Raw genomic sequence first — 53797 nt, 5'->3', positions numbered from 1 at the left:
CAAGGCATGGTTTCCTCCTCCTTGAAGGTGTAACCCATGTCCCCGAACACCTGCTACCTATGTCCCCGGTCTATACACGGCCACCGGCCCGCTTGGACGGCCCTGCGAACCCAGGGTAAAAGCAGCTTTCAAAAGAGGCGCTTCCCGAAGCCATGCCACATGGCCCGCCATCACCCCAAGCCATCGTGGTCCGCATCGCTCCGCGTGCGGCCCGCCAGTCCGGGAAGCCACCCGAGCAGCCCGCTTTCATTCAAGGTCCCTCCCATACCCGCAGATCAAAACCCGCCGCCATCACTGCTTCGCCGCACGCGGAGCGATGCGGACCACGATGGCACCCGCTCTCCGTCAGCCATGGGGATCACTTCGGGCGGAATGAATTCCGCGTTCCCAGTGGGGGCGATGCCGACGTTGTTGGTATGGCGGGCGGCGAGGGTGGCTCCGGGCCGGTCTATTGACCGGCGCTCCCAGCGACTCCCAGCTCGGTGCAGCCGGGAGCGCTGGCTTCAGCCGGCTTGGACGGTCGTGCGAACCATCTACAAAAGCCACCTTCCACCACGACGACCCCATGGGAGCGCGCGGCCACCGGCCCGCTTGGAAAGCCCTGCGAACCCAGGTTGAAAGCAGCGTTCAAAGGAGGCGCTTCCCGAAGTCATACCACATGGCCCGCCATCACCCCAGGCCATCGTGGTCCGCGTCGCTCCGCGTGCGGCCCGCCGGTCCGGGAGGCCACCCGAGCGGCCCGCTTTCCCCCCACGCCCCCTCCCAGACCCACAGATCAAAACCAGCCGCCATCACTGCTTCGGCCGCACGCGGAGCGATGCGGACCACGATGGCACCCGCTCTCCGTCAGCCGCGGGGATCGCTTCGGGCGGAATGAATTCCGCGTTCCCAGTGAGGGCGATGCCGACGTTGTTGGTATGGCGGGCGGCGAGGGTGGCTGCCTCGGGCCGGTCTATTGACCGGCGCTCCCAGCGGGCTCCCCAGCTCGGCGCAGCCGGGAGCGCTGGCTTCAGCCGGCTTAGCCGTATCGACCTCTCGTCGACACGGCATGGACGGAACGTCCACGCTCCTCATCACAGCTTCCGCTGCCCGTTCCCCCGCACGCGGTACTGGTAGCTCGTCAGCTCGCGCAGGCCCATCGGGCCGCGGGCGTGGAGCTTGTCGGTGGAGATGCCGATCTCCGCGCCAAAGCCGAATTCCTCGCCATCCGCCAGGCGGGTCGAGACATTGTGAAAGACACATGCCGAGTCGCAGCCGGAGAGGAAGGCCGTCGCCGCGGCGTCATCCTCCGTCACGATGGTCTCGGTGTGGTGCGAGCCGTGGGCATTGATGTGCGCCACCGCTTCCTCCAGCGAATCGACGATCTTCACGGAAAGGATCAGGTCGAGGTACTCGGTGCCCCAGTCCTCCTCCGTCGCGGGGATGGCGGCGATGATCCCGCGGGTGCGCTCGCAGCCGCGGATCTCCACGCCCTTTTCCACCAGCTCGGCGGCGATGGCGGGCAGGTGCCCCGGCGCGACGGCGCAGTGGACCAGCAGGGTCTCCAGCGCATTGCACACGCCGGTCTTCTGCGCCTTCGAGTTCACGGTCAGCTTCACCGCCATGTCCAGGTCCGCGGCCTGGTCCACGTAGAGGTGGCAGATGCCGTCGTAGTGCTTGATGACCGGCATGCGCGCCTGCGAGACCACGGTCTCGATGAGCCCCTTCCCGCCGCGCGGGATGATCAGGTCGAGCCACTTGTCCATCTGGCACAGCGCGCTCACGCTGGAGCGGTCGGTGAAGGGAATGAGCTGGATGGAGTGCGCGGGCAGCCCCGCCTTCTCCCCGCCCGCCTGCAGCGCCTCGGCGATGGCGCGGTTGCTATGGATGGCCTCGGAGCCGCCGCGCAGGATGGTGGCATTCCCCGTCTTGAAGCACAGCACGGCGGCATCGCTCGTCACATTCGGACGGCTCTCGTAGATGATGCCGATGGTCCCGATGGGCACGCGCACCTGCTGCAGGTGCATGCCATTCGGCCGCGTCCACTTGTCCATCACCTCGCCCACCGGATCCGGCAGCGCGACGACCTGGTCGATGCCGTGCGCGATGGCTTCCACCTTCGCCGCATCCAGCTTCAGGCGCTCCAGCATCGGCTTCGCCAGTCCCTTCGCCTCGCCCGCCTCGAGGTCGAGCGCATTCGCCGCCACGATCTCCCCGGTGCGCGCGCGCAGTTCCGCCGCCATCGCGCGCAGGATGTCGTTCTTCTGCTCCGTGGTGAGCTGGGAAAGCTTGTAGGAAGCCGCGCGTGCATCGCGGGCCAGCGTTTCCACGGCGGTGAAGACTTCGGCGTCGGTCATGGCGTCAGGACTGGAGGAAGGAAAGCGGGTGAATCGCGAGGGAAACAAATTACACGGAAGCAAGCCGCGGAAAAGCAGGGCAGGATGACTTTTACTCTCAACTCTCAACCTCCAACTCTCAACCTGCCTTTGCCTCGAAGCGCGTCGAAAGCCCCTGCATCCCCGCGAGTATCCCCGCCAGGCGCTCCGGCTTCCGCCCGTGGGCGATGTGGACGGTGATGCCCGCATCCACGGAATTCTTCACCGCCTGCAGCTTCGAGGCCATGCCGCCGATCGAGAAGCGCCCGCGCTCGTCCTTCGCATAGCCCAGCACCGCATTCACGTCCGGCACCTCCTTCACCAGCTCGTTCGTCTCCGGGGAAAGCAGGCCGTCCACGGACGTCAGCAGGATCAGCGTCTTCGCGCCCAGCAGCGTGGCCACCTGCGAGGAGAGCATGTCATTGTCCCCCACGCGCAACTCCTCCACGGCCACCGAGTCGTTCTCATTGATGATCGGGACGATATTCGGCTCCGCGAGCAGGCGGTGGAGCGTATTCGAGACATGGGTGCGGCGCTCCGGCGTGTGGAGATCCGCCGCGGTCAGCAGCACCTGCGCGACCGCCAGGTCGAAGTTCCGGAAAAGCGACTCATACGTGTGCATCAGCCGCGCCTGGCCGACCGCCGCGCACGCCTGCTTCGTCGTCAGGTCGCTGGGGTAGCCGCCCAGGCCGAATGCGGACACGCCCGCGCCCACCGCGCCGGAGCTGACCAGCAGGCAGCGATGCCCGCTTTCCACGAGCCCGGCGATGGCGGTGACGAGGCGGACCAGCGCGGCTCCATCGAGCGTCCCGTCGCTGGTGCGGGTCAGGACGCCGGTGCCGGCCTTGATGACGGTGAGAGTTTCCATGGCGCGAAAAGCGGGGCCGCTCCATGCCCCCAAATCCCGCCGGAAGCCATCGCAAAGCGTGGCAACAGATGCTGCCGTCCTATTTGCCGTCGGGATCGTGCCCGGCTCGCCGCCTCGCTTCGCGGATCCGTTCCCGCTCCTTCAGACGGCATTCCCGGCACCGGACCGCGACCTGATAGGACGCGGCTTTGGTCGTTTCATAATACCAGCGCTGGTCCTCGGCGGTCCAGACACCGGGCACCCCACAGTCGCTGCAGAGAAAGGTGTAATCCCGGAAATACGCCGGGTGGGAATATGACCTCTCGCTGCCAAAGCTCACCAGATCCGGGTCCACCGGGATCGCATCGGCGGGTATCTCCGAGGCCTCCTTGATCCAGCCGCGGCTCAGGAGCTTGGCGATCCGGCTCGAGCGGAAGAGATCGGCTCGTCGGGCCTCGGCTTTGGATCCACGGCGGGTCATCGGTCGGTCCTGCCGGGATGATGCATGAAGCATCCATCCCCGGCAAGACAGGCGGCGATGGCTCAGCGGGCCTTCGCCTCCGGCACCTCCAGCGTGAAGCGCATCTCGGGGGTGACGGGCCAGCCGGCGGCCACGCCCTTCGTGCGCTCCAGGTAGGGGGAGATGGACCAGACCTTCACGGTCTTCCCGTCGGGGAGGAATTCCAGCAGGCGCAGCCAGCCCTCGCCGCCGCGGGGCGACCACTGGGTATTGAAGAGCATCTGGTGCACCGGGCGGCCGTCCGGGTAGTGGTCCGTGCGGCGGGAGATCGCGGGGCCGGCCACCCAGCGCAGCTCGTCCGAGCCGGGCTTCACGCGCTCGAAGGGCTTGTAGTGGCCATTCACCACGAATTCGATGCCGGGGTGCTTTGAAACGAAGGCCTGCCACAGCTCCTCGCCGCCGTGGACGTCGCCGCCCTTGCCGATGCCGTAGCTGTGCGGGCTGTTCTTCGTCTTCGCCACCGTGCGACGCGGCAGGCCGTCGTCGCTGAAGAGGGTGGACTCCTGGTCGATGAACTCGTGCGTCACGAGAATGCCGCGCTTGTCCTCATGCTTCGCCGCGATCTCGTTTGCCCATTTCACGACTTCCTTCCGCGGGCCGAATTCCAGCGAGTAGATCACGTAGTCCCGCCCGCCGTGGCTGAAGCGGTACCAGGCATTCTCCAGCCGGCCTTCTTGGTAGGCACCGCCGAAGATCTTCTCGTTCAGCGGGTTGTCGCTGATCTTGAAGTAGTCGTTCAGCATCGTGCTGCGGTCGGAGGAATTCTTGCCGAGGTCGTGGTTTCCCACCGCGAGGACGTAGGGAATCTTGCCATCCAGCACGGAGAGGCTGGTCTTCGCGCGCTCCCACTGTTCCTTCGTATTCGCGTCCACGATGTCGCCGACGTGCAGCGCGAGCTGGATATTGTAGCGCTCCCGGTGCTCCACCAGCCAGCGGGTGATCTCCGTGAAGAGGACCGCGTCCTCCGCCTTCCGGATATAATACTGCGTGTCCGGGATGACCGCGATGGTCCAGGACTTCTCCGATGGCCGGTCGGTGGCGCTGTCCGCGAGCACGGGCGAGATCATCGAGAAAAACAGGGCGGCAGTGGCGGCGAGGAATGAGCGTCGGACGGGATTCATGGATGGCGGCAGAAGAGGAGATCCGGCCACCCGGCAGGGCAAAGGTGGCCCCCTTCCACGTCCCTGACCACGGCAAGGTTTGGAAAAAATCGCGGCATCGGGAGAAATCCGCCCCCAAATCGGCCCGATTCAATTCCCCGTCGGCTGCTTCTCCAGCTTCACGGTCACCACGTCATCCGGCATCGACGTGCGGATACCGCCCCCGTGCCCCCACACCGTGATGGTCTCCGGTTTGTAACCCTCCGCCGAGATCGTGAATCCCAAGCCACCGGCAAGCGGCAGGCCGGTCACATGGATCGACTCCGAGCCATCGGCGAACTCCTCGATCATGCACGGGCCGCTGCCCTTCACGAAAGGCGACACCTCCTCATCCCACGACACCTTCATCGCCAGCGGCTCACCGCTCGCGACATCCACCGCCCTGACGTGCAGCGAGTAGAGAGCAGGCTGGTAAACGGTGTAGTCGAATTGACGAGTCGCCTTGTCACGATCCCCCAGCGACCAACCGAGCACACCAGAGGCCAAGGCGAGCGCGATGGCTCCGAGTGTCGCTCTCATGAGTCCTCGGCATTCGCGGAGAATCTCTCGTCGAGGTTGTCCAAGATCGACAATCCCTCCCCCGCAGTCCCCCGCGCAGCCCTCGCACGGAATCGGGTCTCGGCGTCGAATTCAGCGAGGCTCAAGGTGGAGAGTTCCTCCATGAGCTTGTTCAGGCTGATCCCCCGCTGCCGCGCCATTTCGCGGAGCCGGTTCGCCTTTTCATCGGGCATGCGGATGGTGAGCGTGGTCATGGCAGGATGCCGAGAATCACAGATTCCCGGGATCTGACGCCTACCCTATGAATGATTGCCAGCATCCGGCAAGCGGCGACAGCCGCCTTGGCTCTTGCCCCCCTGCCCCGCCGCGTTTACAGCCGCCCGCATGAACTCGTTCCCGCTGCCCGGTGACAAGAAGTCGCTCGAAGAAGGCCTGGTGTTCACCCCGAAGTTCGACGCCGACGGCCTGATCCCCGCCATGGCGATCGATGCCGCCACGAAGGAGCCGCTGATGCTGGCCTACATGAATGCCGAGTCGCTCGCGCTCACGCTGGAGCTGGGCGAGGCGGTCTATTGGTCGCGCAGCCGCCAGGAGATCTGGCACAAGGGCAAGACCTCCGGCCAGGTCCAGAAGGTGGTGGAAATCCGCACCGACTGCGACCAGGACGCGCTGGTCGTTTACGTGGAGCAGCTCGGCGGCGGATGCTGCCACACCGGCCGGAATGACTGCTTCTACCGCACCGTCGCGGGCCGCAGCGCGGACGGCGGAGCCCTGCTGAGCTTCAAAAACGAGGGATGAACCTGAAAAATCCGGCGGAAATTCGCAAATTTCGCGGTTGCATTCGCCGGGACGTTCCCCTAGTTCTCCCGCCCCTCGCGCCGCCGGGTGCCGGGATCAGCCATTTTCAAAGCAAGGAGGACCGCCATGGACATCATCAAAAAGATCGAGCAGGAGCAACTTAAGGCCGACGTCGCCGACTTCAACGTGGGCGATACCGTGAAGGTCCACACGCGGGTCGTCGAAGGCGGCAAGGAGCGCGTCCAGATCTTCGCAGGCATCGTGATCGCCCGCCGCGGCACGAGCGTGAATGCTTCCTTCACCGTCCGTAAGATCTCCTACGGCGAAGGCGTCGAGCGTGTCTTCCCGCTCCACACCCCGCGCATCTCGAAGATCGAAGTGGTCAGCAAGGGCAAGGTCCGCCGCGCCAAGCTCCACTACCTCCGCAACCGCGTGGGCAAGAAGGCCATGCAGGTGAAGGCAGCCGCCAAGGCTTGATCCGCCACCGGACTTCCTTTTTTCCAAAGCGCGCCCCGGTTCGTCCGCGGGCGCGTTTTTCATTTCCGCAGGAGAGGTTCGCCGCGGAGACGCAGGGGTCGCAGAGGGTCACGGAAAAAGGCAGGAGTTTCCTTTCTACGAAACCCCAGCCAAAAGGGCGCCCGCTTTCTGGAGCATTTTACTTTGAACTGTAGCCCTCCTGCAGACCTTCAAAGAGAGGAAGATCGATCCGCGAAAAACGCGAAATCCCGCGAAATTTTTGGAGCTGAATTCCTCTTCCTGCCTTTCAGATTTCGCGCCTTTTCGCGTTCTTTGGCGGTGAAATCAAAGCATCTACCCATCGGGAAAGCCGACCTCAATCATCCCGCACGATTCGGCTACGACCTTGCGTCAAACGCTCCAAATCCTCCGCGTTCCTCCGCGACCTCTGCGTCTCCGCGGTAATATCAGCAGTAGCCTCCATCCCCGCCCGCCCCAGAAGCCGCGAGTGACACTTTTTTGGAGCGGGAAACTTGCCCTTTGCGGTGACGCGGGGATTCGCCCATGATGCCGCCCGTGAAGCGCGTCCCCATCCTCCTCGTGATCCCGCTGGCCACCGCCGCGGTGGCGGTGCCGTGGTGGGCGTGGACGAAGGACATGGACTTCATGACCCAGCCGTCCGAGGACCGCCTGCGGCAGATCCGCTCCGAGACCTCCGCCGCGCTGACAAAGCCGCATCGCGACACCTCGCCCGATGCCGGGGGAGACGTGGACCGCGAGGTCCAGTCCCCGATCAAGCCGCCGCCGGTGATCGACCCCGGCGACCCGCTCGCCCCGGCCGCGCTCGATGCCTTCCGCGAATTTTCCGACAAGGGTGCCGCCGCGCTCATCGAGCTGGCGGTGAATCTGGAGGAGCAGAGCGGGAATGCCCGCGCCCTGCTCGCCTGGGAGCGGGTGATCGACTCGTGCAAGCCGGACGATGCCCAGCGCGCCGCCGCCACCGCCGGCATCCAGCGCCTGCGCCCGTCCGTCGCGCCATGGAGCGTGGACCCCCTTTCCAAGCCGCTGGTGCTGGAGGCCGTGCTCGGCAAGTCCACCACCTCCCACCCCGCGCTGGAGGGCCTGCTCGACGAGGCCGCCCGCATCACCGCAAACTCCTCCGCCGGGCTCGTGAAATTCGTCCCGCGCGTGGACAAGCCCGACCCGCCGCAGCCGGCGAAAAAGGCCAAGCCGAAGCCCAAGCCAAAAACGAAGGGCAAGGCAAAGGCGGACCCCGAGCCAGCCCCGCCACCACCCCCGCCGGAGCCTCCTCCGCTGTCGCTGCAGATCCTGGCCGATGGCGAAAAGGCCGCCTCCACCGGCATCATCGAGCTCGCCCTGCCGGAGGACCCCGCCGAGCTGCGCCGGGAAATCCTGCGCGGCGTGTATCGCCTGGTGGCCTCGCAACTCGCTGCCACCACGGACTTCACCCCGCCGGACTCCCTGTCCGAGACGGACGAGCCCATCCCCGCGCTCTCCACCCGCATCACCCGCTTGGAGTGGTCGGAATTCGGAAAATCGCTGCAATCGCCCGATCGGCCCTAAGAGAACGCTGGACGCACCCGTTTCTCAGGGGAAGCTTCGCCTGATGATCCGTCCTTTTCTTTTGTTGCTCGCTGCGAGCCCGCTGCTCTGTGCCGATCCGGCACCGGCGAAGCCTGATGCCAAGGAAACCAAGGAGCCGGAAAAGAAGGAGCCACAGGAGGCCCCGGCATCTCCCTTCCCCGGCGGACCCGGCGGCATGGGAGCCCCCGTCGAGCCGAGCACCCTGCCCGCCCCGGACCAGCCCGTCGCTCCCGTGGAGCCCCCGGTGAAGGAGCTGGACAAGGAGCGCGTACAGATCGGCGACGTGATCCTGAACCGCAAGACCCGCGAGATCCGCTTCCCCGCCGCCGTGAACATGGCAGGCGGCGAGCTGCTGGAATTCGCCCTCGTCCACGTGAATGGCAAGGTCCACGAGTCGCTGCTCGTCACCGAGACCTCCGCCACCGACATCAATCTCGCCTTCAAGCTGCTGCGCTACCCGGCCTCCGCCGAGCTCTACTCCATCGCGAACGAGAACGGCACCATGTCGAACAAGTTCCACGAGGTGGCGGACGACGTGAAGGCCGGTGCCCGGCTGGACATCGGCGTCGAGTGGGAGGCCGAGGGCAAGACCCGCACCGCCAAGCTGAACGACTGGATCTCCCACGGCACCACGAATGCCCAGATGCCCGCCGCGGACCCGTGGGTCTATGGCGGCTCCGGCATTCATGATGGCAAATTCGTCGCCGACCTGACCGGCGACTACATCGCGATTTTCCTGAGCAATGCCGCGCTGATCAATTTCTCCGGCAAGGACAACAATTCGGACGAAGTCTGGTTGCCCTTCCCCAAGCGTGTGCCAACGGAAGGAACCAAGGTCACCGTCACCATCACACCCCACAAGCAGCCAGCAGCCAAAAAATGAAAACAGCTCTTTGTCTCGCTTTCGCGTCCACCATCGCGCTCGCACCGGCGCAGGAGACGAACAACCCGTATCTCTCGCTGCAGGTCGAGATCAAGCAGGCCATCGCGCGTGGCAATGCCTGGCTGGCCAAGCAGCAGAAGGAAGACGGCCACTGGGATGACGCCGAGCTCCCCGCCTTCACCGCGCTCGCCCTGACCGCCGGTGCCCGCGACCCCGGCCGCGACCCGAAGGCCGACCTGCCGCCCCACATCGCCAAGGGCTTCCAGTGGCTGCTGAAGCAGCAGAAGGAAGACGGCGGCATCTACAACAAGGGCCTCAGCGTCTACAATACCGCCACCGCCGTGACCGCGCTGACCGCGGGCGGCCTGCCGGAATACGAGCCCGCCATCGTGAAGGGCCGCAACCACCTCATCGACCAGCAGTGGGACATCGGCCAGAAGAAGGAGACCGACAATCCGAATGACGGCGGCATCGGCTACGGCTCGAAGAACGACCGCTCCGACATGTCGAACACCTACCTGGCCATCGAGGCGATCGCGCTTTCGCAAAAGGTCATCGAGGACGGCAAGCACGGCGACCAGCCGGACCTGGACTGGGACGCCGCCATCACCTTCCTCTCCCGCTGCCAGAATCTCGAGGGCGGCAAGGCCCTGCCGGAGACCGCCGAGTCCCCGCAGAACAAGGGCGGCTTCCGCTACGGCCCGGCCGAGACAAAGGCCGGTGAAGACAAGCTGCCCGACGGCCGCACCGCGCTGCGCTCCTACGGCTCCATCTCCTACGCCGGCCTGCTCTCGATGATCTACGCTAAGCTCGGCCCGGATGATCCGCGCATCGTCGCCGTGAAGGAGTGGCTCGGGAAGAACTACACCCTCAGCGAAAACCCGGGCATGGGCGCGCAGGGTCTCTTCTACTACTACCAGACGATGTCGAAGGCGCTCTCCGTCGCGAACATCAACAAGTTCAAGCTCGCCGACGGCAAGGAAGCCGACTGGCGCAACGACCTGGCGAATGCCCTGCTCAGCAAGCAGCGCGAGGACGGCTCCTGGACGAACGAGAACGCCCGCTGGATGGAGTCGAACCCCGTCCTCGTCACCGCCTACTGCGTCATGTCCCTGGAGCAGATCTACTACTCCATCCCCAGCGAGCCGTAAGGCCGCACGGAGGAAGGAAACGACCCACATCACCCCAAGAGCGCGGACCCAAGTCCGCGCTCTTTTTTTTGTGCAGCCACCCCACGCCCCGGCCCGCCAATCGAAACCCGCCGACCTCACAACACCATCTTCGGTTCTACAGGGCCAAAGGCCCGCCCATCCCTCAGCCCCGGGCAACGCCCGGGGTTCCCAACCCGGCGATCCACACGGGCTGAAGGCCCGTGATATTCGGAAAGGCCACCCCAACCGGAACGGCGCCCCATCGCCCCACGACATGGGAAATTGAAATCATCACCGGCAACATCATCGGCACGCACCCCGTATCATCCCTCACAACGTCTCCGGCGCCCCCAACATATCGCGGCCCTTCAGGCCGCCATTCTTGCGCACCCCAAAAACCCCGGGCGTTGCCCGGGGCTGAGGAATGGCCGCGCCGTTGGCGCTCTTGAACGACCCGATGCCCGGCTCTCTGCTCCGCCCCGAACCGTCACCAGTTCGATCACGGAATTTTCACCAATCCGACTACATCTGGCAAACCGGACCACGCCGACCTTCCCGCACCATCCCGGCTTCTCCAGGGCCATCGGCCCGCCCATCCCTCAGCCCGGGCCATCGGCCCGGGTTTCCCATCGCACGACAGGCGCCCCAACGGGGTGCGATCCGTGCACGGCCACCTCAATCCCAAACGTACTGCTCATCGAACGCCACGTGGTACTTCGCCAACAACAGCCGGTATTCCTCTTGAAAGGTCCGCTTCCGGTGATGCTCCGCTTGCCCGGCAATGTAATCCACCACCTTCTCCGCATCCGACTGGCTGACGGAAAACGCTGCATAACCCGCCTGCCAATGAAAGCCCGCCAGACGAGGATCCCTTGCCTTGAGCCATTTCGAAGACGCCGTTTTCACCGTCTCCACCACGTCGGCGATGGTCTTCGTCCGCGAGAGGCCGAATAGCATGTGGACGTGATCCTCCACCCCGCCCGTCCGCAACGACGGACAATCGATGCGATCCAAGATCCCCGCGAGATAGGGATGAAGTTCTGCCTGGAGCGTGGCGGATAACACCGGCTCACGATTTTTCGTGCTGAAGACCAGATGGACAAGGACGCGGGAGAGGGACTGCGGCATGGATCACCGCGAGCTTCGCAAAGCAGCCGGGCTTGTGGAGGATGATTTTCATGCAGGGCTGGCGAAATAGTCCGGGCAACATCATCGCCAGAAAATCCGGCAACCCCCAACATATCGCGGCCCTTCAGGCCGCCATTCTTGCGACCACAAAAACCCCGGGCGTTGCCCGGGGCTGAAGGATGGCCGCGCCGTTGGCGCTCTTGAACAACCTGACGCCCACCTCTCTGCGCAACTCCGAACCGTCACCAATCCGACCACGGAACCGTCACCAGTTCGACTACGACTGACCAACCGAACCACGCAGGCAACACCTCCGGCTCTCCAGGGCCAACGGCCCGACCATCCCTCAGCCCGGGACATCGGCCCGGGTTTCCCATCGCACGGCAGGCGCCCCAACGGGGTGCGATCCGTGAACGGCCCGCTCAATCCCGAATGTCCGGCTCACCGAACGCGACGCGTCCCACCATCAATACCCCATCACCGGAACGAAACCTCGTACCCCTTCTCCTTCCGGAACTTCTTCAAAAAACGCGGCATCCACGTCGGCCTTCTCAGACGCCGCGAGATCCGCCGCCGTGCCGTGAACCAATCCACGATCCCGGCCCACAGCCCGAGCGAGCCGCCATGCGCGATGCCGTCCGGCAATTCATACCCGAGCAGCTTCATCCGTCGCGCGCGCTCGCCGGAGACATAGCGCCGGGCCCATGCGCGGCGATACCAATTCGACATCTCCTTCTTCCACGCGTCGCGGCTGTCGGGAGAGATCTTCGAGTAGCGCTTCACGCCCGTCGGATCGCCAAGCGTCCCGCCTGTCGAAGCCACCAGCTCCTCATCCAACACCGCCGCCAGATCCTCCCAGCCCAGATATTCCCCCAGGCGCTCCAGCTCCGCGGCGGGATCGGTCACGAGGTCCTCGTACTTGATCTGGAAGACACGCTCGCCGTGCTTCCCGCAGAAATCCTGCAGGCGCTGCTGGCCCTCATACAAATCGATGCCGAATTCCTCCGGACACCACCGGCCCTTGCGAAAGGTCGATGAAACCGACGACGCCACCGCGAGCGGGTGCCGCCACAGCACGATGAACTTCGCATCCGGAAAGGTCGCCAGGATCTCCTCCGCGATCAGCGTGTAGCGCGGTGTCTTGTCGATGAACCACTCCTTCCCTCCCGCGAGCCCGTCGTAGATGCCCAGCATCAGCTCGCGGACGCCTTTCCGGTAGGCCTCGTCGTAGCCGTCCCATGCCTTCCGCATGTCGGCGGTGGCCGTCTCCACCAGCGACTCCCAGTAGGCCGCCTTCCGGGTCATCGCGATGTCCTCGCCCAGGAAGCGCAGCAGCAGGCTCGGCTCGCCGAGCGTGGCGCACTTCCCGCTCGTGAGGAGCAGCCGCTGCAGCAGGGTCGAGCCCGCCCGCGGCAGGGACAGCAGGAAGACCGGGCGGGTCATGGCCTCTGGTAGCCGAAGTAAGCGATCTCGTCCGCAAAGGTCTCCGCGATGAATGCGCTCAGCTTGTCATCGTAGTACTGCGCCGCGCTGCCCCGCTCCGAGCGGTTCCGCACCGGCAGCTCCACCGGCGGGATGTCCAGCCGCTCGCAGACCTTCCGGAAGTCCTCGTTCAGATTCTCGTAGCGGATGATGAAATCGACATTCGCGAAGGGCGGCTTCTCCCCGTCCGCAGGCAGGGCGAAGTACTCGCGCAGCGGGCGCACTTCCTTCTCCACGAACTTGCGGAATTTCTTCGCATTCCACTCCGTCTCGCGGCGGTGCGGGGAGAACCAGAAGGACACCATGCGGTCCCACGGATTCCGCACGCAGGCGAATTTGAAGAGCCCGTTCACCGCCTCCGTGCCGAGCTCGCGATGATACTCGAGCAGCGTCGAGTGCTTCACCAGATCGCGCCCCTCGGAGCGCACCTCGAAGCGCTCCACGCCATCCTGCCCGCCGCTGGCGACGATGCGGTCCTCGGAGAAATCGCGCAGGATATTCTGGATCGAGTTCCCCGCGGTCTTCGGGATGTGGACGAAGAGGAAGCGTTTCTGGAAGGAGATCATGGCAGGCGCTTGGCCAGCCTCCCCGAAGCGGGCCGCGCAGGTCAAGGACGGGTTCCGCACTGCGGGTACAGCGTCGCGCGACAGATCATCGCAAACGATCGCACGCGGCAGTCATCGCACGTGCAGGTGGGCGGGTTGTTTTTCCGGACACATGAGGCAGGTTTCTTGACGGGTGTTCCACAGACGGAACTGGTTCATTGACACGATGTTTCTCGCCGCTAGCCTCGCGCGTCCGCGCCCGGGACATGGCGGCCTTTTTTCGTCGTCCCCACGCGCCTTTCCACAGTCAACCTACTCCACGAACTACAGATGGCTACCGTGAAGAAGTCCGCCAAGAAGGCGGCCAAGAAATCGCCCGCTGCCAAGGGCACCAAGTACGTTTACACCTGGGGCGACGGCAAAGCCGATGGCAACGGGTCGATGAAGGCTCTTCTGGGCGGCAAAGGCGCGAACCTCGCGGAGATGACCCGCATCGGTCTTCCGGTGCCTCCGGGATTCACCGTCACCACTGACGTCTGCACCTACTTCTACGCGAACAAGCGCACCTATCCCGCCTCCCTGCAGGCACAGATGGAAGCCGGCGTGAAGAACATGGAGAAGATCATGGGCTGCAAGTTCGGCGACGCGAAGGGCATGCCGCTCCTCGTGGCCGTGCGCTCCGGCGCCCGCGACTCCATGCCGGGCATGATGGACACCATCCTCAACCTCGGCCTCAACGACGAGACCGTCCTTTCCCTCGCCGCCGTCACGAAGAACGAGCGCTTCGCCTGGGACTGCTACCGCCGCTTCGTCCAGATGTACGGCGACGTCGTCCTCGGCGTGCAGAAGACCGAAGGTGAAGACCACGAGCCTTTCGAAGTCGTCATCGAAGGCTTCAAGCACGAGAAGTATCACAAGGACATCGTCGACTCCGACCTCACCGCCGACGACCAGAAGGAGCTCGTGAAGCGCTTCAAGGCACTCGTGAAGGAGCGCACCGGCAAGGGCTTCCCGTCCGACCCGTGGGAGCAGCTCCGCGGTGCCGCAGGTGCCGTCTTCGGCTCCTGGATGAATGACCGCGCGATCGTGTATCGCCGCAAGTACAACATCCCCGCCGAGTGGGGCACCGCCGTGAACGTGCAGGCCATGGTCTACGGCAACACCGGTGACACCTCCGGCTCCGGCGTGGCCTTCACCCGCAACCCGGCCAACGGCGTGAACGAATTCTACGGCGAGTTCCTCGTGAACGCGCAGGGTGAAGACGTCGTCGCCGGTGTCCGCACCCCGGATCCCGTCGCCCTCATGAAGAAGGCGATGCCGAAGCCCTTCGCAGAACTGATGAAGGTCCGCTCCATCCTGGAGAAGCACTTCAAGGACGTGCAGGACGTCGAGTTCACCGTGCAGGAAGGCAAGCTCTTCATGCTTCAGACCCGCAATGGCAAGCGCACCGCCGCTGCCGCGCTGAAGTTCTCCATGGACATGGTGAAGGAAGGCCTCATCGACTGGAAGACCGCCGTGCTCCGCAACCCGGCCGACCAGCTCGACCAGCTCCTCGCCCCCATCTTCGACCTCGCCGAGGTGAAGAAGGCCAAGGAACTCGCCAAGGGTCTCCCGGCCGGCCCCGGTGCCGCCTCCGGCAAGATCTACCTCAACGCCGACCGCGCCGCGGCCGCCGCTGAAAAGGGCGAGAAGGTCCTCCTCGTCCGCAACGAGACCTCTCCGGAAGACCTTCGCGGCATGATCGCCGCCGAGGGCATCCTCACCGCCAAGGGCGGTGTCTCCTCGCACGCCGCTCTCGTCGCCCGCCAGATGGGCAAGGTCTGTATCTGCGGCGCCTCCGCCATCGAGATCGACTACGACAAGAAGACCGTGAAGGTGGCAGGTGAGACCTTCAAGGAAGGTGACTTCCTCTCCATCGACGGCACCAGCGGCACCGTCTACGGTGGCGAGCTGAAGACCGCTCCTTCGGAAATCATCACCGGCATCGTCGACGGCGACAAGGCCGCGAAGAAGACCGAGAAGTTCAAGAGCTTCCTCAAGCTCATGGAATGGTGCGAGCAGGCGACCAAGATGTCCGTCCGCACGAATGCCGACACCCCGGAGCAGACCCGCATCGCGGTGGCCTTCGGCGCAGTCGGCATCGGCCTCACCCGCACGGAGCACATGTTCTTCGAAGGTGACCGCATCGACGCGATGCGCGAGATGATCCTCGCCACCACGCTGGAAGCCCGCAAGGCCGCCCTGGCCAAGCTTCTTCCTTACCAGCGCGAGGACTTCACCGGCATCTTCAAGACCCTCAAGGGCCTGCCGGCCACCATCCGCCTCCTGGACCCGCCGCTCCACGAGTTCCTTCCCCACACGAAGGAGCAGCAGCTCGATCTCTCCAAGAAGATCGGCGTGCCGGTCGAGAAGATCATCCAGCGCGTGCACGACCTCCACGAGTTCAACCCGATGCTCGGCCACCGCGGCTGCCGCCTCGGCATCGCCTATCCGGAAATCACCGAGATGCAGGCCCGCGCCATCTTCGAAGCCGCCGCTGACGTGGCGAAGAAGAAGATCGCCGTGAAGCCCGAGGTGATGATCCCGCTCGTCGGCTTCGGCAAGGAATTCGACCTCCAGGCCGAGATCGTCCACACCGTCGCGAAGGAAGTCATGGCTGAGAAGAAGGTCACCTTCGAATACCAGGTCGGCACCATGATCGAAGTCCCTCGCGGTGCCCTCACCGCCGACGAGATCGCCAAGGGCGCCGAGTTCTTCAGCTTCGGCACCAACGACCTCACCCAGACCGCACTCGGCATCAGCCGTGACGACATGGGCGCCTTCCTCATGCCGTACATCGAAAGCGAAGTGTTCGCCAAGAACCCCTTCGCCACCCTCGATGCGACCGGCGTGGGCCAGCTCATGGAGACCGCCGTCACCAAGGGCCGCAGCACCCGCCCGGGCATCAAGCTCGGCATCTGCGGCGAGCACGGTGGCGACCCGGACTCCGTGAAGTTCTGCCACAAGCTCGGCCTGAACTACGTCTCCTGCTCCCCGTACCGCGTGCCCGTCGCCCGCCTCGCCGCCGCCCAGGCCGCGATCGAGGAAGGCAAGGCCGCCGCACCGGCAAAGAAGGCCGCCAAGAAGGTTGCCAAAAAGGCAGCCGCCAAGAAGGCCGCGAAGAAGAAGTAAGAAGTAAGCCGCAAGGCTCACTGGCTTCTCCAAGCCAGATATCCAAAAGCCGCCCCGGAAAACCGGGGCGGCTTTTTGTTTGGATCGTTCGGATCGCCCGATCCCGCCATCCGAGATGTCGCCCGGCGGACATCAGATCGTCGATGACACCACCGCAGGGCCGGACGTCACTTGGTTTCGTAGTGCTTCAGCGACTTTCCATAAGCCTCCTTGTCCGGTCCCGTGGCGTCGGCGTGGAGTTTCTCTATCAGCGGCCTGGCCTCCGCGACCTGATGTTTTGAAAGCAGCCACGCGCAGAGGGCTTTCTCTCCAGCGCCTTCAGGAGGCGTTTCCTGATGCGGCAGATAAGTCACACTCCCGTCCGGCTCCGCGGCAGCATCGCCAGCGATCGTCCGCGCCTCGATCTTGCCCGCCAGGAAATCCAACAAGAGCGACTTTGCCACCGGGTCATCGAGCCGGGTAGCAAGCATGTGGAGAGCCTCCTCCCGATTGTCCTCCCGCGGATGCGCGAGAGCCCATGCACCGAGCTTGCTCATGGATTCCCCTTCCAGAGCCTTGAGAAAGTCCGATCCCTCTTTCCCGAAAAATGCCCACCTGCTGAATCCCTGCAGCAGTTGCTCCGTCGCATCCTCCCGCTTCACGAGATTCACCGCCGTCTTCGTTTCCACCTTCGCGAGCAGGCCCTCCCGCAAAGGCTCGTCATAGCCCGCCGATAGCCTCCATGTGGCATCGGGCAGGGCACCGTAGAGCGCGAACAAGCGCGCGGCCCGCTCCTCCGGATCCGGCCATGCCTTCACTGCCACCTCTTCGGGATCTCCAGCCCCTTGGAACGCCTTTTTGAATTGCTCCAGCACGGTCTCGTCAACGAGCTGGGCGTAAGCCGACATCAACCGGTTGTGAGCGGCTTCACGCTTGCGCGATTTCTCCAGCTCCTTCTTCGGCTCGTCATAGCCGTTCCGCTCCAGGAAGTCGCAGATCGAGTCCGAAGCGACGATCGTCAGCAAGGCATCGCCCGGCCATCCCTCCGGCCACCGCAAGCTGCGCCCATGGTGGAAGCCCAGCGTGGTGATCAGCTTGCCCCCCTTGTAAAACTCCAGCGATGGCTCCCCGCAGCACATGCAATGGAAGCCGGACTCCTGATCCTCCACTTTCCACGAGCCCACCAGCCGCTGGATTTCCGCGGCATCCACCACTTCGAACAAGGTCTCTTCCTTCTCGATGTTCCGGTGGCAGGTGCCACCAGTCCTCACCCTGAGCCGGTCAACGTCCTTCAATGCGGACGCCAGCGCAGCATGCCAGGAGGAATCCACCTGGCAATCTGGCAATGCCTTGCGGAACTCATCGACCCGGGCCTCCGGCACGGATGCCGAAAGCAGCGTGAGACGCCTCAAGGAAGGCACGCCGGCGGGGGGCGGCAAGGTCTTCACCCTCGTCTCGGAGGCATGGACTTCTTCCAGCTTCTTCAAGCCTTCCAATGACTGCAGACTGGTGATCGCCGTCCGCTCAACGCTCAAGCGCCTCAGCTCCGGCATGGTCGAAACAAATCCCAGCTCCTCCACTCCATCAACCCCTCCGAGATGGAGTTCCCGCATCTCCTTCAAGGCACCAAGCGCCGGGACATTCTCTAGATCCGCCCATCCGGCGTCGAATAGCCTCAGCTTCGACATCCCTGCCATCACATCGGCATTCACTGCCATGAAATGGTGAAGCCTCAGCCACAGAAGCTCCGTCGCCTTTGAAAGCCTGGAAACATCCTTCAAGCTGGGACTCGAGTCGATATCGAACGCCAAGTACTTCAGCCCGGCAGGCAAGTCGCGCAACGTCTGCTCCTCGTCGTTTGAAAACGTCTCGCTCACCACCAGCGCCGCCTGCGACCAATCGATGCCCTGCAATGCGGCATCCGGCTTCTCTGGCATTTCCTCCAGCACCACCGCCCTCAACCCTGCCTTCTCCTCCGGCTTCATCCCGGAAAGGGGATCGAGCAGGATGGTCTTATCATCTTCGTAATCCTCAACCACCCTCACACCCACCGGCTTCTCGGCTTCCTCCCCCGGCAGTCGCCCCAGCAACACCGTGCCCTCCTTGTTACCCAGCCGGAATTCGTATCGCCCGGGACCAGCCAATACCACGGGGAAATTCCATACCCACAGCACGTCACCTGCGGTTGGCGCACCCGGAACCCCGAAGACCGGCTGAGGTTTCCGCTCGTACTCCTTGCCTTGAAACAGGAAGACATAGTCATCCCCCCACGCTTGGGAAAACAGCACAACAAGGGGGATGACCAAGCATCTTATCATGCCAGCCGACTTAACAGGCGGATGATTGCTTGTCTCTCCAAATCAGCAAGGCCAGCCGCACCGGCCGCCGGTGTCGATTTCGGCTTCACCGCGTAAATGGGCCGAAAGGTGCAATCGCGCTGTCTTCACAAGGATGGGAATCCGTCCCATAAAGACTCCATGGAATCGCATCCCGGCCAGACACTGCCGCCCTCGGCCATGGGGGGCGATTGGTTCCGCGTGCTCTTCGAGCGCAGTGCGGATGCGATGACGCTCATCGACCCGGAGACCGGCCGCTTCATCGATTGCAACGACGCATCCGCCGAGGCGATCGGGGCAAAGGACCGGCTGGAGGCGCTCGGGCTTTCGCCGCCGTCGCTCGCGCCCGAGTATCAGTCGGATGGCCAGCTCTCCACCGAGGCCGTGGTGGACCACACGCGGCTCACTCTTGAGAAGGGCAGCCACCGCTTCGACTGGCTGATGAAGCGGCTCGACGGCATCATCACCCGCGTGGACATCGTCGCCACCGTGCTGGAGGCGGACGGGCGGAAAGTCATCCTGACCACCACGCGGAATGTCGAGCGCAGCAAGCGCATCGAGGAAGACCTGCGCGTCTCCGAGTCGCGGTGGACCCGCGTCTTCGAGCAGGCACCCATCAGCATCCAGATCTTCGCGCCTGACGGGGCGAGCCGTCGGGTGAATGCCGCCTTCCGCAGGCTCTTCGAGCCGGTCGTGCCGGACCTCAGCGAGTTCAATATCCTGCAGGATCCCCAGCTCGCCGCCGCGGGACTGCGCGGGCACATCGAGCGCGCCTTCGCCGGCGAGGTGGTCAGCATTCCCTCCATCCCCTTCGAGATGCGCGTGGGCGAGGGCCGCGCTTCCAAGGGCCTCCGCTGGATCGGCTCCACCATGTTCCCGGTGGTCGATCCCGATACCGGCCAGCTCGTCGAGGTCGTCTGCGTCCATGAAGACGACACCGCGCGCAAGCAGGCCGAGATCGCCATCCAGGAGCTGAACCAATCGCTTGAGTCGAAATTCGCCGAGCGCACCACCGAGCTCCGCGAGTCCGAGAAGCGCTTCAAGGCGCTCTTCGAGCACTCGCCCGTCGGCATGGCCCGCGTCGATTGGGAGGGGAATTTCCTCCAGGTGAATTCCTCCTTCGCCCAGGTCGTGGGCTACACGCGGGAAGAGGTGGAGCGCATGAGCTACTGGGACATCACACCGCCGGAGTACAACAACGACGAGAGCGCGATCCTGGAGTCGGTGAAGGTGAACGGGCACTTCGGCCCCTTCGAAAAGGAGTATGTCCACCGCGACGGGCACCGCGTGCAGATCACCATCAGCGGCATGCTCATCGAGCGCGAGGGCGGCCAGTACGAGCTGTGGGGCATCACGCAGGACATCTCCATCCGCAAGCGCGCCGAGGAGGCGCTGCGGTCGTCGGAGAAGAAATTCCGCACTCTCTTCGAGGAGTCGCGCCAGGGCGTGATGCTGCATGATGAGCACACGTTCTTCTCCGAGGTGAATCCCGCCGCCGCGGCGATGTTTGGCCAGGAGCCATCCTTCTTCATCGGGCGGCATCCCTCGGAGCTGGCGCCGGAGTATCAGCCGAATGGCGAGCTCTCGGAAGTGGTGGCGAAGCGCGAGATCGCGAAGTGCCTCGCCACCGGCACCGCGCGCTTTGACTGGACCCACCGCCATGCGGACGGCCGGGACATCTGGATCGAGGTCGTGCTGAGCCGCATCCCGCAGGGCGACAAGAACTACATGCAGGCCGTGGTGATCGACATGTCCGAGCGGAAGCGCGCCGAGGAGGAGCTGAAGCGCTCGCTGGAGCGCGAGCGCGAGCTGAGCCAGCTCAAGAGCAACTTCGTCTCCATGGTCTCGCACGAGTTCCGCACGCCGCTGGGCATCATCCAATCGTCCGCGGAGATCCTGGACGACTACCTCGACCAGCTCGACCCCGCGGAGCGCCGCGAGCAGCTCGTCTCCATCATCAAGAACTCCCGCCGCATGGCCGGGCTCATGGAGGATGTCCTTCTGTTAGGCCGCCTCGATTCCGGACGCATGGAATTCGTCCCCCGCCCGCTCGACCTCGGCGCGCTGTGCCGGCGCATGGTGGATGAAGTCCGCTCCACCACCGACGCGCGCTGCCCCATCGACTTCTCCACGCGTGCCCTGCCGCCGGAGGCGCTCGCCGACGAGAGCCTGCTGCGCCACATCCTGCTGAACCTCCTGAGCAATGCCGTGAAGTATTCCCCCGACGGGGCCACGGTGACCTTCCGCGCAGCGTGCGAGGATGGCGCGCTCGTCTTCCACGTCCGCGACCGCGGCATCGGCATCCCGGAGCAGGATTTGCCCGGGCTCTTCGAGGCATTCCGCCGCGGGTCGAATGTCGGGCAGACACCCGGCACCGGCCTCGGCCTGGTGATCGTGAGGCAGAGCGTGGAGCTGCACCGCGGCACCATCTCCGTCGAGAGTTCCGAAAATGGCGGCACCACCTTCACCGTCCAGATCCCCTTTTCCCCAGCCTGACCGATATGAAAAAGACGATCCTCATCATCGAAGACGAGCCCGAGATGCGCCGCAATCTCGCGACCATCCTGCGGATGGAGCAGTACCACCCGGTCGTCGCGGAAAACGGCCGCGTCGGCGTGGAGGCCGCGCTGCGGGAAAAGCCGGACCTCATCCTCTGCGACGTGATGATGCCGGAGCTGGATGGCTACGGCGTGCTGCGCGAGCTGCGTGCCGACTCCGCCACGCGGGCCACCCCCTTCATCTTCCTGACGGCGAAGGGCGAGAAGCCGGACATCCGCTCCGGCATGAATCTCGGGGCAGACGATTACCTCACGAAGCCCGTCGCCAAGGCCGACCTGCTGGACGCCATCTCCTCCCGCCTCACACGCGCCGGGCAGACGGCGGTCGCCACCTTCGACCCCGACTTCAGCTCCTCCGCGCCGCTTGAAACGGCCTACGACCTCACCCCGCGCGTCGCGGAGACCCTGCTATGGCTCGCGCAGGGAAAGACGAATGGCGACATCGCCACCATCCTCGGCATCAGCGAGAGCACGGTGAAAAAGCACGTCCTGGAGATCTTCACCGCGCTGAATGTGGAGACCCGCACCGCCGCCTGCCTGCTGGCCGTGGAGGCGCTGAGCAGCAAGGAATAGGAAATAGGACGTGGCAGCCGCCCCTCGCACCACCGGCGTGCGGCGGAATGGCAAGCGGCGGAAAAAATTCGCGACCGCTGGCGAACTTCGCTTAAACCTGCCGCGAACCAAAGTCGTAGGAACAAAGGTGGATCAACGTCAAGATGCCCGGGACCTGGAGGAATTCGTCACTTCGATGACGAATTGCCAGGCCGACTTGTTCGTTTTCATCAGGATGCTGTGTGGGGATGCCCACCTCGCGGAGGACATCCGGCAGGCCGTGAATATCACCCTGTGGCGAAAGCGGGATGACTTCACTCCGGGGACGAATTTCCGGAACTGGGCCTACCGCGTGGCGGACTTCGAGGTGAAGTCCCACCTCCGCAAGCTGAGACGCCGGCAGCACCTGCCGCTCGATGACGGCCTGCTGGAGCGCTTCGCGACCGAGCTACCCGCCGCCGTGGACGAGCTGCCCGAGCGCCGGGTGGCCCTCGCCCGCTGCATGGAGCGCCTGAGCGCGAAGGACCTGGAGCTCATCCGGCACCGCTACTGGTCCGAGGGCTCGCTGGAGGTCCACGCGAAATCCACCAACCGCAGCGTCGGCACATTGAAGGCCAGGCTGTTCCAACTCCGCACCGCACTCCGGCAGTGCGTGCGTCAACGACTTCTGGAAGCACACGAATGAGATCGAAGGCGGACCAACTGGTGAATGCGTGGATCGAAGGCGACCTCTCGCCCGAGGATGAGGAGGCCCTGCGCACCCTGCTGACCGAGGACCCCGCCGCGCGCGAGGCCTGCTATGACCTGATGCTGCTGGACCAGCTCCTGGGCGAGCGTGAGGACGCCCGCGGTGCCTTCGCCCCCGGCTCCCTCACGGCCCGTCCGAAGCAGAAGTCCAGCCCCTTTGGGAAAGTGGCCGCCGCCGTGGCAGCGCTCGCCGCCGTGGTCACCGCCGGATTCTGGATCGCGAATCGCCCGGCCCCCGCAGGAAATCTCGTGGCCAGCCCGCCGATCACCGCCAGCGCGGACAGCCGCATCACCATCGCCCAGCGCGAGAATCGCGACCGGTGGTCACCCGGCGAACTTCTCCGCCTCGAGCGTGGCACCGCCGCCATCCAGCTCGGGAAGGGCGTGCTCGCGCACTTCGAGGGCCCCGCCGCCATCGAGCTGGTGAATACCCAAGGAGACATCCGGCTTTTCGATGGCCGCGGGTCATTCCAGGTCACCCCCGGCGGTCGCACTTTCAAGGTGGAGGCACCCGGCGGCGAGATCCGCGGCACGGATGGCCAATTCATCTGCCAGATTCTCCCGGACCAGGCAGCACTGGTGGAGGTGAATTCCGGAAGCGTGGAGCTCCGCCCGCACGGCAGCAACGGCACCACGAAGATCAGCTCCGGAGAAGCGATCCGGCTGGAGGGCGACGGCACGCTCACCCCCACCGCCCGGCCCTTCATCCCCTTCCGCTCCGGGCTTCCCGAGGAGCTGGCGCTCTTCCGCGATGATTTCGAGTCGCCCGAGGGCACCCTGCTCTCGGAGCACACCCCGGAACTCGGGGAAAAGTGGCAGGTGCTCGAGGAGACGAAGACGCCCACCGTCATCAAGATGGGCCTCGATACCTCCGGCGGTGCCCGTCGCCTGCTCGCACCGCTCGCGCCGCATGATCCGGGCGGCACGGGCTCGGTTTACGTCTTCTCCTTCCTGCTCAGGCCTCCCGTCTGGACCTACGACAAGGTGCAGCGGATGGATGGCTTCGAGTCGATCGCCATCGTGGATCCCGAGGGAAATGAAATCTTCAGCCTCGTGGCCGAGGCGATGAATACCCACCGGTGGCAGCTCAGGGGCGGCGGGGTGATTTCCCCACCCACTCCGGTCTGCGCCCTGTGGGATCACCAGCTCACGGTCTGCTACGGCATGGATGGCCGGGTCACGATGCACGATGGCGGCACCGCCCAGGCACCCGTGATCGCCAGCATCTGGCTGAAGCACCCGGCCCCGGTGAAGGGCCTGCTGGTCAGCAACCGCACGGGAGGCGATCTGGCCTTCCGGAAAATCGGCACATCGCTGCTTAAAGCACCTGTGACTCGTGCAGAGTGACATCTCCGTCACCTAACAAAGGGACGATTTTTTAAACCCTAGGGAAACGGGGGGCATGGAACGGCGCGCACTTTGAGGGTCCGGCCGTGGTCGGGCCTTCACGGGACGTGTCGCTAGCGCCGGAGCACCTGCCCGGCGGAGCAACCTGCCATTGTGACCTCGAGCCCATGAAATCAAGATTGCCTCTATCCACCACAGATAGCCGTCTCCCGCTGTACGTCGCCTCCCTCGCGGGGTGCCTCGCCACCACCACCAGCCTCCACGCCCTGGACTACACGTGGACCGGTGCCACGAGCAATGTCTCCAACTTGCCTGCCAACTGGAATGTCGCAGGCGCACCCGCCACCGCCGCACCCGGCGTCGCGGATAATATCCTCATCGACACCAGCACGCCGAATCCGACCAACGTCCCCGCCGGCAACTGGAGCCGCCAGGGCGCCGGCACCACCACGATCTCCGGCACCGGCATCGTCAATGTGATCACGGGATCGGGCCGTTTCCTGAACAACGGCGTCTTCAACCTGAGCGGCGGCCAGCTCAACCAGACCGGTGAATACTTCATCGTGGCCAATCCGTCCACGACCGGAGTTTTCAACCACACGGGAGGAACCCTCAATTCCACCACCACCCGCGGCTTCTTCATCTCCGACGGCGGAGGCGCCCTCGGCTCCACCTACAATCTCGCAGGTGGCACGATGAACGTCATCTCCACCGCCACCGGAAACTCCTCCGCCGACGACCGCCGTCTGCGCAGCGTCTGGTTCGGCAAGGGTGGCGAGAACTTGGTCGCATCCGGCGTCACCGGTGACACCTTCCGCATCACCAGCGGCACGGCCACCTTCACGAAGACCCACGCGACCGCCGCTTCGGACATCCTGGTCTCGCGGAACTCCGCCATCCTGCTGGAAGGCGGCAACGTCACCTTCGACAAGTACAACGAGGTCCGCCTGGGCTTCGGCACCACGAACCTCGGCACCACGGCATCGGGCGCGAACAACAACCGCCTCTCCATCAGCGGCGGCACGCTCAATATCACCGGCGGCACGAATGTCCGCGTCGGCTACGCCGATGCCGGCCTGCTCCAGATGAGCGGCGGCGAACTCAACCTCGCCGGCACCATCAACGTCGGCATCGTGGGCACCACCGGCACGCTCGCCATGACCGGCGGCACCGTCAACGTGACGACCCCGGGCACCCACGTCATCGGTGGCGGCTCGAATGGCAATGCCACCGTCAGCCTCTCCGGCAACAGCGTTTTCTCCGCACCGACTTCCAAGTGGAAGACCGGTGACTTCGGCGGCAACGCGAATGGCGGCGTCTCGAGCATCTCGCTCACGGACAATGCCGCGCTGACCCTGAAGGAACTCACCGTCGCTCACATCGGCCGCGGCGCGAACACCACCTCCGAGCCGCCGGTGCCTGCTGCCGAGGCCTCCTTCACCATGGGCGGCACCTCTTCGCTCACGGTCAGTGATTTCATCACTATCGGCCGCGATGACAATACCGCCCAGTCCGGCATCATCGGCTCGCTGAACCTGAACGGCGGCACCCTCTCGACCCAATACATCGTCAAGGGCAGCGACACCTCGACCGCCGCGAAGAACATGGTCAATGCCAACGGCGGCACCATCAAGGCGCTCGTCGAGCAGCCCGACTTCTTCAAGCTCAGCACCAACGTGGCGGGCCGCGTTTACGTGAACGTCCAGGACGGCGGCCTGAACTTCGACACGAACGGCTTCAACGTCGGCATCCAGACCCCGCTCAATGGAACGGGCGTCCTGACGAAGAGCGGCGCGGGCACGCTCAACCTCGCGGCCAATACCTCCACCCTCGGCGGCGCGCAGGTCAATGCAGGCACGCTCCAGGTGACCACCGGCAACTCGCTGCCGGGACCGGTCAACGTGGCCTCCGGTGCCGCACTGGCCGTGAATGGAAGCCCCTCCGCGGAATGGCGGATCAAGGACCTGAACCTCTCCGGTGGCTCCAGCATCTCCATCAACAACCTCGACGTGTACAACGGCATCAGCCCCGCGATCTACACGACGGACAGCCTCAACCCGACCGGCACGGTCTCTCTGAACATCAATGGTGTTTTCGGCGTCAATGACTTCCCGCTGATCGCCTACCCGGAAGGTGGCTCGATCGGTGGCGCAGGACTGTCGGCCTTCCAGCTCGGCACGCTGCCGCGCAGCATCGTGGCAAACCTGGTGGATGACACCGTCAACCACGCCCTGACCCTGCGCGTCACCGCCGTGAACCCGCTCGTCTGGCGCGGCAACTCCGGCAATGTCTGGGACGTCAACACCACCACCAACTGGAGCCTGCTCTCCGCCACGGAGAAGTATCTCAATGGCGACGTGGTGCTCTTCAACGACACCGTCACCGGCGGCCCCGAGGTCAGCGTGGTGCTCGATGCCGCCGTGACCCCGCAGAGCGTCACCTTCTCCAACGAGAGCAAGAACTACACCCTGAGCGGCACCGGATCGATCGGCGGCAATGCCCCGATCCGCCACCTGGGCGGCAGCAAGGTGACCCTGCTCACGCAGAATCCCACCACCGGCACCACCACCGTGGACTACGGGACGATGCAGTTCGGCAATGGCACCGTCAGCGGCAGCGTCGGCGGCAACCTGATGAACAGTGGCACGATGATCTTCCACCCGGCCGAGACCACCACCTTCCCGGGCTCGATCGACGGATACGGCACCTTCATCAAGAACGGCCCGGCCACCCTGATCCTCACCCCGGCCACCAACACGTCGGGCGGAGAGTTCAAAGTCAATGAAGGCACCGTCCAATTCGGCAACGGGATCTCCAACGGCCTCTTCGGCAACATGCAGCTCGATCTGGCTGCCGGAACCACCCTGCGGGTGAACCAGGCGGTCAATGCGGCGACGGGCACCATGCCCACCTCCATCCGGGGTGCCGGCGATCTCGTGATCTCGCCTACCCAATCCATCGTCACCGGCAACCTCACCCTGAGCGAGGAGTTCACCGGCATCGTGCGGGTAGAAAAGGGCCGCGTGGACGCCCGTCTGGGCGAGGCTTCCTTCGGCGGAGCGTCAAAGGTGCAGGTCCTCTCCGGAGCGCAGCTTCTGGCCTTCACCAGCACCGATCCCTACAACCAGCCGGTGGAAATCGCCGGCACGGGATCGGGTGAACCAGGCTTCCCCGGCGCGCTCCGTCTCGCTGGCAATGCCACGGCCACCTGGTCAGGCAGCGTGACGCTGACGGCCCCGGCGACCATCATGGCGCAGTTCAACTCGAACTTCACCATCAGCGGTCCGATCACCGGTGACCACCAGGCCGAGTTCAATGCGAACACCGGCACGGTAATCGTCAACCCGACCACCCCGGGCCAGAACACCTACGCCTCCACGAAGGTGACCGGTGCCTCGACGTCATATGTCACCGCGGGCAAGGCGCAGGCCTTCAGCACCGGCCCGCTCGTCGTTGACAGCGCGATCCTGAAGCTCGACGGCTACAACCAGAGCTTCGCCAGCCTGGCAGGCGCGGGCGGTGCCATCGGCAACTACCACGCCAGCACCCCGGCCACCATCACCGTGGGCTCCGGCAATGCCAGCACCAGCTACGCCGGCGTGATCCGGGACGGCGCCGCCGCCCCGCTCGCCCTCGTGAAGGTCGGCACCGGCACCCAGACGCTGACCGCGGCAACGGCCTACACCGGCAACACGACCGTCAGCGAAGGCAAGCTCGTCCTCGCCGCCTCCGCACTCGCCGATACCTCCACCGTCACCATCGCCACCGGCGCGGTGCTGGAGCTCACGGCAGACGTGGATGACGTCGTCGGCGCCCTCGTCCTCGGCGGCACCAATGTCGGCCCGGGCACCTACGATACCACCCACCCGACCTACGGCGCCTACTTCTCCGGCCCCGGCAGCCTCGTCATCGAGGGCGTCGCTGGCTTCGATGCATGGGCAGCGTCCATGGGCCTCGACGGCACCCCGGGCAAGGAAAACGGCCCGAACGATGACCCGGACCACGACGGCATCGCGAACGTCATCGAGTTCTTCCTTGATGGCAACCCGCTCGCCGGCGACCGCTCCATCCTGCCCGCCTCCACCCTGGATGCGAACTACCTCACGCTCACCTTCCGTCGTCGTGACGACGCCAGCACGAGCGTGGCCAGCCAGGCCATCCAGTACGGCAGCACGCTGAACGGCTGGACCGATGTGGTCCTCGGCACCACCGGTGGCACGGATGCGAATGGCGTCATCGTCACGATCGCCGACAACGGCACCGCTGCGGATGACATCACCGTCCAGATCCCGCGCGCGCTTGCCGTGGGCAACAAGCTCTTCGGTCGCCTCTCGGTGACGAAGTAACTCCCACCTCATAGGGTTCGAGGTTGGATCCACGAGCCGCTCCGGCATCCAGGCCGGAGCGGCTTTTTCGTGCCCCCCTGGGAGCGCCGGTCATTAGACCGGCCCGAGTCATCCATCAAAGCCCGCCTCACCACCACCGTCCGTATCGCCCCCACTGGGAACGCGGAATTCATTCCGCCCGAGTCACCCCGACTGCTGCATTCTCCAACCACAGATCAACACTGATGCACACAGATGAAGAAGGGATGGGGAGGTGATTGGGCATTGAGGAATTGAGAGATTGAGTCGGGCCTTGGCGAAGGACACTCGCCGGCTAAAGCCAGCGCTCCGCCTCCGGCACTATCCGGCTCGTTCCGACCTCCGACCTCCGACCTCCGACCTCCGACCTCCGACCTTCGCCTTCCCAGGGCCAAAGGCCCGGCCATCCCTCAGCTCCGGGCATCGCCCGGGGTAAAAGCCCGGCACAACCCGGCGGCCTGAAGGGCCGCGATACGTGGCAGGCCGCTCGATCAAGAACGCCACTCGCCACTCGCACGGAACGCCTTCACGCATCGCATGGCCATCGCCTCGTCGTCTTCCTTCCGGTCGAGACCCACCGACACGTATCGCGACCTTTCAGGCCGCCATCATTTCCCCGTCCACACCCGGGCCGATGGCCCGGGCTGAGGAATGGCCGGGCCCTTGGCCCTGAGAACCCCGATCACCCAACCCCGCCATCACATCTATCCCATATCCGCTTCGTCCCCTTCCACCTTCCACCTTCCACCTTCCACCTCCTCACCCAATCACCCAATCACCCAATCACCTCTTCCCCACCATCCCTTCTTCATCTGCGTTCATCCGTGTCCATCTGCGGTTGAAAAAATCCACCAGTCCAAGCGAAGGACACTCGCCGGCTAAAGCCAGCGCTCCGCCTCCGGCAGCTTCCGCCAAGAAACCTACTCCCCCAGCACCGGCAACAACCCCCGCACCCGCTCCGGAAACACGATCGCCTCGCCATCGTTCTCCTGCTTCGGCCCTGGCGTCGTGCGTCCTTCCCGGATCGCCTTGGCAAGCAGCGCGGCCATCTCCTTCACCCGTTCCGGTTCCTTCTCCGCGAGGTTCACCTTCTCCGCCGGATCCTTCTCCAGATCGTAGAGCTGCACCGGATAGAGCTCCTTTGCCTCCGCCGAGTCCGGCTTCGGGTCCGACCACCCGCCGGAGTCCGGGCACAGGCAGAGCTTCCAGCTCCCCTGCCGGATCGCGAAGGCCCCCTTCGCCGAATGATGAATGGTGAAGCCCCTCGCATATCCACCCTCGCCCTTCAGCAAAGGCATCAGCGAAAAGCTATCCTCCGCCGCGGTCGGCGCGATGCTTGAGAGCTTCCCGACAGCATCCGCCGCAGTGGCGAAGAAGTCATTCAGACAGATGGTCGCGGAGGAAGTCCCGCCCGCCTTCACCACCTCCGGCCAGCGCACCAGGAAGGGCACGCGATGCCCGCCCTCGAAGATGTCCGCCTTCGTCCCGCGCAGGTCACCCAGCGGCTTGTGGCCCTTCTCGAGCTGCGCCTTCAGGTCCGCATAGGGCGCGAAGCCATTGTCGGACGTGAAGATCACCAGCGTGTGCCTCGCCACGCCCTGCGCCTCCAGCTCCGCGAGCACCTCGCCGACCACCCAATCCGTCTCCATAAGGAAATCGCCATAGTCGCCGATGCCGGATTTCCCCTTCCACTCCGCGCCGGGCACGATGGGCGTGTGCGGGCTCGTCAGCGGCAGGTAGAGGAAGAAGGGCTTGTCCTTTGCCTCCGCGCTGCGGCGGATGAAGTCCCGCGACTCCCGCGCGAAATCCGGCAGGCACTTCACCGCCTCGAAGTCCGCCGCCGCCGCACCCGGCCGCAGCCACGTCTTCGTCACGCTCGGGATGGCCGTCGGCTTGTCATCCCGCAGGTAGAGGAAGGGCCCCATGTCCAGCGACGCCGGGATGATGAAGCTCTCGTCAAAGCCCTCCGCCAGCGGGCCGCGCGGCAGCTTCCCGCGATAGTCCAGCCCCCATCCCGTGCCCTCGGTCGGGCCGCTGTCCGCCTTGCGGTTCCGCGGCAGCCGCGACCAGCCGAGCCCCAGGTGCCACTTGCCGACCACCGAAGTACTATATCCTTCGTACTTCAGGAATTCCGCGACGGTCGTGCGGTCCTTCTCCAGCAGCGGCTGGCTGTTCCCCTGCAGCACTCCCTGCTTCAGCGTGGAGCGCCAGTTGTAGCGGCCCGTCATCAGCCCGTAGCGCGTGGGCGTGCAGACGGACGAGGACGTGTGCGCGTCGGTGAAGCGCATGCCCTCCGCCGCGAGCCGGTCGATGTGGGGCGTGGGTGCCTTCCCGCCCGCATGCCGCGGGTCTCCGTAGCCCATGTCATCGGCGAGGATGAAGACGATGTTCGGCGGCGCGGCCTGCGCCAACGCGCCGATCGCCAGCAGCGCGAGGAGAATGCGGGGAGCTGTCATTTCGCGGGATACTTGCCCACGGCCCGGGCACTTTCAACCGCGGGTCACGGCACGCGGCCCTTCGCCGCCAGCAGCATCGCCGCCAGCTCCGTGACGATGCGGGCGAGCTGCGGATACACCCATGGCTCGCGGAAACGCGTGGCATCGCGATGGTCGGCATCGATCTCCGGCAGCGTGAAGGCCTCCAGGGAAGCGAGCGCGGCATCCAGTCCCGCCGCTCCCGGCTGCAGAGCGCCAAAGCCCTCCGTGCAGATCCCGAGGAAGCGCGCGAGCAGCTCGGGATGGCGCGTGCGCTGGTCATTCAGATGCACCGTCACCACGGACAGCGCATTGGTCACGCGCTGGTTCCCATTCGCCAGCGCGGCCGCCTGCTCCAGCCCATCGCGACGGCTTCTCGGGTCGGCGGTCATGCGGCGCAGCGAGGAGAAGACCTCGCTATTCGCCGACTCCGCGGTGCGCCGGTGTTGCAGCAGCTCCTCGTCATGCGGACGCCCGTCTTCCAAGCGCATGACCACCTCGCGCAGGTAGCCGAGGTTCGCCCCCAGCGCCTTCCCCATGATCTCCGGGAAGCGCTGCCGCTCCCACACCGGCCAGAAGATCAGCGCGGCGATGAGTGCCAGCGACCCGCCCGCCAGCGTGCAGCCCAGCCGCTCCAGCGTGATCGCCAGCGTCACCGTCTGATGTGCCTCCAGCAGCAGCACCACATTCAGCGTGATGAAGATCACCGCGATGCCGTAACTACGCTTCACGTAGTAGGAGAAGAGCGCGATGGTCACCGCCACCGCGGCGAGCAGCACGCCGAGCGGCGGATGCAGCCACAGCACGCTGCTCGCGATGATGCCGCCCGCCAGCGTGCCCAGCATGCGCTCCGCGGCGCGCTTCCGCGTCGAGCCGAAGTCCGGCTGCAAGACCACGATCATCGAGAAGGGCAGCCAGTAGCCGTGCGGGATCTCCAGCACCTTGAAGACGATCACCCCCGCTGCCACCAGCACCACCATGCGCGCGGTGTGGCGCACGAGCGCGGGATCGATCCTGCCCCGCAGGTTCAGCGACGCGGCGAGCGGCCGCAACGTGAGGGTGTGGAGATCGAAGAGCTCCAGCGAGAATGCCCCGCGCTCGCTCGCCCGGTCGAGCGTCGCGCCCAGCGCCTCGCGGAGCGCGGGCAATTGCTCCTCGATCTGCCGCAGGATGTCGTCGAGCTGTCCGCCCGCCGCATCATCGCCGAGACGCGACCGGATCTGCGAACGCAGCACCGCGAGCAGATTCTCCAGACGCGCGAGCCGCACTTCGAATGCCGCGAGGTGCGACGCCTGCCGCGACACCACGGCGAGCGCCACCATGCGCGCGGAATTCGACAGCGATGCCAGCACGGGCGCGAATCCCGCGGCGAGCGGCGCGGAGGAAGACGAGGCACCGCGCGTCATCGCCGCCTCCAGCGAGGTATTCAGCACGATCACCCGCAGCGTCAGGCGCGCTGCGGCGAGATTCAGCCGCTCCAGGTGATACGGCAGCTTTCCGGGCAACGCATTCGCTTCCGCGAGCACCGCCTGCGTCTGATTCAGCGTGGTCCGCAGATCGGCCTGCCGGTGCACGATCGCCTCGTGCCGCCCCTCTCCCTCCATCGCCAGCGCATCGAGCAGGTCCGCCAGCGCGAGCCAGCTCTCCGCCACCGTGCGGCGCAGCGGATGCTGCGGGTGGAATGGCCAGCCGAGCACCTGCAGCAGCACGCCGAAGAGCCCGCCCGCCAAGGCACCGAGCGCGGGATGGATCGCATCCGGCCGGGTGGTGTGCGGCGAGAGCGAGATGAGGAACATGAGGCCGGTGCCGATCGCCAGCCCCGGCCCGTGCTCGCTGCTCAGGTGACGCCACAGCCCGCCCGCCAGGCTCACCAGCACGCAGCCCAGCACCGCGAGCGGCAGGCTCTCCATGCCCAGCACCCCCAGCGCGGTCGCGATGGCCAGCACCGCGCTCATCGCGAGCAGCAGGCCCAGCCGCAGCGAGTATGCCCCGCGGACATCCACCAGCGCGATGGTGTGCGCGGCGATGCACGGGAAGACCAGATCCACCGGGATGCCGCCGAAGAGCGCGACACACAGCGGCACCATGAATGCCACCGTCCCGCGGATCGCGCGGTTCAGGTCCGGCCGCAGCGATTCACGCTCCAGGATGCCTTGGAAGAATTCCTTTGGGCCGGTGACCGGCATGCCGGAAGCCTCGCGGAGATCCCGCCCGGCGATCAACGGCAATCGGCGAATTCATTTTCATGAGTGCCCGAAAAGATTCCGCGCGGACGGCGGTATTTTGATCTATCTTCGCCGCCCATGCGCCTGCCCCTCCTGCTCGCCCTTTCCCTCGTCCTGCCCGGCGTCGCCCTCGGTGATTTCCGCGGCGACTTCGAAAAAATCCGCAAGATCGACCACCACGCGGAGATGGTGAAATTCCTCGATGAGACCGCGGAGTCCGAGAAGGAAAATCCCGACTACTACGCGCTCGCCTCGAACTACTGGTGGCAATTCGCCGGCATGGTGAATCTCTCCACGAAGCCCGCCGCCAAGGGCGAGCCCTCGATCCGCGACACCGATACGAACGAGGAAGTCGGCAGCATCACCACGAATGGCGAGCTTGATCCCTCGCTGCGGAAGAAGGCGCTCGCGCTCACCACGGAGGGCTTCCGCCGCTTCCCGCAGCGGCTCGATATCGGCTTCGGCCTCGCGCAGGTGCAGTTCCGCATGGACGACGCGAAGTCATCCGTGGCGACGCTCCGGGAGATCCTGAAGATTTCCAGCGCGCCTGATGCGAAGCTGAAGTGGACGGCCAATGCGGACCTGCCCTCACCGGCATCCACCTTCGTCCCGGAGTCGATCCAGGGCTACACCGCGCCGCTCTTCCAGGCGGAGACGGAGGAAGCCGACGCGCTGTGCAAGGAGCTGCTGGATGCGACCGTCGCCGCCTTCCCCGAGCATCCCTTTGCCTACAATCTGCTCGCCGCCTTGGCCGATGCGAAGGGCGACAAGGACGAGTCCTATCGCCTGCTGAAAGTGGCCGCGGAGAAGGCTCCGGAGGATCCGCTCATCCTGATGAATCTCGCCGAGGCGCACCGAGCGCGTGGCAAGAAGACCGAGGCAACCGCCGCCTACAAGAAGCTCATCGAGCTGAAGGCCGACGAGGAAAGCGTGGCCGCCGCGAAGGAAGGCCTGAAGGCGCTGGAGGAAGACAAGGGCGAGTGAGGCGCAGTCCCCTCACGCGCACTCCGCGACCATCTGTGAGCACGGCTTCATTGCCGCACCGGCACGCATCCGCTCGAGATCGCCACGCAGGCCGCGGATGAAATTGTCCATGCCCTGCCAGATGCCGCGGTAGAATTCCGCATCGGTCGCACCGGAGGCCCGCAGCGCGCCGCGGTGATTCATCCACAGCACCGTCCCGGCAGCGAGACCGCGCATGCGGAAGAAGGCTTCCCACACCTTGCCAAAGCGGCGGTTCTCCGCAGTGAGCCGCGCGCGATGGAAGGCGATGTGCCCGGCCTCGTCGCGGATGATGAGCGCGCACATCTCCCGCACCGCGCGGTCGTTCACGTGCTTCCGCATCATCTTGTAGTAAACGTGGCTGACGATCTCGGTGAGCAGCAGCGCGTAGAGCTCGAAGCGCACGCCCGCCATCCGCCGCACGCCGCAGAAAAGGCTGAAGCTCCAGTGATCCCGGATCTCGCGGGCGAAGAAGCGCTTCAGCGCGCTGCCCAGCAGCCGCGAGTGCTCCCGCTCCTCCGCGAACCAGACATCGACCAGCGACTTCAGCTTCGCGTCCGAGCCGAGCAGCCGCTCGCGATTCCACGCGATGAGGTAGGCGGGGCCGCCACCGTCGCCGAGCTGGAATTGCTGCAGCGACTTCACCAGCTTCGAGAGGGCCGGCCCGCGCAGACTCACGGGCGCGTCCCAGTCCGGCTCGGGCCGGTGCTCGGCATTGCGGCGGAAATGTTCGGTCCAGTAATCGGGATTCATGGCGTGGATGGGTTGCGGCAGGATTCCGGCGGAGGCGGGAGAAGGGAGTGCGACGGGCGGGTGAAAACGCTGCGAAGCTTTCGTTGCAATTCCGTGGCGAGCGGGCAGCGTCCGCGCCATGCACCGCCAGCCCCTGCTCGACCAACTCGCCGCCTACGCCGCGAAGCACCCGGATGAGACGGAGACGGTGCAGCGCTTCGCCGGCTTCGTCGCGGCGGAGGCGGATTGCTTCGAGCGCTCGCTGGCCATCGGCCACGTGACCGGCTCGGCATGGATCGTGAGCGCGGATGGCTCGCAGGTGCTGCTGACGCATCATGCGAAGCTCGACCGCTGGCTGCAACTCGGTGGCCATGCCGACGGTGATCCGGACGTGCTCGCCGTGGCGCTGAAGGAAGCCCGCGAGGAATCCGGCCTCAGTGACTTCGAGCCGGTCGGCAGCGGGATCTTCGACCTGGACATCCACCCCATCCCCGCGCGCAAGGGCGACCCGGAGCACCTGCACTACGACGTGCGCTACCTGCTGCGCGCCACCGGCAGCACCGCCTACACCGTGAGCGATGAATCCCACGACCTGCGCTGGGTGCCGCTCGATGGCGTGGCGGAGCTGACCGGCGAGGAGTCCATGCTGCGGATGGTGGAAAAATGGCGTATCTCTCTACTTCCCTGACGCCCTCTTTCCGCCCAGCGTGAAAGTGTGAAGATCGATTTCGGCGACGTGTTTGCCAGCGGCGTGGGCTGGCTCCTCAAGCAGCTTTTCCTCTTCGTCGCCTCCATCTGGCTCGGGTGCACGATGGGCGCGCCCGCCCTGAATGCCGCAAATCTAGCGGACGGCGGGAGATTCAACGGTGGCATGCTGCTCGGCAGCCCGATGCTGCTGCTGACCATGTGGATCATCCCGAACATCTTCTTCCTCGGTGCGGCGGTCTATTGGTTCGTGCGGAATGAAAGCAACACGATCGTGGCCTGCGGTATCCTTGCCGGCGTCGAGTCGCTCGTCGTCGTGGCAGGTCATGTGAAAGACATTGATGGATGGCTGCCGCTTTCCGCCGCATGGGCCACCTGGATCATGCTGACCGGCATGCTGGCGACCGGCCTGTGGTTCCTCCACCAGTGGCAGATGAACCGCTGGGCCATCCAGATCCAGGAACTCAAGGCCGAGAACGCGATGCGCCGCGTGGAGCTGAAGGAAAAATTCGGCACCGACAGCGCCGGCGTGGACGAGACCGGCATGCCCTGAACGCTGGCCCGACAAAAAAAGCGCGGCCCCGGACGGGACCGCGCTTTGAAAGATCGGGACCAGGCAAGGATCAGAACCCGGCGGGTCCTTTCACGCCGCCCGAGGCTTCTTCCGGGGTGATGCGGAGCGCCTTGTATCCTCCGGTCGCCTTGAAATAGATCAGCAGGAGAAGATAGATGACCGCCATGCCGATGGGCAGGATGGCGTCGTGGCGGAGTGTCTTGCGGCTGCCCGCGATCTCGCTTTCCACCATGGCCTGCTGCTCCGCCGTGCGATCTTCCTTTTTGAGGTGCTTGGCTTCCTCGAGCTTCTTGCCGTCGAGCGCCGTCACTTCGGCAAAGCCCATCCAGGAGCTGGGCTTCTCGGCCTTGTTGGCCTGAAGCACCTCACCGTAGCCGCTTTCCTCCATGTGCTCCGCGGTGAAGCGGTCCTTTGCATAGCCGAGGCCCGGGCCGCCGAGCTGGCCGACGGAAAGCATCCCGATGCCGCCCATGATCGACATCGCCACCGCACCCGTGCGCGGGAAGCGGTCGCCCACCACCGCCAGCATGGTCGGCCAGAAGAACGTCTTGCCGATGCTGTAGATGAACATCGCGCCGAAGGCGGCGGTGACCCCGGTCGCACCAGCGGCCAGGTAGAGGCCCGCGATGGCGAAGAGCGAGCAGGAGAACAGGATCGCAATCGGCGAGAGCTTCAGCTTGTCCTCGATCCAGTGGGAGCAGAAGCGAAGGCCGAACATGATCGCACAGGCGAAGATGAAGAGGATCTTGCCAAGCTCCGGCGTGAGGATCGTGCCGTTGATGTTCTCGATCCAGGAATCCGTGCCGAGTTCAAGCGAACCGAGGATCGCGTGGGCGATGAAGAGGACGAACAGCAGCCAGTGGCCGATCGCGAACTTCGTGATCACCGCAACCCACAGGACAAAGCCCGCGCCCACCGCCATGGAAATGTAATTCCAGGAGTCGCCGGTGAAGAAATCCGAATTGGTCAGACCGGCGAGGATGTTTTCTCCCACGGCATCACGCGTGAAGAGGTAGAGAAGGAAACCGGCAACACTCGCTCCGAGGATACCCACTTCCTTCATCATTTCACCCAGGGACAGACCGGAAGCGGAGGCGTCCGATCTCGGGAACTTCTGCCCCATGAACATGAAACCGTAGATCACGGTGGGCAGCAGGTAGAGTCCGAGCTGGGCTTTCCAGCTCCATTGGTTGCCCACGGCCAGAGTGATCAGGGCTCCCAGGATCATGCCCAGCGGCCACGAGGCATGCAGGATATTGAGATAGTGCGTGCGGTTGTTCGGGAACAATGTCGCGACCAACGGATTCGCCACCGCTTCCAGGGTGCCGTTGGCGAGAGAGAAAATGAAGGTGCCGGTGAAGAGGAGCAGGAAGGCGGTCTGCTGCTCCATGCCGCCATTCGGCATCAGGGTCACCACTGCTGACAACACGTGGAAGAGGAAGGCCGAGATGATGAGCTTCCCGTATCCGATCCGGTCCACGATCACCCCGCCGATGATGATGCCGAAACAGAAACCGGAGAATCCGGCCCCGCCGATCAAACCCTTCTGGAGGTTCGTGAAGCCGAATTCCTGGCTCCACGCGGCATTGATGCCGTTGCGGATGGCAAAACCTACACCGGCGGCGAGGATGGCCATGAATCCGGCCCATAGGAGCCGTTTGGCGTTGGGAGCGATGGGTTGATCGCTGAGTGTTGTCGTCATGGTTACTTGGGTTCTAGAGAAGTGGCGGTCTGTCTAACGGTGGGTACATGGCATGGCAAGCATGCGAAATGGCAGCGGAGAACGCTTTCCACGGACGTTTCCTTTCGGCCATGTCGCAATCATCCAAGGACGTGGCGGAATGCGTCTTCTTTCTCCGGGGCGGAAAATAGCCGCATTCAATTCACCACCTCGTAGTGGATGCGGATGAAGCGCGCGCCGGCATCGCGCACGACCTCGTAGCCGCCAGGGATCTCCACGACGCCCGCCGATGTCCACGTGCGGAGGTCCGTGGAGGTCTCCGCCCACCGCCCGATGCCGGGCGGCGGATCGGGCAGGAGAAGCTGGAGCGCGCCCGCATTCACCACGGGCTCGAGGCGCGGGATCGACGCCGGGTCATCCGGCCGGGTGCCAAAGGTATATTCGCCCGCATTGTCCCAGCCATCGCCATCCAGATCCGCGGAGGCCGCGGCCAGCGGGTCGTCCGGATCGGCGAAGCTCGCGATCCATGCGGTGTAGGCGGAGCCGATGACCAGCGTGCCACTCGCGCTGCCCGCGTAGCCCGGCGTGGTGATGGTGGCCACCACCGCATAGCTGCCCGCATTCACCGGCGGCGTGGCGGACCCGTCATAGGTCACGGATACGGCGAGCCCGCCCGGGTCGGTGGTCACGCCCGCGGACTTCGCATTCCCATCGTAGGTGGTCGCGAGCCCGGAGAAATGGATCGCCGCAGGCAGCACCGGCGCGTCCGCGATCCCGAGCGAGACGAAGACAGGAGCCGTGGCGGCAAAGGCGGACGCCGACGAGGGCAGCGACAGCACCGCCGTCTCCTCGCCCTCCACCAGTGAATCCAGCACGACGCCCACCTCCATCGAGGCACTCGTCTGACCCGCGGGCAAAGTGATGGCGATGGGCCCGTCGAAGTCCTCCGCGCTCGCCGTGCCGGAAAGCTCCGGCACCACCACCACATCCTGCACCAGCGGCAGCGGCGTGGAGACGGTCAGCGTGATCCTAGCGGACGGGTCCGTCTCCGAGAGCGATGTCCCGGATGCTGAGAGGGAGAGTCGCGGGCGGAAGGGATCGGTGGAGGGAAGCGCGCGGAATTTCACATCATCCACATTCCAGCCCGTCACCGCCGTGCCGCTGTTGTGCACCAGCCGCCAGCGGACGGCCACCTGCTCCCCGGCCCACGCCTGCGGCAGCCTCACCCGCGTGGTGACGAAGCCGGTGGCGCTCCCGGTGAATGCCCGGCGCCCGCGGATCGTGGAGCTGGAGTTCGACGTGATGGTCCCGTTGTAGTCGCCCGCCAGCACCGTGGCTGCGGACGATGTCATGAGGTCGAACCACGCGCCGCCATTCCGCGATGCCTCGATCACGCCGCCGTCACGCGAGGTCTCCAGCAGGTAGAGGTGCGCGAATTCCACGATGCCGCCGCCCGCACCTACTATGACCGTAGGAGATGCCAGCAGCGCCTCGCCATTCGGAAAGACGGAGGCGGAGAACACCGAGTTCGGCCCGCTGGCGGAGCGCGCCGACGACACCACCCACGGGCTGCCCACCCCGGTGACCGACTGGGTCCAGCCCGCGGGCAAGCTGCTGCCACCATCGAAGCGCTCATCAAGCGACGGCGCGCCGAGTCCCGCGCCGATGGTCACCGACACCGGCAGCACCACCGAGTATCCCGTCGCATTCACCGTGAGCTGCAGCGCGACCGTCTGCCCGACCGACCCGGTGAGCGCGAAGGTGAACAGGCGCTCCGCCGACGCACCCGCCGCCAGCGTGCCATAGCTCCCGGTGCCCTGGAAAATCGTGACACCCGCCGGACCGGACAGGGTGGCCGTCAGGTCCGTGGCCGCGAGGGTCCCGGCATTTGCCAGCGTGATGCCCAGCCGGATGGTCTCGCCGGAATCCGGCACGCCATTCTCCCCGCTGTTCGACTCCGCATCGAGCCGCATGGAAGCAACCGAGAGGGCAGGCGCGGGCGCGGCATTCTCTAACAGAACCTCCAGCCGGTAGAGCTGCGCCCGGTCATTCGTCCCGCCGCGCACGCGGATGTAGCGCGTGCCCGCGGTGGTGAGCCGGAAGGCCTGGATCGCCTCCGTCACCCCGGCCGGCTGCACCGGCGCGGAGGCCAGCACCGTGGTCCCGTTCGCCGCCAGCAGGTCCAGCACCAGGTCCTGCTGCGAGGTGGGGTCAAAGGCCGTCCCGGTGCTGCAGGTGCCGGAGGAAAGCTGCTCGCCCTCCAGATAGGTGTCCGTCGCCGGGTCATTCGGCAGGATGGGGTCCGAGGGGATGACGCGCACGGTCACCTGATGCTCCGCCGGCGCGGTGAAGGAGAAGTGATCGGTGTCCCCGTTGTCATCGATGCTCAGCCATTGCCACGCGGAGGTCACGCCGGGCACCAGCGCGATGGGCGTGGCATTCGCCGGGGTGTCGTTGTTGCGGACGGTGCCGTGTACTTCCAGCGGATCGCCGTAGTTCCGCTGGTGCGAGTAGATGTCGTCGTACTGGCTGCCGGTGAAGTTGAGATTGATGTAGGGCTCCATCAGCTTCGTGAAATCCACGGGGCAGACGTGGGCGAGGCCGAGCGAGTGGCCGATCTCGTGCTCCAGAATATTGCGCAGGCGGATGGAATCGCTGCTCGTGTTCGAGATGTAATTGTCGCCCGTATCGATGACCACGTCGCCATTCTCCGGGTAGTAGGCGTAGGCGAGCGTGTTGTTGTTCCCGTCGATGAGGTGGCCGCTCAGGCGGATGTCCCCGCGGATGCCGAGGCTGCCCCAGTCGGCGCTGCTCGTGCTGCCATCGATGGCCACGCCATCGTCCGCCGGCTCATAGACGAAGCGCAGCCCGGAGATCGCCGCCAGATTGTCGAAGACCGACTGGAAGACCGGGAACCACGGCTGGTCCTGCGGATTGCCGGAAGCACTGCCGCCATAGATCGCCGCGAGCCGCGCGCGGAGGTTGCTGGGGTCGGAGGTGTCCTTCACATCGCTCGCGGCGATGGCCGTGCCATCCGGGACGATGCTCCAGGTGAGCGTCACCGGCGTGCCCTGCGATCCCTGGCCGCTGCCATTCGTGGCGGTGCGGGACCAGCGCGTCGCCACGCGCAGCGCATTCGTCTCGTAGCTGCCCGCCGCCGCGATCTTTTGCTCAGCCATCAGGTAGGCCTGCACGATTTCCACCGGAGTCTCCCGCGACCAACACTGCACCCGCGGCGTGCCTGCCGTGGCGAGCTGGCCCGCGTAGCGCGCAAGGCGGTCGCCCTGCTCGCGGGTCAGCTTCGGATTCGCATCGATGGCCGCGAGCACTTCCTCAAGCGCCGCCTGCTTCCTCGCCGCGACCTCCTCCGCCGTGGGCATCGCACCCGCCGCCACTCCGGATGGCACCACGCCATCCGGCTGCCACGCCCGCCCTTCGAAATCACCACTCCCGTCACCACCGGCCTCCTCCCGCCCCGGCTCACCCGCCCTAACAGCCGAGATGGAATGCCCACGCTCCCCCGTTTTCGTCGCGTCCGCCAATCCACGCTCCCCCGGCCCCGGCCTCTGGGTCACCGCCAGGAAAACCCCGGCCAGAAGCGCAAGCGAGAACGCGAAAGGTGTCTTGGGCCACTTCACTATCCCTCAGCCTGAACCATCCACGGATTCCTCACAAGCAGGGACTTCCAGCCCCGTGGAAACGAAAAAGCCGGGAGGTTTCCCTCCCGGCTTCTGGAATCATTCTGACCGATGGTCTCAGTCTTCGGACGGGCTCCACTCCTCGGCCTTGAAGGCGGCGAGGTTGAAGGCCTGCTCGAGGCCCACCATCTCGGAGGACGGGCGCAGGCTTTCGAAGCTGGCGCTTTCCTTCTTGAGGTCGGCTTCGCTGTAGTTGACGGCCTTGATCGAGAGGCCGATGCGGCGCTCGACCTTGTCCACCTTGATCACGCGGGCTTCGACTTCGTCGCCCACCTTGATCACGTCCTTCACCTTCTCCACGTGGTCCTCGCTGAGCTGCGAGATGTGGATGAGGCCGTCGATGTCGCCATCGAGGCTGATGAAGGCGCCGAAGGATGCGATCTTCGCCACGGTGCCCTTGACGAGGTCGCCCACCTTGAAGCGCTCGTCGATGTGGCTCCATGGATCGTCCTCAAGCTGCTTGAGGCCGAGCGAGACGCGCTGGTTGGCCTTGTCGATGGAGAGCACGATCGCTTCCACCTCGTCGTTCTTCTTGAGAACTTCGGAGGGGTGATTGATCTTGCGCGTCCAGGACATGTCGGAGACGTGGACCATGCCGTCGATGCCTTCTTCCAGCTCCACGAACGCACCGTAGGCGGTGAGATTGCGGACCGGACCCTTGATGGTGGCACCGATCGGGTAGCGGACTTCGATTTCGTCCCATGGATTCGGCTCGAGCTGGCGGACACCGAGGGAGATCTTCTGCTCCTCGATGCTGATGCCGAGCACGACGGCCTGGATCTCCTGGCCGAGCTCGAGCACGTCGCTCGGGCGGGTGATGCGCTTGACCCAGGAAAGCTCGGACACGTGCACGAGGCCTTCGACACCGCGCTCGAGTTCGATGAACGCGCCGTAGGGCAGGAGCTTGGTGACCTTGCCCTTGACGTTCGAGCCGATCGGGAACTTGCGCTCGATGTCTTCCCAAGGATTGTCGGACATCTGCTTGAGGCCGAGGGAGACGCGCTCCTTCTCGCGGTCCACGTCGAGGATGACGACGTCGACCGGCTGGCCGATGACGAGCATTTCCGAAGGGTGGTTGATGCGGCCCCACGACATGTCGGTGATGTGGAGAAGGCCGTCCATGCCCTGCAGGTCCACGAACGCACCGAAGTCGGTGATGTTCTTGACCGCGCCGGTGACCTTGTCGCCGACCTTGACGCTCTGGAGGAAGTGCTGGCGGAGTTCCGCGCGCTCGGCCTCGATGACTTCGCGACGGGAGAGAACGATGTTCTTCCGCTCGTCGTTGACCTTGACGATCTTGAATTCGTAGACGTTGCCGACGTATTCGTTGAGATCCTTCGGCGGGATGATGTCCACCTGCGAGCCTGGCAGGAAGGCTTCGACGCCGACATTGACGGTGAGACCGCCCTTGACGACCGACTTGACCTTGCCGCGAACGAGGCCGCCGTCCTGGAACACCTTGACGATCTTTTCCCAGTTCTGCTTGTGAGCAGCCTTTTCCTTCGAGAGGACGACCATGCCCTCGTCGTTTTCGAGCCTTTCGAGAAGCACTTCGACTTCGTCGCCGGCTTCGATTTCTTCATCCTCGAACTCATTCGACGGGATGGCGCCCTCGGACTTGTAGCCGATATCGACGAGGACGACTTGCGGGCGGATCTCGATGATCGTGCCTTTCACGATGGTTCCTTCGCGGAACTCGCGGAACTTCGAATCGATGAGGTCGACGAGTTCCTGATTGACGGGGTTATCAAGCACGCTGGTGCTCATGTTCTTAACGGGGTTAAGGTTAGGTTGGTTTGGTTTCGCTTTTCCTTCCGACATTTGCCCCGATGGAAGGACCGGCGAGCCACGGGGCTCCAACTGCCCGCCGGTGATTTGAAAGGTGAAACGGGGCGGCGAAACTAGGCCGCAGAACCCCATTGGCAAGCCGAAAATGACTGATTTACAAGGGGCTTCGGCAGGGAAAACGATGGCTAACAGACGCTTCCGCCCATTTCGGGATGGTTCGGCACGCCCCCCACCATTAACTCACTGGCCTCCAGAAACATCGCGATCACCGATGAGCGAAACGAGCGAACCCTACCATCCTCCTCTCCCGAGAAAACTGGCCCTCTTCGCGGCGGCGATCATCGTCCTCGCGGCGGTGCTTACCGGTTGGAGGTTTTCACCTGCGAAGGAGGCCGCATTCTACTTCTTCTATTACGCCTGCGTAGCGGCGGCCAGCAGTTGCGTGGCGCTTTACCTCGCCGTTACCGTGTATTTTATCCGGCGAATGCCCGCGTGGACCGTGGTTCTCGCCGGGCTGATCGGGGCTGGCGTGGTTTGCGTCGCGGCAACGTATGTGGATTTCCGCGAGGAAATATCCGATTTCCGCGCCTCGGACGGACGCCGGGCCTCGCTGATCATCGACGATTCAGATGATGTGGGGGTGGACCTTATCTTTCGCGTGGAGCAGCCGGATGGATCGCTTGCCGCGGAAGAATCGCTACACACCCCCATCGCCCTGACCTCGCAGGAGGTGAAGCAATGGGCGCTGCACCTGAGGGAGCACGACGGACAACTCCAGGTGGCGACCGCCGGAGGAAAACTGGTGGCGTGGCATTCCACCGCAACAGGCAGGATCAACACGCTGGACTTCACCGAGAAGGAAGACCTCTAGCCTCCCGCTCTCCCTTTCAGAGACTCTGGCCCTCAGCGGTTCTGGAAGACGACGATGCTGCTGGAGTTCTCGTCGGCCACGAGGATCTGGTTCCCGGTCGAGTCGTAGGTCACGCCACAGGCACCGGGATTCGCCGGCGGGCCGCAGGCGAAGCTCTTGCCGGCGATGAGCTTGCCGCTCTCCGGATCGCGGGCGAAGCGGGTGAGGCAGTCCGAAAGCGTGCAGGCGACCGCGACCTGAAATCCATCCGGCGAGACGACGATCTCGTTCCCTCCGTCATAGTCCGCGGGCAAGCCATTGCCCGTCAGGCACTGGACAAAATTCAGCCGTCCGGTCTTTTGCTCGATGGAAAAAGTACACACGGCATTCTCCCCGCCGAATCTCCCGCCCGCGGTGTAGGCATAGGCCCCGTCAGGGCTGACGGTTACGTGCATCACGCCCTCCAATCCAGCGTCGGCACCCGCGCCATTTGAGAGGGCCTGGAGTCGGGTCAGCTTCCCCGTCGCCTGGTCGCGGGTGTGGACCATCAGCGTGCCGGAGCCATTCCACGAAGTGAGCAGCGCCTTCCCGTCCGGCGTGACCGCCACGCCGCGCGCGCCGCTCATCTGCGGGCGCTTGGGATTCCCCTCGTCATCCGCCTCGATCGGATCGGTGAGCGTCTCCACGTGGACCAGCTTTCCCGCCTCGATCTTGAAGCAGACGATGGAGTCCGCACCCACGGCATAGACGAAATTCCCGTCCGGCGAGAAAACGTTGTCCACGCAGAAATTGAGGCCCGCCATCGGCTTGTCCGCCCCGCCGGCGTGGTCGAGTTCGGTCAGTTCGCCGGTATCCGGGTCACGGCTGAAAAGAATGAGCGACGCCGAGCGGAAGGCGGACGCAGCGCCGAGCCTGCCGTCCTTTGAAAGCCGGAATGCCACCGCGCCCAGGTAGTGATCTTCCGTGACGGACTTCACCTGCGTGAGCCGCCCGGTCAGCGGGTGGCGGGTCATCAGGGTGATGAGGCCCTTGTGAAACGAGGCCGCGTAGGCGTGCTTCCCGCCCGGCGCGAGGGTGATGCTGGTGACGCCGCTGAAGTCATCGTGCGTCAGCGTCTGGATCAGGCCGGGCTTTGCCGGAGGCTCCACCGGCAACCCCGGGGCCGGCCCGGGATCCTCCCCCGGCCCTCCCCGACCGCCGCCGGAAGCAGCCGAAACAGGCAGCGCCGCCATGAACGACGCGATCAATACCAAGGGAAGGTGGGTTTTCATCGGGATACGAAACTGAACAACTCCGGCGGGCAGGACAAGTCATCACTGCGCACGCTTGTTTCGTTCGACGAAACTTGCGACGGTGACTGGAAACCAACGCCCATGAGCAGCATCCCAGATTCCGAAGGCCATGCTTCGTTTGATCAATCCGGCGATGTTCATTCATCATCGGATCGCACCTGCACGAACCCACGACTGCAGGCGGAGATCCGGCTCGGGTTCGAACAGATCAACCGCGGCGAATCCATCACGATCCACTCGAAGGACGAGTTTCTCTCGCTGGTGAGGGGGAAACGATAATTTCCTACGGACACCTCGCTCGGGAGGCGATTCCGGAGGCTCGCGCGACCCTCTTGTCCCAGCGAGCCGTTGCCTTTTAAAAACTTCCCTTGCCTCCCGGCGTCGCGCCCGCTATCCCCGCCGCCCGCCGCGATGCCGGAGACCACTGAAAAGACACTGAAACTGGCCATTCCCAAGGGTTCCTTGGAAGGGCCGACCCTCGACCTTCTCGCGAAGGCCGGGTACGAGGTGTACGTCTCCTCCCGCGGCCTCCGCCCGACCTCGAACGACCCCGAGCTGGATCTGTATCTGATTCGTGCCCAGGAAGTCGCACGCTACATCGACCAGGGCTTCATCGACTGCGGCATCACCGGCCTCGACTGGGCCAGCGAATTCGCCGACAGCCTCGTCGATCTGACGGAGCTCCCCTACTCGCGCGCCACCCCGCGCCCCACGCACTGGGTGCTGGTGGTCCCGGAAGACTCGCCCATCCGCAAGCCGGAAGACCTCCAGGGCAAGCGCATCGCCACCGAGGGCGTCGCCATCACCGAGCGCTACCTGAAGGAAAAGGGCATCGAGGCCGAAGTCGAATTCTCCTGGGGTGCGACGGAGGTGAAGGTGCCGGACCTGGTGGACGCCATCGTGGACGTCACCGAGACCGGCTCCTCGATCAAGGCGAACAAGCTGCGCATCGTCGATACCCTGCTAACCTCCTTCCCCCACTTCTACGCCAGCCAGGCCGCCGCCGCGGACCCGTGGAAGCGCCAGAAGATGGAGCGCCTGACCATGCTGCTGAAGGCGGCACTGGAAGCCCGCGACAAGGTGGGCTTGAAAATGAATCTCCCGGCGGACAAGCTGCCCGCCCTGCTGGACCAACTGCCCGCGATGCGCCGGCCGACCGTTTCCCAACTCTCCGAAGAGGGCTGGGTGGCCGTCGAGACCGTCATCGACGAGAAGGTCGTCCGCGACATCATCCCGACGCTCAAGGAACTCGGTGCCGAAGGCATCATCGAGTATCCTCTGAACAAGATCGTCCCCTGAACCGGAATTCGATTTCCTATCCAACCGTAACCACCAAGCACCACCATGGGCTCGCTGAAGAAACGCCGTAAGACGAAGATCAACAAGCACAAGCGCAAGAAGCGCATGAAGCAGAACCGCCACAAGAAGCGGCTTCGCTACAAGTCTTAAGGCTTGCGTGCCACGGGCGTGCCCCGTGCTTGAATATCATTTGTTCTTCCCGACAGGGATCCGGTTCGCGCCGGATCCCTGCTTTCGCGTACCCTCTCCGGCACCGCAGGCAGAGCGCTGGCTACACTCGGCATGATCGCCCCCGGCGTCATCCCTGGAAGCGCGTGCCAGCGGATTTGGCGGAGCCGGAAGCCCGCCTCAATCCCCAATCCCCAATCCCCAATCCCCAATCCCCAATCCCCAATCCCCCCCACTCCCCGCCGCTTCCGCTTTCTCCCCTTGGCACCGTCCGCCCGGCAGGCCACGCTCCGCGGCGTGACCGACCTCGAACTCACCGTCCACGCCGCCCTGGAAGCCGGCAAGCTGCTCAAGGCGAACTTCGGCCTCGAAGCCGCCGTCGATGAAGCCACCCACCACGACATCAAGCTCGCCCTCGACAAGGAGTCCCAGAAGCTCATCGAGGACATCCTCCTCGGCGCACGCCCCGGCGACGCCCTCTACGGCGAGGAAGGCATGGGCGGGAATCCCGACAGCGACCGCCAGTGGATCGTCGATCCCATCGACGGCACCGTGAATTTCTACTACGGCATCCCCCACTTCTGCGTCTCCATCGCCCTGCGCGTCGCCGGCGAGGTCGTCGTCGGCGTCATCCACGACCCCATCGTCGGCGAGACCTGGACGGTGGAAAAAGGCGGCGTCCCCATGCTCGATGGCCGCCCCATCTCCGTCAGCAAGCGCACCCGGCTCGAGGAGTGCGCCCTCTTCGTCGGCTGCGGCAAGGACGAGGAAGCCCTGCGCACCGGCCTGGAGCGCTTCCGCAAGGCCTCCCTGAAGGCCCGCAAGATGCGCATGATGGGCAGCGCCGCCCTCGGCATGGCCTACATCGCCAGCGGCCGCCTCGACGGCTACATCGAGTCCCGCATCTCCCTCTGGGACATCGCCGCCGGCCAGCTCCTCGTCGAGGCCGCCGGAGGAAAGGTCCAGCTCGAGCCCGCCAAGGACGCCGACGCCTGGGCCATCGTCGCCACCAACGGCAAGATCCCCATTGAGGAAATTCTCTGAGGAGTTGAGGAAGAAGTTGAGAGTCCGGAGTTGAGAGTTGAGAGCGAAAGGCAAGAGCCACCCAAAGCCCGCTCCTCATCAACAACGCCCGCCGAAGATTCCTCCAACTCTCAACCCTCAACCATCCACTCTCAACTTCTACCCCACTCTCAACTACCCTCATGGTCGGCTTCGGATACGACGTTCATCAGTTCAAGCAAGGCCGCCCGCTCATCCTCGGCGGCGTGGAAATCCCGCACACCCATGGCCTCGACGGCCACTCGGATGCGGACGTCCTCTGCCATGCCATTGCGGATGCCGTTCTCGGCGCGCTCGGCCTGCCGGACATCGGCCACTACTTCCCGCCGGGCGATCCGGAGTGCCTGAATATCTCCTCGCTGAAGATCCTCGAAAAGGCCGCCGCCCTCTGCCGCGAGCAAGGCTACACGCTCGTGAACATCGACAGCACCCTCGTCGCCGAAGCCCCGAAGATCCTCCCCCATCGCGACGCCATGAAGGAGAACATCGGTCGCGCCCTCGGCCTCGATCCCGCCCGCGTGGGCATCAAGGCCACCACGAATGAGACCATGGGCTTCGTAGGCCGCCGCGAAGGCATCGCCGCCATGGCCGTCGCCCAGGTGCAATGAAATGAAGGACAGCAAGGTGCCGCGACATCACACGATGTGATGCACCGCGCAAAAAGTGGCTGCGGCATCCTGCCGCAAGCCCCGCACCAGCCCGGGGAAGCCACCCGAAAACTCCCGCAATCACCCCGGGAGAGCAACCCGCGCCCAAGGCGAGCAGCCCGCCCGGACGCACCGCTCCACACCACCTCGGCCTGGAGCATTCCACACAAGGTCGTAGCCGCTTGTGCGGGACGATTGGGGTCGGCTCTCTCAATGGATCGAGGCCTTCAGTTCACCGCGAAAGGACGCGAAAAAGCGCGAAATCCAAAGGCAGGAAGAAAATCCCGATTCAGAAAATTTCGCGGGATTTCGCGGTTCGATCTTCCTCTCCCTGATGCCCGCGCGGTGGCTACAATTCAAAGTGAAATGCTCTAACCGACCCACCGGTCCATTCCACTTTTCCCGTATTCCCGTAAGGCCCATCCGGGAATGCGGGAAAGCCGGGCTCGGTTTTTCCCTTTTTCCCGTATCTATATAGATACGGGAAAACGGGAAAAGTCCTCACCCCTCCGGTGCCCGCGAATCACCCCACCCGATTCGCGACGTGAGTTTCATTTCACCGGAAGGCTCTCCTTTCGAAGCCATCGCAACCGGCGTGGCTGACCGGTCCGCCCCCGTTTTCCGCTTTTCCATTTTTCCGATGAAGCTTCACCGGAAAATCGGAGTGCCAAGGCTCGGTTTTTCCACCTTTCCGGTATCTATGGATACCGGAAAGGTGGAAAAATCCTCACCTCACCCCAGTGCCACCGGATCACGGCAGCGGGTGTCTCGTTTCACCGGAATGCTTCCCCTTTGAAGCCATTGCATCCGGGGTAGCTGGCAGGCCCATTCCGCTTTTCCTCTTTTCCTTTTTTCCGATGAAGCCTCACCGGAAAAGAGGAATGCCGGGTTCGGTTTTTCCTCCTTTCCGGTATCTATAGATACCGGAAAGGAGGAAAAATCCTCACCCCCTCCGGGGCCGCCGAAGGGATCACAGGGCGAGGTTGCCGGGACCGCATCATGGATGGCATCGTTCCGGCAGGCAGACCCCTTTCCCTTTTGATGAAACACCTCCGGACCCGATGGCAGGAAGCCGCAGGCAGGGACTTCGTGGATGACCTCGTCTCCCGGGGTCGGTCGGGCAACGGGCTGACCGTGATGCGGTCTCCCTTCGGCGAGACCGATGCAGGCCGGCTGGATCTCCGGGGGCTCACGCTTCCCGGGAGCGCCCAATTGCGAAGGATCGCATTCGCTCCCGCCGATCTCGGAGCCTCCGTGTGGAAGGGCGTCTGGCTGGAACGATGCACCTTCCACGAGGCGGGATTTGACCACGCAGACCTGCGCAGCATCGCGGAACACGGCAACGGCTTCACCGGTTGCACCTTCGCGAGGAGCAGCTTCCGCGACGCCGCCATCGGCTACAGGGGCAGTCGCTTCGAATCCTGCACCTTTGAAGCCGCGGACTTCCGGGGTGCCGTCTTCGTGCGCCCGGAATTCAACGGATGCGAATTCCACGGCTGCAAGCTGGATGGCTGCGATCTCAATGGATCGTCATTCGACCGATGCCGCTTCACCGGCACGCTGCGCAATGTCTGGTTCCGCGGTGGCTTCCCCCACCCGGACGATCTGGAGCGATATGGCACACCCCGGGTCAACGGGATGAAGGAGGTCTCCTTCGAGGCCGCGTGCTTGCGTGACGCCAGTTTCAGCAATGCATGCGACCTCTCCTCGGTGAAGCTCCCTCACGACGGGCGGCATGCACTCATCACCGGATGGCTGCGGAAGCTGGCGCACCTCGAGTCCGCCTCCCGGGAATGGCCGGCCCCGGCACGCAGGACGGCGGACCTCTTCGTCGCCTCGCATCGGGTCCACGCCGTCACCCAGGATTGGTTCATCGTGAACCGCGACGATCTCGATGAGGAATTCGGCATCGAGACCGCGGCACTGATCTGGCAGTCGATCACCACGCCGCCTGCCCGGTGAATCCGCCAGCGATTCCGCTATTCCGGTATATCTTTAGATACCGGAATAGCGGAATGGACCCGGGCTCCCGACCGGCGGACACACCGCGGCGGAGCATCGGAGCAAAGGGCTTCACCGGCTTGATGGAAGCCTTTCCCCTACGAAGCGAAATGATCCTTCCAGGGAACTCCGCTCCACTACCGGAGCGGAGTCGCAGGCGGAGCGGTGTGGAGGACTCCGTTACTCCGCTACTCCGGTATCCATAGGATACCGGAGTAGCGGAGTAGCGAGGGACCCGGATGGCGGCCATCACGCGGGGTGATGAATGAACACATGAATTCAAACATCACCTCCCGGAAAGCCTCCACCTCCGGGAAAGCGATCCGCCCCCGCGGGTGATCTCATCTCACGTGGTGACTTCCGCGAGGCGTTCGAGTTCTTCGGCGATCTCGGCGGCGTTTGCCTGGAGCAGGCGGCTTTCCTGGCGGTTCAGTTGGCGCGGCTCGGTGTCCATCAGGCAGAGCGCGCCGATCGTCTGGCCATTCGCCACGCGGATGGGCGCTCCGGCGTAGAAGCGGATGCCGTGCTCCACGACGATGGGGTTCTTCGCGAAGCGCCGGTCGCGCTTGAGGTCGCGCACCACCACCATGTCATCCGCGGCCACGACATGCCCGCAGATGGAGAGGTCCCGCGGGGTGCCGCCTTCCTCATCCAGCTCCGAGGGCAGGCCCACGTGGGACTTGAACCACTGGCGGTCCCGGTCCACGAGCGTGATGGCCGCCATGGGCACGTCGAAGACGCGGGCCAGCTTTGCCGTCACGTGGTCCAGCACCGGCTCGCGCTCCGGATTCACCAGGCCGAGGCCGTCCAGCGTGACCAGGCGCTCCTCCTCATTCGCCGGGCGCGAGGCGGGCACGGTCTCCCGGGCGAGGGCGGAGGCGAGGCGCTTCGCGTAGGCCGTCATATCGGCGATGGAGGTGAAGACCTCGTCCGCCCCGGCTTCCTTCAGCGAGGTGGTGTCGTCGCCCAGCATGTCGCTCTCCTTTCCCCACAGGCCCACGGCGATCTTCACGTCGGGGAAGGCGTCGCGCACCCGGCGGCAGAGCGTGCGGGCGTGGCCGGTGGTGGAGGGGGCCACGGCGGAGATGCACACCAAGTCCGGCTCATCGCGGCGCAGGGCACCGAGGATCTCGCTGACCACGCGGCGGGCGGGGAGCTGCTTTGCCTCGAAGCGCTGCTGCTTCAATACATGCACCAGCATGCTGCCGGCCATCTCGTCCCGCTCGGCGCGGGCCGCCAGGCAGCTCACCAGGCAATCCACCGCGGTGGCATCCTCCTTCACGCCGGTGTCCAGCGCGGTGGGGCGCTCGGAGAGATCCTCCACGAGCTCGCCCATGGCCTGCACGATCTGGTTCCGCTGGTCGCGGTCGATGGAGCTGTCGCGGTGGTCGCGCTCGGCGGCGATCATCACGGGGATGAGCATGCTGTCGTAGAGCTCGGCCAGCGGCTTCGTCCGCAGGTAGGACTCGGCCAGCTCCATCTCATCGTGCTCACCCTGCCGCAGCAGCCGCTGGTAGCAATCGTCCGCCGGGGTCAGTGCCTCCTCCTCGCCCAGCATCACGCTGAGGAAGGAGAGCTGCGGGATGTGGCGGCCCATCACCACCAGGCACACGGTGAAGGGCGTGGAAAGCACCAGCCCCGCCGTGCCCCACATCCATGTCCAAAAGACCGCCGAGACGATGAGCGCCACGGGCGAGACCCCCGTGCTGGTGCCATAGAGCCACGGCTCCAGCACGTTGTTGCTCACCAGCTCCAGCACCACGAAGAGCCCGATGGTGAGCAGCGGCGTATTCCAATCCCGCGAGACCGCCAGCGACAGCAGCACGGGGAAGGCCGCCGCGATCCACGGGCCGATGTAGGGGATGAAGCGCAGGCCCGCTGCCAGCGCACCCCATAGCACGGCATTCGGCACGCCGATGAAATACAGGCCGATGGCCAGCGGGATGCCGTACGTCACATTGATGACGAGCTGCATCAGCAGGTACTTCCGCACCCGCGTGCCCGCCTCGTCGAATGCCCGGGTGGTCGCACTGATGCGTCCCTGGCCGATGAGTCGCAGCAGGCGGGAGCGCAGGTCTTCGCGCTTCAGCAGCATGAAGGTGGCGAGCAGGAAGACCATCGCGCCCGTGCCCAGCGGCCCGGCCACCTGGGCGAGCATCGTCTGCACCGTATCCATGGAGCCCGGCTGGCCCGCGCCCTTCACCACCTCCACGGGCATCGGCTGTTGCGCCGTGGGAGTGCCGCCCGCCTGACCCTCCCCGCCCTCCCCGCCCTCCCCGCCCTGGTCGGCCATCCCGGGCAGGTCTTTCTTCAGGTCCTCAAAGGTCTCGGAAAGCCGGCTGAGCACGCCGCCGGAGGGGATCTGGAAGGAGCGCAGCTTTGTGCGGATATTCTCCTTGTACCCGGGTAGCTGCTCCGCGAGGTCCACCGCCTGATTCCCCACCATCCACGCGAGCGAAACGGTGGTGGCGAGGATGAGGAACATCGCCGCGAGGGTGGCCGCCACATTGCCGATCCAGCGCTGGATCTTGTTCACCAGCGGCGTCAGCAGGAAGGTGATCAGCACCGCCAGCGCGAGCGGGATCAGCACGTCCTTTCCGAAGTACAGCCCCACCATGAGGGCGGATACCAGGCAGACGGCGAAGATGCCCGACAACGAGTCGGAGGCGGAGCGGCGCTTGCGGGCGGGGAGACGGGCGGGGCCGGGAGTGGACATGGGATGAGGCGAATGCCGGGGAGCGGAGTGGAGAGGAGTGGCCGGAAGGGTATGGCGTGGCGTGACGTGGAAATTCTCCCCCTCGCAGATGCAGGGCCACGTGCGCAGGGCCAGCATTCCCGATAGCTGCGTGGGTCGGTCCTTTCGCCCACGCACGGAATGCACGATGCACGAACACACGAGGTGCAGGATGCAACAGCAAGCCGGAGGCGGAGCGCTGGCTTTAGCCGGCGAGTGTCGGTCAGGGGTCAGGGGTCAGGGGTCAGGGGTCAGGGGTCAGGGGTCAGGGGTCAGGGGTCAGGGGTCAGGGGTCAGGGGTCGGACTTCCGACCTCCGACCTCCGACCTCCGACCTCCGACCTCCGACCTCCGACCTCCGACCTCCGACCTCCGACCTCCGACC

At 65.0% G+C, this 53797-nt stretch carries 39 protein-coding genes; 21 read left to right on the top strand and 18 right to left on the bottom strand.

The features are described from left to right. Window positions 1–1073 precede the first annotated feature (1073 nt). The 6 genes from OKA04_RS23830 to OKA04_RS23805 all read right to left on the bottom strand — a co-directional run bounded on the left by OKA04_RS23830 (window position 1074) and on the right by OKA04_RS23805 (window position 5633). Window positions 1074–2336 (bottom strand): glutamate-5-semialdehyde dehydrogenase, encoded by a 1263-nt coding sequence (locus tag OKA04_RS23830; RefSeq protein WP_264503740.1) that lies wholly within the window; start codon window positions 2334–2336, stop codon window positions 1074–1076. A gap of 118 nt (window positions 2337–2454) precedes the next feature. Next, window positions 2455–3222, bottom strand: coding sequence for a glutamate 5-kinase (proB, locus tag OKA04_RS23825; protein WP_264503739.1), 768 nt, complete (start codon window positions 3220–3222; stop codon window positions 2455–2457). A gap of 79 nt (window positions 3223–3301) precedes the next feature. Next, entirely contained in the window at window positions 3302–3682 is a 381-nt protein-coding gene (locus OKA04_RS23820; protein ID WP_264503738.1) for a zinc-ribbon domain containing protein, read from the bottom strand. A gap of 62 nt (window positions 3683–3744) precedes the next feature. Beyond that, window positions 3745–4842: a metallophosphoesterase gene (locus OKA04_RS23815; RefSeq protein WP_264503737.1), complete on the bottom strand. Its 1098-nt coding sequence runs from the start codon at window positions 4840–4842 to the stop codon at window positions 3745–3747. Between the two features lie 129 nt (window positions 4843–4971). After that, a complete protein-coding gene (locus tag OKA04_RS23810; protein WP_264503736.1) occupies window positions 4972–5400 on the bottom strand; it encodes a hypothetical protein in 429 nt (142 codons plus the stop codon). Beyond that, the gene (locus OKA04_RS23805) at window positions 5397–5633 is read right to left on the bottom strand and encodes a ribbon-helix-helix protein, CopG family (protein ID WP_264503735.1); all 237 of its coding nucleotides are present in this window, start codon (window positions 5631–5633) and stop codon (window positions 5397–5399) included. The genes OKA04_RS23810 and OKA04_RS23805 overlap by 4 nt, the downstream gene beginning before the upstream one ends. A 130-nt stretch (window positions 5634–5763) precedes the next feature. Here OKA04_RS23805 and hisI point away from each other — a divergent pair, with 130 nt between their 5' ends. The 5 genes from hisI (at window position 5764) to OKA04_RS23780 (ending at window position 10272) form a co-directional block, all read left to right on the top strand. Continuing rightward, the gene (hisI, locus tag OKA04_RS23800; protein ID WP_264503734.1) at window positions 5764–6177 is read left to right on the top strand and encodes a phosphoribosyl-AMP cyclohydrolase; all 414 of its coding nucleotides are present in this window, start codon (window positions 5764–5766) and stop codon (window positions 6175–6177) included. Between the two features lie 126 nt (window positions 6178–6303). Then, window positions 6304–6654 (top strand): 50S ribosomal protein L19, encoded by a 351-nt coding sequence (gene rplS, locus OKA04_RS23795; protein WP_264503733.1) that lies wholly within the window; start codon window positions 6304–6306, stop codon window positions 6652–6654. A gap of 555 nt (window positions 6655–7209) precedes the next feature. Beyond that, entirely contained in the window at window positions 7210–8217 is a 1008-nt protein-coding gene (locus OKA04_RS23790; RefSeq protein ID WP_264503732.1) for a hypothetical protein, read from the top strand. A gap of 43 nt (window positions 8218–8260) precedes the next feature. After that, window positions 8261–9121: a YdjY domain-containing protein gene (locus OKA04_RS23785; RefSeq protein ID WP_264503731.1), complete on the top strand. Its 861-nt coding sequence runs from the start codon at window positions 8261–8263 to the stop codon at window positions 9119–9121. Beyond that, entirely contained in the window at window positions 9118–10272 is a 1155-nt protein-coding gene (locus OKA04_RS23780; RefSeq protein ID WP_264503730.1) for a prenyltransferase/squalene oxidase repeat-containing protein, read from the top strand. Before OKA04_RS23785 ends, OKA04_RS23780 begins: the two co-directional genes overlap by 4 nt. A gap of 675 nt (window positions 10273–10947) precedes the next feature. On the opposite strand, the gene tnpA is transcribed toward OKA04_RS23780, so the two are convergent. The 3 genes from tnpA to OKA04_RS23765 all read right to left on the bottom strand — a co-directional run bounded on the left by tnpA (window position 10948) and on the right by OKA04_RS23765 (window position 13448). Beyond that, the gene (tnpA, locus tag OKA04_RS23775) at window positions 10948–11400 is read right to left on the bottom strand and encodes an IS200/IS605 family transposase (protein ID WP_264503729.1); all 453 of its coding nucleotides are present in this window, start codon (window positions 11398–11400) and stop codon (window positions 10948–10950) included. 477 nt (window positions 11401–11877) lie between these two features. Beyond that, window positions 11878–12843 (bottom strand): sulfotransferase family protein, encoded by a 966-nt coding sequence (locus OKA04_RS23770; RefSeq protein WP_264503728.1) that lies wholly within the window; start codon window positions 12841–12843, stop codon window positions 11878–11880. Further along, the gene (locus tag OKA04_RS23765; protein ID WP_264503727.1) at window positions 12840–13448 is read right to left on the bottom strand and encodes a sulfotransferase family 2 domain-containing protein; all 609 of its coding nucleotides are present in this window, start codon (window positions 13446–13448) and stop codon (window positions 12840–12842) included. Before OKA04_RS23765 ends, OKA04_RS23770 begins: the two co-directional genes overlap by 4 nt. 309 nt (window positions 13449–13757) lie before the next feature. Between OKA04_RS23765 and ppdK the strand changes: the two genes are divergently transcribed. Continuing rightward, complete coding sequence (ppdK, locus tag OKA04_RS23760; RefSeq protein WP_264503726.1) at window positions 13758–16598, top strand: pyruvate, phosphate dikinase; 2841 nt, start codon at window positions 13758–13760, stop codon at window positions 16596–16598. Window positions 16599–16765: 167 nt separating this feature from the next. On the opposite strand, the gene OKA04_RS23755 is transcribed toward ppdK, so the two are convergent. Further along, window positions 16766–18865 (bottom strand): leucine-rich repeat domain-containing protein, encoded by a 2100-nt coding sequence (locus OKA04_RS23755; RefSeq protein ID WP_264503725.1) that lies wholly within the window; start codon window positions 18863–18865, stop codon window positions 16766–16768. Between the two features lie 189 nt (window positions 18866–19054). Between OKA04_RS23755 and OKA04_RS23750 the strand changes: the two genes are divergently transcribed. From OKA04_RS23750 to OKA04_RS23730, 5 genes are all read left to right on the top strand, one after another. After that, on the top strand, window positions 19055–21409 hold the full coding sequence (locus OKA04_RS23750; protein WP_264503724.1) for a sensor histidine kinase: 2355 nt from the start codon (window positions 19055–19057) through the stop codon (window positions 21407–21409). Window positions 21410–21414: 5 nt separating this feature from the next. Beyond that, window positions 21415–22044: a response regulator transcription factor gene (locus OKA04_RS23745; RefSeq protein WP_264503723.1), complete on the top strand. Its 630-nt coding sequence runs from the start codon at window positions 21415–21417 to the stop codon at window positions 22042–22044. Window positions 22045–22171: 127 nt separating this feature from the next. Continuing rightward, on the top strand, window positions 22172–22708 hold the full coding sequence (locus OKA04_RS23740) for a sigma-70 family RNA polymerase sigma factor (RefSeq protein WP_264503722.1): 537 nt from the start codon (window positions 22172–22174) through the stop codon (window positions 22706–22708). Next, window positions 22705–24117, top strand: coding sequence for a hypothetical protein (locus tag OKA04_RS23735; RefSeq protein WP_264503721.1), 1413 nt, complete (start codon window positions 22705–22707; stop codon window positions 24115–24117). Before OKA04_RS23740 ends, OKA04_RS23735 begins: the two co-directional genes overlap by 4 nt. 167 nt (window positions 24118–24284) lie before the next feature. Continuing rightward, the gene (locus OKA04_RS23730; protein WP_264503720.1) at window positions 24285–28463 is read left to right on the top strand and encodes a beta strand repeat-containing protein; all 4179 of its coding nucleotides are present in this window, start codon (window positions 24285–24287) and stop codon (window positions 28461–28463) included. 938 nt (window positions 28464–29401) lie between these two features. On the opposite strand, the gene OKA04_RS23725 is transcribed toward OKA04_RS23730, so the two are convergent. Then, the gene (locus tag OKA04_RS23725; RefSeq protein WP_264503719.1) at window positions 29402–30937 is read right to left on the bottom strand and encodes a sulfatase family protein; all 1536 of its coding nucleotides are present in this window, start codon (window positions 30935–30937) and stop codon (window positions 29402–29404) included. A gap of 44 nt (window positions 30938–30981) precedes the next feature. Then, a complete protein-coding gene (locus tag OKA04_RS23720; protein WP_264503718.1) occupies window positions 30982–33183 on the bottom strand; it encodes an FUSC family protein in 2202 nt (733 codons plus the stop codon). A 75-nt stretch (window positions 33184–33258) separates the two neighbouring features. On the opposite strand from OKA04_RS23720, the gene OKA04_RS23715 reads away from it, so the two are divergent. Continuing rightward, entirely contained in the window at window positions 33259–34164 is a 906-nt protein-coding gene (locus OKA04_RS23715) for a hypothetical protein (protein WP_264503717.1), read from the top strand. Window positions 34165–34176: 12 nt separating this feature from the next. On the opposite strand, the gene OKA04_RS23710 is transcribed toward OKA04_RS23715, so the two are convergent. Continuing rightward, a complete protein-coding gene (locus tag OKA04_RS23710) occupies window positions 34177–34935 on the bottom strand; it encodes a hypothetical protein (RefSeq protein ID WP_264503716.1) in 759 nt (252 codons plus the stop codon). Between the two features lie 118 nt (window positions 34936–35053). On the opposite strand from OKA04_RS23710, the gene OKA04_RS23705 reads away from it, so the two are divergent. Further along, a complete protein-coding gene (locus OKA04_RS23705) occupies window positions 35054–35602 on the top strand; it encodes an NUDIX hydrolase (protein ID WP_264503715.1) in 549 nt (182 codons plus the stop codon). A gap of 27 nt (window positions 35603–35629) precedes the next feature. Next, on the top strand, window positions 35630–36172 hold the full coding sequence (locus OKA04_RS23700; protein WP_264503714.1) for a hypothetical protein: 543 nt from the start codon (window positions 35630–35632) through the stop codon (window positions 36170–36172). Window positions 36173–36242: 70 nt separating this feature from the next. On the opposite strand, the gene OKA04_RS23695 is transcribed toward OKA04_RS23700, so the two are convergent. The 3 genes from OKA04_RS23695 to rpsA all read right to left on the bottom strand — a co-directional run bounded on the left by OKA04_RS23695 (window position 36243) and on the right by rpsA (window position 43339). After that, the gene (locus OKA04_RS23695) at window positions 36243–37829 is read right to left on the bottom strand and encodes an MFS transporter (RefSeq protein WP_264503713.1); all 1587 of its coding nucleotides are present in this window, start codon (window positions 37827–37829) and stop codon (window positions 36243–36245) included. A 242-nt stretch (window positions 37830–38071) separates the two neighbouring features. Further along, entirely contained in the window at window positions 38072–41449 is a 3378-nt protein-coding gene (locus OKA04_RS23690) for an MBG domain-containing protein (protein WP_264503712.1), read from the bottom strand. Window positions 41450–41629: 180 nt separating this feature from the next. Then, window positions 41630–43339: a 30S ribosomal protein S1 gene (gene rpsA, locus OKA04_RS23685; RefSeq protein WP_264503711.1), complete on the bottom strand. Its 1710-nt coding sequence runs from the start codon at window positions 43337–43339 to the stop codon at window positions 41630–41632. 292 nt (window positions 43340–43631) lie between these two features. Here rpsA and OKA04_RS23680 point away from each other — a divergent pair, with 292 nt between their 5' ends. Beyond that, window positions 43632–44231 carry a hypothetical protein gene (locus tag OKA04_RS23680; RefSeq protein ID WP_264503710.1) on the top strand — a complete coding sequence of 200 codons (600 nt, stop codon included), beginning with the start codon at window positions 43632–43634 and terminating at the stop codon, window positions 44229–44231. Between the two features lie 32 nt (window positions 44232–44263). Here OKA04_RS23680 and OKA04_RS23675 read toward each other — a convergent pair whose 3' ends face one another. Then, complete coding sequence (locus OKA04_RS23675; RefSeq protein WP_264503709.1) at window positions 44264–45481, bottom strand: lactonase family protein; 1218 nt, start codon at window positions 45479–45481, stop codon at window positions 44264–44266. On the opposite strand from OKA04_RS23675, the gene OKA04_RS23670 reads away from it, so the two are divergent. From OKA04_RS23670 to OKA04_RS23645, 6 genes are all read left to right on the top strand, one after another. Further along, on the top strand, window positions 45470–45781 hold the full coding sequence (locus OKA04_RS23670) for a hypothetical protein (protein WP_264503708.1): 312 nt from the start codon (window positions 45470–45472) through the stop codon (window positions 45779–45781). The two genes, OKA04_RS23675 and OKA04_RS23670, sit on opposite strands and share 12 nt — an antisense overlap. A gap of 132 nt (window positions 45782–45913) precedes the next feature. Next, on the top strand, window positions 45914–46801 hold the full coding sequence (hisG, locus tag OKA04_RS23665) for an ATP phosphoribosyltransferase (RefSeq protein ID WP_264503707.1): 888 nt from the start codon (window positions 45914–45916) through the stop codon (window positions 46799–46801). Window positions 46802–46846: 45 nt separating this feature from the next. Beyond that, window positions 46847–46951, top strand: a complete 105-nt coding sequence (locus OKA04_RS23660) for an AURKAIP1/COX24 domain-containing protein (protein ID WP_169454664.1) — start codon at window positions 46847–46849, stop codon at window positions 46949–46951. Between the two features lie 279 nt (window positions 46952–47230). Beyond that, window positions 47231–48013: an inositol monophosphatase family protein gene (locus OKA04_RS23655; protein ID WP_264503706.1), complete on the top strand. Its 783-nt coding sequence runs from the start codon at window positions 47231–47233 to the stop codon at window positions 48011–48013. Between the two features lie 161 nt (window positions 48014–48174). Then, window positions 48175–48639, top strand: a complete 465-nt coding sequence (ispF, locus tag OKA04_RS23650; protein ID WP_264503705.1) for a 2-C-methyl-D-erythritol 2,4-cyclodiphosphate synthase — start codon at window positions 48175–48177, stop codon at window positions 48637–48639. A gap of 1080 nt (window positions 48640–49719) precedes the next feature. Beyond that, window positions 49720–50640 (top strand): pentapeptide repeat-containing protein, encoded by a 921-nt coding sequence (locus OKA04_RS23645; RefSeq protein ID WP_264503704.1) that lies wholly within the window; start codon window positions 49720–49722, stop codon window positions 50638–50640. 385 nt (window positions 50641–51025) lie between these two features. Here OKA04_RS23645 and OKA04_RS23640 read toward each other — a convergent pair whose 3' ends face one another. After that, window positions 51026–53395: an AI-2E family transporter gene (locus OKA04_RS23640; RefSeq protein WP_264503703.1), complete on the bottom strand. Its 2370-nt coding sequence runs from the start codon at window positions 53393–53395 to the stop codon at window positions 51026–51028. Window positions 53396–53797 lie beyond the last annotated feature (402 nt).

This window comes from Luteolibacter flavescens, assembly GCF_025950085.1.
Taxonomy (GTDB): domain Bacteria; phylum Verrucomicrobiota; class Verrucomicrobiia; order Verrucomicrobiales; family Akkermansiaceae; genus Haloferula; species Haloferula flavescens.
Note: the sequence above shows the minus strand (reverse complement) of the source record. Positions and strands in the feature narration are given on the sequence as shown.

Bases quoted from the DNA above. Each gene is read 5' to 3' on its own strand.
- OKA04_RS23830 (WP_264503740.1), bottom strand. From the start codon at position 2,336: ATGACCGACGCCGAAGTCTTCACCGCCGTGGAAACGCTGGCCCGCGAT.
- proB (WP_264503739.1), bottom strand. From the start codon at position 3,222: ATGGAAACTCTCACCGTCATCAAGGCCGGCACCGGCGTCCTGACCCGC.
- OKA04_RS23820 (WP_264503738.1), bottom strand. From the start codon at position 3,682: ATGACCCGCCGTGGATCCAAAGCCGAGGCCCGACGAGCCGATCTCTTC.
- OKA04_RS23815 (WP_264503737.1), bottom strand. From the start codon at position 4,842: ATGAATCCCGTCCGACGCTCATTCCTCGCCGCCACTGCCGCCCTGTTT.
- OKA04_RS23810 (WP_264503736.1), bottom strand. From the start codon at position 5,400: ATGAGAGCGACACTCGGAGCCATCGCGCTCGCCTTGGCCTCTGGTGTG.
- OKA04_RS23805 (WP_264503735.1), bottom strand. From the start codon at position 5,633: ATGACCACGCTCACCATCCGCATGCCCGATGAAAAGGCGAACCGGCTC.
- hisI (WP_264503734.1), top strand. From the start codon at position 5,764: ATGAACTCGTTCCCGCTGCCCGGTGACAAGAAGTCGCTCGAAGAAGGC.
- rplS (WP_264503733.1), top strand. From the start codon at position 6,304: ATGGACATCATCAAAAAGATCGAGCAGGAGCAACTTAAGGCCGACGTC.
- OKA04_RS23785 (WP_264503731.1), top strand. From the start codon at position 8,261: ATGATCCGTCCTTTTCTTTTGTTGCTCGCTGCGAGCCCGCTGCTCTGT.
- OKA04_RS23780 (WP_264503730.1), top strand. From the start codon at position 9,118: ATGAAAACAGCTCTTTGTCTCGCTTTCGCGTCCACCATCGCGCTCGCA.
- tnpA (WP_264503729.1), bottom strand. From the start codon at position 11,400: ATGCCGCAGTCCCTCTCCCGCGTCCTTGTCCATCTGGTCTTCAGCACG.
- OKA04_RS23770 (WP_264503728.1), bottom strand. From the start codon at position 12,843: ATGACCCGCCCGGTCTTCCTGCTGTCCCTGCCGCGGGCGGGCTCGACC.
- OKA04_RS23765 (WP_264503727.1), bottom strand. From the start codon at position 13,448: ATGATCTCCTTCCAGAAACGCTTCCTCTTCGTCCACATCCCGAAGACC.
- ppdK (WP_264503726.1), top strand. From the start codon at position 13,758: ATGGCTACCGTGAAGAAGTCCGCCAAGAAGGCGGCCAAGAAATCGCCC.
- OKA04_RS23750 (WP_264503724.1), top strand. From the start codon at position 19,055: ATGGAATCGCATCCCGGCCAGACACTGCCGCCCTCGGCCATGGGGGGC.
- OKA04_RS23745 (WP_264503723.1), top strand. From the start codon at position 21,415: ATGAAAAAGACGATCCTCATCATCGAAGACGAGCCCGAGATGCGCCGC.
- OKA04_RS23735 (WP_264503721.1), top strand. From the start codon at position 22,705: ATGAGATCGAAGGCGGACCAACTGGTGAATGCGTGGATCGAAGGCGAC.
- OKA04_RS23730 (WP_264503720.1), top strand. From the start codon at position 24,285: ATGAAATCAAGATTGCCTCTATCCACCACAGATAGCCGTCTCCCGCTG.
- OKA04_RS23725 (WP_264503719.1), bottom strand. From the start codon at position 30,937: ATGACAGCTCCCCGCATTCTCCTCGCGCTGCTGGCGATCGGCGCGTTG.
- OKA04_RS23715 (WP_264503717.1), top strand. From the start codon at position 33,259: ATGCGCCTGCCCCTCCTGCTCGCCCTTTCCCTCGTCCTGCCCGGCGTC.
- OKA04_RS23710 (WP_264503716.1), bottom strand. From the start codon at position 34,935: ATGAATCCCGATTACTGGACCGAACATTTCCGCCGCAATGCCGAGCAC.
- OKA04_RS23705 (WP_264503715.1), top strand. From the start codon at position 35,054: ATGCACCGCCAGCCCCTGCTCGACCAACTCGCCGCCTACGCCGCGAAG.
- OKA04_RS23695 (WP_264503713.1), bottom strand. From the start codon at position 37,829: ATGGCCATCCTCGCCGCCGGTGTAGGTTTTGCCATCCGCAACGGCATC.
- rpsA (WP_264503711.1), bottom strand. From the start codon at position 43,339: ATGAGCACCAGCGTGCTTGATAACCCCGTCAATCAGGAACTCGTCGAC.
- OKA04_RS23680 (WP_264503710.1), top strand. From the start codon at position 43,632: ATGAGCGAAACGAGCGAACCCTACCATCCTCCTCTCCCGAGAAAACTG.
- OKA04_RS23675 (WP_264503709.1), bottom strand. From the start codon at position 45,481: ATGAAAACCCACCTTCCCTTGGTATTGATCGCGTCGTTCATGGCGGCG.
- hisG (WP_264503707.1), top strand. From the start codon at position 45,914: ATGCCGGAGACCACTGAAAAGACACTGAAACTGGCCATTCCCAAGGGT.
- OKA04_RS23660 (WP_169454664.1), top strand. From the start codon at position 46,847: ATGGGCTCGCTGAAGAAACGCCGTAAGACGAAGATCAACAAGCACAAG.
- ispF (WP_264503705.1), top strand. From the start codon at position 48,175: ATGGTCGGCTTCGGATACGACGTTCATCAGTTCAAGCAAGGCCGCCCG.
- OKA04_RS23645 (WP_264503704.1), top strand. From the start codon at position 49,720: ATGAAACACCTCCGGACCCGATGGCAGGAAGCCGCAGGCAGGGACTTC.
- OKA04_RS23640 (WP_264503703.1), bottom strand. From the start codon at position 53,395: ATGTCCACTCCCGGCCCCGCCCGTCTCCCCGCCCGCAAGCGCCGCTCC.